Source organism: Caballeronia sp. M1242 (assembly GCF_017220215.1).
GTDB lineage: Bacteria > Pseudomonadota > Gammaproteobacteria > Burkholderiales > Burkholderiaceae > Caballeronia.
This window is the reverse complement of sequence record NZ_CP071132.1, coordinates 57672-114669: the sequence shown is the minus strand read 5'-3', so window position 1 is coordinate 114669 and position 56998 is coordinate 57672. Positions and strand designations below refer to the sequence as shown.

Sequence of the window (56998 nt, the reverse complement as noted above, 5' to 3'; positions counted from 1 at the left end):
CTTTTCGAGGTCGCGCAGTTCGGCATTCTTCTTGGCGCGCGCCGCCTTCCTATCCGCTTTCTTGATTTGCTTTGGCGTGGAAGCGCCTGCCTCCTGCGCATGCGCGGGCGTGCAGGGCACGGTGACGAGCGCGGCGACGGCCAGCGCGATGACAGCGAGCGGTGCGGTGCGAACGTTCAGCATGAGATTCTCCGGTGTGAATGACCGTCGCGTCGGACGGTCCGTTTCTTTGCATAGCGCGTCACCGCCCTGCAAGAAGCGCTCCCAAGCGTCACCGGTCGACGATCCGGCTCAGATTGCTCCGCACACGTTGTAACAGCGCGATCAGTTGATCTTTCTCCTGGCGGCCGAGACCCGCGAGCGCTTCCGCCGCGATCTCGTCGCCGACGCGCCGCGCCTTGTCGAGCGCCTTCTGCGCCTTCGGCGTCATGCGCACCTGACGCTCGCGGCGATCGTCTGGATTGAGCCGCCGCACGATCCAGCCGCCCTCCTCCATGCGGTCGAGCAAGCGGCCGGCGGAGATCGGCGCGACTTCCAGCAGCGACGCGAGCCGCGCCTGATTCACTTCGCCGTAATGCGACAGGTACGCGAGCACGCGACACTGCGCGCGCGTGAGATTGAGCGACGATTTCGCGAGTTCGTCGAAGCGGTTTCCGCACAGACGGTCTACGTCCGCAATCAGAAAGCCGAAGCGTTTGTCGAGTTGAGGTTCCATCGCGCGATTATAGGGACCGGCGCGGCGACCGTGCGCGCACTGGCGCACATTGCATTGCTACGGTGTGCTAACTAACCTCGGACGACGCCCTGCCTCACACATTCACCCGACCGCTTTCGAGCAACGCGGCGAATGCGTCGGATGAAAGCGGCCGCGCCAGCAGAAAGCCCTGCATTTCGTCGCACCGCATGTCTTGCAGGCGGCCGAGCTGCGTGCCGGTCTCGACGCCTTCCGCGACGACATCCATATCGAGCGAATGCGCGAGCGCGATGATTGCCGACACGATAGCGTGCCCTTCCTGCCCGTTCTCATCGAGGCCGTTGGTGAAGAAACGGTCGATCTTCAACTGCTTGGCGCGGAACCGCTGCAAATAGGCGAGGCTGGAATAACCGGTGCCGAAATCGTCGATGGCGATCTCACAGCCATTGTCCTGAAAGGCGCGAATCATCTCGGTGGTGCGCGGCGCGTCCTGCATCGCGACGGATTCGGTGATCTCGAACATCAGCTGATCGCTTCGCACGCCCTCTTCGCGCACGATCTGGAGCACGCGCGTGACGAGGTCCGCTTCGTTCAATTGCCGCGGCGAAAGATTGATGGCGACCTTCACCGCCGCCCGCCCTGACTCGCGCCACCGCACGATATGCCGGCACGTCTCGCGCACGACCCAATAGCCGATGTCGACAATTTGCCCCGAACGCTCCGCGATAGGAATGAATTCCATCGGCGTCAAAAGACCGATTTCCGGATGATTCAGCCGAATGAGCGCCTCCGCGCCCGCAAGCTCGCCGTCTCCGCGAAACTTCGGCTGAAACAGCAGGTAGAAGTAACCTTCGGTCAACGCCTCATGCAACGCCTGCTGAATCTGCAGCGTGCGCACCGCCGCCTCGTTCATGCTCGCCTCGAAGAAGCGATACGTGCTGCGCCCGCCGCGCTTCGCCTCATACATCGCGACATCCGCATGCTTGAGCAGCGTTTCGACGCTATCGCCGTCCTCGGGGAAAAGCGCGATGCCGATGCTCGGCATCACTTGCAGCGAATGATCCGCGACGACGAGCCCCTTTCTCATTGCATCGAGAATGCGTTCCGCGAGCTTCTCGGCATCCGTGGGCGTGCCTATTCCTTCGAGCACGACCACGAACTCGTCGCCGCCCAAGCGGCCGACCGCATCGCCGCCGCGCACGCATTGCAAAAGGCGTTTGGCGAACGCTTGCAGCACTTCGTCGCCGATCGAATGGCCGAGCGAATCGTTGATGGTCTTGAAGCCGTCGAGATCCATGAAGAGAATCGCGAAGCGGCTGCCGTTGTTCGTCGCGTTCCTGACCGCGCGGCCGATGCGCTCCGTCACGGTCCGCCGATTCGGCAGGTCCGTGAGCGTATCGAACGTTGCCATGTGAACGATCTGCCCATGCAGGCGCGACACGGAACCCGCTAGCAACTCGTTCTGCGCATCGAAACGCGACAGCACGAGCGTGATGATCAAGATGGCGAACGTGAACAGCATGACCGTCGTGGCGAGCCAATGCACGTCGACGTCGTTGGCCGCCCCGCAGATCGCGCCCGGCAGGAAGTTCGCGGCGGCGTTGCCCGTGTAGTGCATGCCGGTGATCGCGACGCCCATGACGAGCGCAGCCACCCCGCGCTTTTGCGTGATGTTCGACTGGTTCGCGTTGGACAGCACGCGCGCGATCCACAGCGCCGCGCCCGACGCGACCACGGCGATCACGATCGACGCGGCGAAAAGCAGTGGATCGTACTGTATCGCCGGATGCATGCGCATCGCGGCATCGCCCGTGTAGTGCATCGCGGCGATGCCCGCGCCCATGAGCAAGCTGCTCGCGGCGAGGCGCTGAAACGTCAGCCGCGCGCGGTTGATGACCGAGAGCGCGAAGAACGAAACCAGCATGGCAATCGCGAGCGACGCCGCCGTGATGCGAAAGTCGTAGCCGAGCTTGATGGGCAGCGAAAACGCCAGCACGCCGACGAAGTGCATCGACCAGATGCCGACGCCCATGGAGGCCGCGCCGCCCGCGAGCCAGACATGGCGCATGCGCGAATGCGACAGCATCGCGATGCGGCCGGAGATGTCGAGGGCCGTGTACGAGGCGAGCGTGGCGACAACGAGCGATGCCGCCACGAGCCAGAAGTTATAAGTGCCGTGCATGAAGTGCCGGAATCGAAGGGGCGTGTTTGCGTAAGCGTCTTATCGGCGCACACTGGCCAATCTTTAGGCCGCTCGAAAGCCCGGCGCAAGAACAGCTTTTGTCCATGCGCGGGCGCATCACAGTTCAGGGTCCAACAATGCCACAACGCGTTCCAGCATCCGTTCCGCAAGCCCGCGACGCTGCCAGTCTTCGAGCGTGATGCGTTTTGAACGCTCGATATCGGCGTCGAAAATCGCGGTCTGCTGGCGCGCGAAATCGCGGTCGTAGATGTTGAGGTTCGCTTCGTCGTTGAGCTTGAACGACCGGCTGTCGAAGTTGGTGGAGCCGACCGACACCAGAAATTCGTCGACGACGATGAGCTTGCAATGAAACATCGTCGGCTGATATTCGTACATCTCAACGCCCGCCGCGAGCAGATCGCCCCAGCACGCGCGCGATGCCTCGCGCACCGTATGCGTGTCGATGCGCTTGCCCGGCGTGATGATGCGCACGCGCACGCCGCGCCGCGCCGCCTCGACGATCGCGTTGATGGTCAGCTTGTCGGGCACGAAGTACGCGCTCGACAAGTGGATGGAATGCGTCGCAGCGGTGATCGCCATCAGATACATGAGCTGCATGTCGTCGCTGCCGCCCGAAGGCGAACTGCTGAACATGTGCGCGAGACCGTCGCCCGCGCGCTCGATCTCGGGAAAATAATTCGCGCCGTGCAGCACGTTGCCGGTGGCCTTGACCCAGTTGTCCATGAAGACCGCCTGCATCTGCCCGACCGCCGGACCTTGCACGCGAAAGTGCGTATCGCGCCAGTGCTTCTCGTCTTGCGCATGGCCTGTCCATTCGTCCGCGATGCCGACGCCGCCCGTGAAACCCGTGCGGCCGTCGATCACGAGGAGCTTGCGGTGCGTGCGGTCGTTCATGCGGCCGAGTCCCGTCCAGTGCGGCTTGTGATACTGAATGACCTCGGCGCCCGCGTCGCGCAGCGTCTGCAAGTAGCGCTTGTCCATCTTGGACGACCCGACCCAGTCGAGCAGCACATGCACCGACACGCCTGCGCGCGCCTTTTCGGCCAGGGCGTCGGCGATCTGCTCGCCTATCGCGCCCGACCAGTAAATAAACGTCTCGAAGGTGATCGTCTTCTTCGCCGAGCGGATGCCTTCGAGCATCGAGGGAAAGATTTCATCGCCGTTCACGAGCACCTCGAAGCGGTTGCCGTCCACCACGGGCGGCCCGAGCAGCAGACCCATCGACCGAAGGAACTGCGGATCGTCGCTCGCGTAGAGACGCTCGATCTTGTGCTCGATCTTCTTTTCACCGCTCGTCAGGTTGGCGATCACCAATACCACGATCACGGTCGCGACGACGGTCAACGCAATCAGGGCAAGCGTGGGCATGCAGGGCCTCGCGAAGCGAACATCCGTCCGGAACCGGTAGTGTATGTGGTTCCGGAACGCGCGGGCCATCAGGTTTGCGCGGATTGCCCGATCTGCTTGGCAATGGCGTCGCCCAAGCGCTGTTCATCGGATGAAACGCCCGCGCGCTTCGTTTCGGAAACCGCGTGCAGTCCGCCCGATACGGCGATCGAGCTCACCGCGTGACCCGCCACCGCGCCGACGCCCGCCGTTTCCGCGACGCCCGGCGCGTGGCCGCTGTCCGCCCGGGCATCGAACTGTTCGAGCAATTGCGGCGTGCCGTGCGCCGGCTTGAACACGAGCTGCACGGTCGCCGTGACCTTGGTTTGTCCCGCGCCGAGCCCGATTAACAGGCGGCGGCGACGATTGCCCGCGTCGATCTTGTCGATGCTGCCGACGACTTCAAGGGCGTTCTGGTCATCGGGCGGCGCGACGTCGGCGCGGACCGCGCGCAGACCCATCGACTGGAGTTTCGCGACGATTTCGTCGGCCACTTCTTCGCGCGCCGCGATGGCGTCTTGCGCCTGCTGCTGCGCCTCTGTGTCGCCGGACATCGCGGTCTTGAGCTTCGACGCGAGGCCGTGATTGTCGAGCTTCACGTCGCCCGCGTCGCTTGCGAAGGGATACACGTAGATCGTGGTGTCCGCGGGCACCGCAGCGCTCGCCGCGTTCGCCGAGCCCGCGAACAGCGCGACACCGGTCACGAGGCCCGCGACGAGCGCGCGGCGGGCGTGGCGGACGAGGGATTCGAGCGAGGAGACGTTCGTTACATGAGACATGTCGGCACCTGAGTTCGTTGGCTGAATTACGGTCTGCGGGTCTGCGGCGTCGCTGTCGATCACCGTGGGGCCACTATGGACGATGCCCGCCGCGCACGCCATCCAACATTTATGTCGCCGGGTGTCAGGCGTGCCAAAGCCGCTTTTGAGCATGAACACGCGAGTCTCGCTACCATGCGTCGAACGCGCGCTCAAGCGCCGCCATTCAACCCACGCTTCGAAGGAGCAACGATGGACCTCCAAATCGCCAACAAGCTCGCACTCGTGTCCGGCTCGACGAAAGGAATCGGCCATGCCATTGCCGTGGCGCTCGCGCGTGAAGGCGCGCGCGTGATCGTAAACGGACGCTCGCAATCATCCGTCGATGCCGCGCTCGACAAGCTGCGCCAGCTCGTGCCAAGCGCGCAGGCCGAAGGCTTCGCAGGCGATGTCTCCGACGCCGCGCAAGTCGACGCGCTCGTGCAGCGCTTCCCCGAGGTCGACATCCTCGTGAACAACATGGGCATCTTCGAGCCCAAGCCGTTCGAAGACATCTCCGACGACGACTGGCTGCGCTTTTTCAACGCGAACGTGATGTCGGGCGTGCGGCTCTCGCGCGCCTATCTGCCCAAGATGAAGCAGAAGAACTGGGGCCGCGTGGTGTTCATCAGCAGCGAAAGCGGCATCCAGATTCCCGTCGAGATGATCCACTACGGTCTGACCAAAACCGCGCAACTGGCGCTGTCGCGCGGGCTCGCCGAAACGTGCGCGGGCACCGGCGTCACCGTGAACTCCGTCTTGCCCGGCCCGACGAGTTCGGAAGGCGTGACCGAGTTCGTCGAGAAGCTCTCCGGCGGCAAGAGCATGGACGATGTGCAGAAGTCGTTCTTCGAGGAAGCGCGGCCGAGTTCGCTGCTCAAGCGCTTTATCGCGCCGGAGGAAATCGCGAACATGGTCGTGTACGTGTGCTCGGCGTTGTCGTCGGCGACGAACGGCGCGGCGTTGCGCGCGGACGGCGGCGTGGTGCGCGCCGCGTTCTAGCCCGCCTGCGTCTGCGCGGCCAGCGACCGTGCCCGGGCGAGCGCATCGACGATATCGGCGATGGTCTTGTCGCGCGCGGTGTCGTCGAGTTGCCTGAGCGCATAGGACGGGTGATAGGTTGCGACGATCAGCTTGTCGCCATACGGCGTGACGCGGCCGACATGCGCCCGCAACGTCGCGCGCTTGCCGAGCAGCGCGGTGAGCGCCGTCGCGCCCAGCGTGACGATGACGCGCGCGCCGGTCTGTTCCAGCTCGCGCTCCAGCCAGTACGAGCACGCTTCGATTTCCTGCTGCGCGGGCGTCTTGTGCAGCCGCCGCTTGCCCCGCGGCTCCCACTTGAAATGCTTCACGGCGTTGGTCAGATAGACCTGCTCGCGCGGCACCTGCGCCTGGCGCATGGCGTCGTCGAGCAACTGTCCGGCGGGGCCGACGAACGGCTCGCCTTTCAGGTCTTCCTGATCGCCCGGCTGCTCGCCGAGCAGCATGATGCGCGCATCGGCCGGGCCCGCGCCGTGGACGGCTTGCGTCGCGTGACGCCAGAGATCGCAGCGGCGGCAGGTGTCGAGCGACGTGGGCGCGTCGCGTTCCGGCTGCGCGTCTTCCGCCTCCACCTGCACGATCTTGCCGCCGAGCGCGCCGACCGCCCGCGCCTGCGCGACGCGCCGCGCGCCGCCGCGCGCATCGCTGACGAGCTGCGGAATGAGCGCGCCTTCCGGCAATCCCTTCCAGAAGCGCACCGGCATTTGCTGCTGGAGCACGGATTCGTTCAGACGCGCAGGGTTGAAGATGCTGCGGTAATAGGTCATCCACAGATCTTCGGCGGCGTCCGGCGTGTCGGACGCATGGTCGGACGCAAGCGCGCGGCGACGCTCGATCTGCAGACGCTCGCCGTTCCACATGGCCGCACCGTCCGGCGTTGTGATGAGCCACGTCGACTGACCCATGCGCGCCGCGAAATGCTCCGCCCCCCAGGCGAGCACGTCGTGATCCGGCTCGTACCACGCGACGAATTCCGGCGGTCCGAGCGACGCCTCGCGCTGCCGGAAACGCACGTACGCGATCATGTCGTGCTGCGCGCGGCGCACCGCCTTTGCCATCTTGTAGAGCCGCGCGCCGTCTTCATCGGCCGCCGACGCCACCGAGCGGTCGCCATGCGTCCAGCGCCACAGCACGCGATACAGAAAGCTGAAGCGCCGCTCGTCGCGGAAATGCGCGGCGTCCTTCAGCAACGCGGCGAGTTCGCGCGAGACGCGCACTTGCGCTGCTTCAGTGGCCGGCGCGGCCGTTTCGCTAGATGCCGCGAATAACGCGGGGGTGTCGCTTTGCTGCGTGCGCCATTCGATCGACTCGGGCTTCAGGTCTCGGGCGAGCGCGTCGAGTGCCGCGCTGCGCCACGCGTCGAAGTCGTCGTCGATGGTGATGACATGCATCGCTAGATGAGCGAAAGCTGCACCGGCTGCGTGGCAAGCGCCTTTCGCAAATGTTCCGACGATGCTTCGGCGAGCGGCGGCCGATAGTCCTCGGTCACGACGAAAGGCTTCACCTTGTCCATCGCGCAGCGCAGCCGCGCGAGATCCGCGTAGCGCACGCGACGCGCGCGGCGCAGTTCCGCGATGCGCTTCGCGTTGCGCATGCCGATGCCCGGCACCCGCGCGATCATCCGCACCGGCGCGGTGTTCAGATCGACCGGGAAACGCTCGCGATGCGCGAGCGCCCATGCGAGCTTCGGATCGACATCGAGCGGCAGATTGCCTGCATCGCCGAGCAGTTCGGCGGCATTGAAGCCGTAGCCGCGCATCAGAAAATCAGCCTGATACAGCCGATGCTCGCGCAGAAGCGGCGGCGCTTTCGACGGCACGCCGGACGGACTGTCGGGAATCGGGCTGAACGCCGAATAGTAGACGCGCTTCAACTGATACGAGCCGTACAGCGTTTCGGCGGTGCCGAGAATGGTGCGGTCGTCGGTCTCGTCGGCGCCGACGATCATCTGCGTGCTTTGCCCCGCCGGCGCGAAACGCGGCGCGCGCGGCTCGGCTTCCGACTCCTCGCGCGCGACACGAATGTTGCCCATCGCCAGCTTGATGGTGCGGCCGCTCTTTTCCGGCGCGAGGCGCTCGAGGCTGATCTCGGTCGGCAGCTCGATGTTCACGCTCAAGCGGTCCGCATAGCGCCCCGCCTGCGCGATCAGGCCGGGATCGGCATCGGGGATCGTCTTCAAATGGATGTAGCCGCGGAACTGATGCTTCTCGCGCAGGGTCTTCGCCACGAGCACCAGTTGCTCCATGGTGTAGTTCGAGGACCGAATCACGCCCGAACTCAGGAACAGCCCGTCTATGTAATTGCGGCGATAGAAGTCCAGCGTCAGCGTGACGACTTCTTCCGGCGTGAACCGCGCGCGCGGCACGTTGCTGGAGCGGCGGTTGATGCAGTACTGGCAGTCGTACAGGCAGAAGTTCGTGAGCAGAATCTTGAGCAGCGACACGCAGCGGCCGTCCGGCGTGAAGCTGTGACAAATGCCCGAGCCCGTGCTTGCGCCCAAGCCTTCGACGCCGCGCGACTCGCGCTTGGGCGCGCCGCCGCTCGCGCACGATGCGTCGTACTTCGCGGCATCCGCAAGAATTTCGAGCTTTTCGGACAGTTCCATCTTGGCTATGATACTGTATATTTATACAGTATGTTAATGGTGTCGCGGGAAGTTTGCAAACCGCGCGGTAGGGCAAACATGGCGCCGCCGCGCTGCTATTTCAACGGATCATGGCCCCAGTTCATCAGCGAGTAGCGCCACTTCGTATGCTCGATATCGCCTTGCGGGCGCTGCGCCAAATGGCGTTTCACATAGCCAATGACCTTGCGCATGTGGCCGTAGTCGTCGGCATGCAATTCGCTCTTCTTCGCGCCGAGCAATTCGATAATGCGCCGCCCGGACTGATGCCCGACCGACTCCGCGTTCCCGTCTTTTTGGCCCACGGCCTGAGATTCATCCGTCGCCAGCCATTTCTCCAGCTGATGCCCCGTCATGTTGACGAGCGCTTTGAATTCGTCGAAGGTCGCCTTGTCTTCGGCGTCCGCGGATTGTCCATGCTGCTGTTGCGTCTTCTCTTGCGTCTTCTCTTGCGTCCTTTCGTGCGTGGTCATAAGCGCGCTCCGTTGGTGAGGTCAGCCGCATCACCGGCATCGAGCAAGCACCGCTCCAGCGGTGTTTATTGCACGCCTGTCGGCCCCGGCTCCCGAATACCAGCCACGACGCCACGCACTCTCATGTGGAGAACTTCCTAATGCGTTTTGACTACAAGAACTTTCATATCGACTGCACCGCTCGCCATGATGAAGATGGCAGCTTTTATGCGCGCGCCCGAATCACCAGCGCGCCCAATGAATACACGCCGAACGTAGAAGTTCACGAATCGGGCGATCTCGACTCTTTCCCGAACGAGTGGGACGCATTGCATTGCGCGCGGGCGTGGGCTATCGAATGGTGCGACGAAGCGCTGGCATGACCAGATCGGCTTGCCTTCCGAAGTGCGGCACTCGCAAGCGCCGACGCTTACAACTGCGGCACACGGATTGCACGGTGTAAGGCGCGACGCCGCGCAGGCAAACGCAGCGGCGCGCGTCACATGACCAAATTCAAGGGAGGCACCATGAAAATCGCCAAGAAGAGCTTGCTGGTATCCGCAATGATTCTGAGCCTGTCGGGCGCCGTGTTCGCGCAGGGCGCAGGCGGCGGCGCCGGTGGTGGCGCGGGCGGCGGCGGGACGGGAGGCGGCACGGCAGGCGGCAACGGCGCGGGTCAAGGCGGCACCGGCATGGGCACGCCGAACGCGAATGGCACGACGGGCGCAACGTCGGGCGCAACGGGCTCCTCCACCATGGGCTCGGGCAGCGGTTCCAGCAGCAAGATGAACAAGATGCACAAGAAGAGCGGTTCGGGTTCGTCCGGTAGCGGTACGTCGAGCTCGCAATAACGCGTTCGCTTTTTGCAAGGCCGCCCGGTTCGCGTCGTTCGTTGCGCGGGCCGGGCGCAACCCCTCCTGAGCTTTAGCACTCCCCCCGTACGCATCCCTTCCACATAGGGATTTCGCGTCTTCTTCCCAGAACCTAATGTGTGCCTGCGCGGTTAGTCATCGCGCCCGCCGCATACGAGCGACTTCCCGGCATTTCATCACGCGGGCTCGGTCGTGTCGTCTGCGTCGTTGCTAGGTCGACTGCGGCCGGCGAACGCCCTGGCTTCGCATGGTCGCGGCGGGCCATTTCTTCCACCGCTGCAAGGAGTCCGGAAACGTGTTGCCGGCTGCTTGTGCATTCGCTTCTGAGGAGCTGGAACATGAAGACGAACGTCAACCCGAAATTCATCGCGATGATGGCGGCCTGTGCGCTGGCCGCGGGCATCGGCAACGCGCGCGCGCAAGGCATGCCCGACACGGCGCAACAAGTCGTTCAGACGATGCGTCCGATGGATTCCTCGCACACCGCACGGCAAGCCGACGCCGCAAAGACCGACTCCGCATCCGGCGAACAGGCCTACGGCGGCACGAAAGCCGGGACGAGCATGTCGGCTGGCGGACGGACCACCGAGACATGCAGCGGCCTGCCGCAATGCGAGGTGTTCTTCGGTCACTGAGCACAACGGCTGCGCGACGAGCGACATGCCGAACAGAAGCGCATGCGCTCGTCGCGCCAGCCGCCAGCCGCCAGCCGCAAACAGCCCTACTCGACCTCAGGCGTCAGCCAGAACCGCGCGCTGACCGACTCCCCGGCCGCAAGCACGCCGCCGCCCTTCAGCGACGCGTCGACATCGAGATTCACCCAGTCCGCGACATTGCTGACCGGCTCGACACACAGCAGCGACCCGAACGACGAAGGCGCATAAATCACCGTGAAGTCGAACGGCGCTTCCGCTCGCAGCGTGACCGAGCGATGCTCGCGCGGCCACGCGACCGACGTCTCGCGCGACCAGCCCGTGAAGTTATTGTCGAGATCGAAGGCATCGGCGGACATGCCCTCGCGCGATGCCAGCGCGTCGATGCACGGGTGCGGGCCGGCGCGGGTCGGCAGCGGCTCGGGCGTCGTATGCCACATCGACCCGACCCGCGTGCGCACAACGGTGTGCCCGGTGCGCGGAAAGTACGGATGATGTCCGAGGCCGAAGGGCATCGGCCGGTCCGACAGGTTGCGCAGCGACATGGTCACGTTGAGCGACTGCGCATCGAGCGCGATGTCCTGCGCCGCTTCGAAAGCGAACGGCCAATGATGCGCCGGTTCCTGCGAAGGCACGTGCGACAACGTGAGACGTGCGCTCGCCTCGGAGACGGCATCGACGCGCCACGGCCGCCGCCATCCGTTGCCGTGCAGCGCGTGCGGGAACGCGTTGCCGTCGCCGGACAGATCGACGAGCGCGCCATCGAATGTGAAGCGCGCATCGCGAATACGGTTGCAATATGGCACGAGCGGAAAGCTCGCCATGCCGAGCGGATTGCGCGCGGCGAGCGCATCGACGGTGGCGGGACGCAGCCAGTGCACCGCGCCGCCTTCGTTGGGCTCGCGGGCGTCGAAGAAGGCCGCAATCGCGCCGCCGACGTGCGGGGCGAGCAACGCGCGCCGCGCGCCGTGGCGCAATTCCACGAGCGCTTCGTCCGCGCGCCCGGACGGGGTCCGATCGGCGCTCAATATGCGAACTGCCGGTAGTTTTCGTCGAAAATGCGCTGGGTGCGCTCGACCACCGGGTTGTAGCGCAGCAGTCGTTTCGCGCGCGGCGGCAAGTCGGCGAGCACGGCGCGCGGCACGTCGATATGCACCTCGGGCCGGAAATACCACGCGCGGCTATAGCCGATCACGACCATCGGACGCGGTTCGTCGATGTAGTTGGGCGTGCCGCGATGCAGCCCGCGCACGTCGCGGATCATCACGTCGCCGACGCGCATCGGCACGCGCTCGGGCGGGAAGCGCCCATCGGCGAGACCGGCGAGCGCTTCTTCGCGTGAGATGCGGTGCGTGCCGCGCGTCGTTTCGAGCGAGCCGTTGCGCTCGTCCACATCGACGAGCGGAAAGTTCACGGCAAGCTGGAACGACGGCGTCTCGGGCGCGTCGTCGAAAAGCGGCGGCGTATCGCGATGCCAGTCCTGAAAGTCCGAGCCCAGAACCGGCGTATCGGTCGCGAGCTGGCACATGACCGGATCGCGTCCCGCCACGCGCTCGACGATGCCGATGATGTCCTCGTCGCAAATGATCGACGGGTCCGCGAACTCCCCTTCGAACGGCAAGGTCACGTAATAGCGGCCCGGCCCGCGATTGCCGCTCGCCGATGCCTCGCGCGCTGCATCGACATGTGGCTGCAACAGCGGCGCGAATGCCTCGCGCCACGCTTCGAGCTTCGCGCGCTCGAAGTGATCCGGCAACAGCACGAAACCGTCCCTCTCGAACGCTTGTGCAAGCGCGTCTCTCGTCGTCTCGTCGTATCGGCCCATGCGCCGCTCCTTTCGGTCGTCAATCGGTCGAAAGAGAATCGCACGGCAGTAATCGCGCCGTCAATATTATTAGTAATACTCGGTGAAAACCCTGTGCCGTCCCATGTTCTGGCTAGGTGGTTTCCGTGTTGTTCATCACTAATATTAGTGTTAAGGTCTGTCGCCAAGCCTCATACGCCGCATCCGTCCGATGAAGAAAACCACGCAGCGCCGCCCGACGATGACCGACATTGCGAAGCTCACCGGAGTTTCGCAGTCGACGGTGTCGCTCGTGCTCAACAACGCGAGCGGCGCGAAGTTCTCGGACGTCACGCGCGACAAGGTGCTGCGCGCGGCGCAGGAGCTCGGCTATCGCATGACGCCGCGCGAGCCCGCCGCGCTGGATGCGTTCGACACACCGGGCGCGCAGAGCGAGCGCAATCTGATCGTGTATCTCGCCGATGAGATTTCGACGAGCCCGCATCCGGTCGTGTGCATCGACGGCGCGCGCGACGCCGCGTTCGCGCATGGCCGCCTGCTCGCCGTCTATTCGACGCACGGCAATGCGGAGATCGAAGCGCGCGTGCTCGCCGCGACGCTCGACAACCCCAACCTGCTCGGCGTGATCTACGCGACCGTCTACACGCGGCTCGTCGCGCTGCCCGCGGCGCTCGCGAAGGTGCCGACGGTCCTGCTCAACTGCTACGCGAGCGAGGCGAACCTGTCGTCGGTCGTGCCGGCGGAAGTCGCGGGCGGGCACACGGCGACGGACTATCTGCTCGCGGCGGGGCATCGCCGCATCGGCTATATCAACGGCGAGCCGTATCAGGACGCGGCGCGCGACCGGCTGAAGGGCTACCGCACCGCGCTCGCCACCGCGGACTTGCCGTTCGCGCCGGAACTCGTGCGCGAAGGCGACTGGAGTTCGGGCGCCGGCTTCGAGCAGACGCTCTCGCTCATGCGCGAGCCGAATCCGCCGACGGCCATTTTCTGCGCGAACGATTTGATGGCGCTCGGCGCGATAGAGGCGCTCAAGCAGCTCGGGCTGCGCGTGCCCGACGATGTTTCCGTGGTCGGCTATGACGATCAGGAGATCGCGCGCCACACGCATCCGCCGCTATCGACCGTGGTGTTGCCGAACTACGACCTCGGCCGCTGGGCGGTCGAAACGCTTCTGCAAGAGGAACACAACCGCGCCGTCGGCGCGCCGTTACGGCGCCGCACCGTCAAGCTCGACGGCCCGCTGATCGAGCGCGGATCGGTGAAGGTCATCGCCGAAGCGCATCAGTTCGCAATTAATAATATTAGTGATTAGCCGCCAATAAGACGCTCATAAACAGCGCGCAAGGCAGCAGCATCTCTCGCATCAGACAGACCGGGCAACAACAAGCATCGGCATTACCAACAAGACGAATCATCCAAATCGGAGGAAGACATGCTGTCGCTAAACAAGAATCTCCGCTCGGGCCTGCGCCCGCTCGCCGCCGCGCTCACCGTTCTGACGCTCGCAGCCGGGGCCGCGCACGCCGCCGACGACGCGTTGCCGAAGATCCCGAACAAGAAGCCGCTGCGCGTGGGCTTCGCGCAGACGGAGAGCAATAACCCGTGGCGGCTCGCCGAGACCAAGAGCTTCAAGGACGTCGCATCGAAATGCGGCTGGCAGGTCATCATCACCGACGCGAACAGCTCGGCGGCCAAGCAGGTGTCCGACATCCAGAGCATGATCGCGCAGCACGTCGATCTGCTCGTGTTCCCGCCGCGCGAAGAAAAGCCGCTCGCGCCGGTCGTGTTGCAGGCGAAGAAGGCCGGCATTCCGGTGATACTCGTCGACCGCAACATCGACCAGTCGATGGCGAAGGCCGGGCGCGACTACATCACGTTTATTGGATCGGACTTCATCGATCAGGGCCACCGCGCCGCCGACTGGCTCGTGAAGACCACGAACGGCAAGGCGACGATCATCGAGCTCGAAGGCTCGACGGGCGCCTCCGCTGCGAACGACCGCAAGAAGGGCTTCGACGAAGTCATCGCGAAGAATCCGGGCATGAAGATCGTCGCGTCGCAAAGCGGCGACTTCGCGCGCGACAAGGGCCGCCAGGTCATGGAAACGCTCTTGCAGGCCCATCCCGACGTGACCGCCGTCTACGCGCACAACGACGAAATGGCGCTCGGCGCGATCGCCGCGATCAAGGCGGCGGGCAAGCAGCCGGGCAAGGACATCGTGCTCGTGACGATCGACGGCACGAAGGGCGGCCTCGAAGCGATCAAGGCAGGCGAACTGGGCGCGAGCGTGCAGTCGAGCCCGTTCTTCGGACCGCTCGCGTGCGATGTCGCGCAGAAATACGCGAAGGGCGAGACCATTCCGCCGTGGGTCAAGGTATCCGATCGCTTCTACGACAAGAGCAACGTCGACGCCAGCATGCAGTACGGCTATTGAGCGAAGCAGTCTATGTTGGTTCGCGGGCGCCTTCGGGCGCTCGCTTTTCTAAAGGACGGAAGCGCCGCATGGCCACTGCTCCCCTACTCGACATGCAGGACATCGACATTGCCTTCGGCGGCGTCGCGGCGCTCAAGCACGCGCGCCTCACCGTCGCGGCCGGCGAAGTGCACGCGCTCATCGGCCAGAACGGCGCGGGCAAGTCGACACTCATCAAGATTCTGACCGGCGCGTATCGCAAGAGCGGCGGAACCATCCGCTTCGACGGACGCGAAGTGGATTTCCGCACGCCGAAGGAAGCGCGCGAAGCCGGCATCAGCACGATCTATCAGGAGATCAACCTCGTGCCGTTTCGCTCGGTGGCCGAGAACATCTTTCTCGGACGCGAGCCGCGCCGCTTCGGCCTGATCGACTGGAAATCGGTGCAGCGGCGTGCGACCGAACTGCTCGAGTCGTTCGGACTCCATATTGACGTGCGCAAGCCCGTGCGCGACTATTCGACCGCCATTCAGCAGATGGTCGCGCTCGCGCGAGCCGTTTCGTCGGATGCGAAGATGGTCATCATGGACGAATCGACGTCATCGCTCGATGAGCGCGAAGTCGAACTGCTTTTCGGCGTGGTGCGCCGCTTGCGCGACGACGGGCGCGCGGTCATCTTCGTGTCGCATCGGCTAGACGAATTGTATGCGCTGTGCGACCGCGTCACCGTGATGCGCGACGGCCAGACAGTCGCCGAAAGCACGATGCAGGAGATGGACAAGCTCAAGCTCGTGACGACGATGCTCGGCCGCACGCTCGCCGCCGTCGTGCACGAAGACAGCGCGGTGAAAGAAGAGAATCTGGCGAAGCGCGGCGCGGTCGCGTTGAGCGCGCAGTCGCTCGCGGCGGGCGCGAAAGTCACGAACGTATCGCTCGACGTGCATGCGGGCGAAGCCGTAGGTCTCGCCGGTTTGCTCGGCTCGGGCCGCACGGAGACGATGCGCCTTCTGTTCGGCGCGGACCGTCCTTCGCGCGGTTCGCTCACGGTGGCCGGCGAAAGCGCCGCGTTCAAGTCGCCGAAAGATGCGATCACGCGCGGCATCGCGTATCTCACCGAAGACCGCAAGGCCGAAGGCATCGTGCCGGAGCTTTCCGTGCGCGACAATCTCACGCTCGTCTGCCTGCCCGCGCTGACGAAACGCGGCGTCGTGGACGTCGCGAAGCAGCGCGAGATCGTGGACGGCTTCATCGCGTCGCTCGGCATCAAGCTGCGCTCGCCCGATCAACCGATACGCGAACTCTCGGGCGGCAATCAGCAAAAGGTCTTGCTCGCGCGCTGGCTCGCGACGAATCCGCGTCTTCTGCTGCTCGACGAGCCGACGCGCGGCATCGACGTGGGCGCGAAGGCGGACGTCGCGAAGATCGTGCGCGAGTTGCGCGATGCGGGCATGGCCGTGCTGTTGTCGGCGTCCGAACTGGAAGAACTCACCGCCGTGGCCGACCGCGCGGTCGTGATCCGCGACGGCGAAACCGTGGCGCAACTCGATGGCGCGCAGATGAACGAGGCATCGATCATGGATGCGATCGCCTACGGCTCGGGAGAAACATCGACGCTCGCGCAAGCGACGGCCGCGCAAGGAAACGACTCATGATCGACAAGACACAACCTGCTGCACGACCCGTAGCGCCGCTCGCTGCGGACGCGCAAACGGCGCCCGTCAAGAAACGGCGCGGCGTCGCGATTCAGCGCGAGATCATCGTGCTCGTCGCGATGATTCTGTTCAACCTGTTCTTCACCGAGCACTTCTGGTCGCTTCAGACGTTCAACGTGAATCTCACGCAGGTGGTGACGATCGTGATCGTCGGCATCGGCATGACGCTCGTGGTGGCGACAGGCGGCATCGACTTGTCCGTGGGCGCGTCGATGGCGATTGCCGGTGCCATCGCGCCGATGCTCTTCATGAACATCGAAGGGCCGCTCGGCATTCTGCTCGCCTTCACGCTGCCCGTGATAGCCGCCGCAGTGTGCGGTGTGTTCAACGGACTGCTCGTCACGCGGCTTCGCGTGCAGCCCATCGTCGCGACGCTCGTGCTTTTCATCGCGGGACGCGGCATCGCGCAAGTAATCACCGACGGCAGCCTGCAGGCGTTCAACAATCCGGCGTTCCAGTGGATCGCGCTCGGCAAGGTCGCGGGCGTGCCGTTCCAGATTCTGCTGATGCTCGCGCTCGTCGCCGTCTTCACGTGGATCGTGCGCAAGACCCTCTTCGGCAAGTATCTGCTCGTCACGGGCGGCAACGAGGACGCGGCGTATCTTGCCGGCATTCCGACGGCGCGCGTCAAGCTGATCGCCTATACAGCATGCGCGGCGCTCGCGGGTCTCGCCGGGCTCATTTCGATTTCGGTGAACTCGTCGTCGGATGCGAACGTCGTGGGCCTCGGCGTCGAACTCGATGCCATTGCGGCCGTCGCGGTCGGCGGCACGGCGCTGACAGGCGGCAAGGCGTATATCACGGGCACGCTGATCGGCGCGCTCATCATCCAGCTATTGCGTTACACGCTGCTCGCGCACGGCATTCCGGACGCCGCGGCGCTCGTGCTGAAGGCCGCGATCATCATCGCCGCCGTGTACGTGCAGCGCCGCCGAGGCTCATGACATGAAGAAGAACCTTCCTATCCTGATCGCGCTCGTCGCGTTGCTGGTCCTGGGCGTCGTGCGCTACGAGCACTTCGCCTCCGCCTACAACGTGACATCGTTCTGGCGATACAACTCGATGTTCGCGCTGATCTCCATCGGCATGGCGTTCGTCATCATCACGGGCGGCATCGATCTGTCCGTGGGCGCGGTGGCCGCCCTCGCCAGCGTGGTCGCCGCGCTGGCGAGTCCGCACGGCGGCGTGGCGGGCGTGCTCGCCGGGGCGTTCGCGGGGCTGGCGGTGGGCGTGCTGAATGGCATCGTCATCACGCACATGCGGATTCTTCCCTTCATCGTCACGCTCGCGACGAGCCTCGGCGCACATGGCCTCGCGCTGCTGCTCGGCCATAACGATGCCGTCGCCATCTCGTCCGACACGAACTTCGCCGCCTTCGGACAAGGCGACCTGTTCGGCCTGCCGATTCCCGGCATCGTGTCGCTGGTCGCGGCGGTGCTTGCCTGGATCGCGCTACGCAGTTCGCGCTTCGGCCGTCATGCGCTCGCGATCGGCGGCAGCGAAGAGGCATCGCGGCTGATGGGCCTGAACGTCGATCGCACGCTCGTCGCGGTGTATGCGTTGAGCGGCTTGCTCGCCGGCATCGCGGGCGCGATTCTCGCGGCGCAGTTCGGCGCGGGACAGCCTAACGAAGGCGTCGGCTGGGAACTCTTCGCGATCTCGGCGGTGGTGCTCGGCGGCACGCGGCTGACGGGCGGCGAAGGCTCCATCGCCATGACGATTGCGGGCGTCGCGCTGCTCGGGCTCGTCTTCAACCTGCTGAACTTCGAGAACGGGCTCGGGTATATCAGCCTGTCGGCTTACTGGCAGTCGGTGATTCGCGGGCTTTTCTTGTTGCTCGTGATCGTTCTGCAAGCGCGCGTGCTGAACCAGCGCGTCGCGCCGGCGAAAGTCACGCATTGAATCGACAGGAGCCGATGCTCGTCGCGCGGCCTCAATTCTTCTTCGCCGCGCTACTAGGCGACGCTCCGGCCGCCGCCTCGGCACCTTCCGATGCCAGCCGCAGATACGCGGCCGCGAGCCTGCGCAGTTCTTCTTCGCTCGCGTCTTCGATGCCGATCAGGTGATTGCTCGCCGCGCGATGCGTCGCGAGCAGTTCATTGAGCTTGAGATGCAGCGCGACGCTGTCCTTGTTCTGGCTCTGCTGTATGAGAAACACCATCAGGAACGTGATGATGGTCGTGCCTGTGTTGATGACGAGTTGCCAGCCGTCTGAATAGTGAAAGATCGGCCCGGTGACGACCCACGCGACGATGCTCGCCACCGCCAGCCCGAAGGCGAACGGCGAACCCGCCCAGCGCGTGACGAGGCTCGCGAAGCTGTCGAATGCGCGCATCAACGGATGCGATTTGGCGTAGGCGGGGCTGGACGTGTCGGGAATGGTCCCGAGTTGGTCGGTCGAGGCTCGGGGTTTGCTTTGCATATCTTCCTCCCTTTGTGTCTGAGGGGCGCCAAGCAAGAGTCATTCCTTTCAGTAGCATTCCGGCCGAGTCCGCCGTCGCTGATCAGGCGGACGGATCGCGCGGCGCAATCAGCGCGTCGACGCTCGTTTGCACGCCGGGACGGGACTGCGCTCGGGGCATCGCGAGCGCGGCGTTCAACGCGTTTTTCAAATCTGCGTCGTCCGGCTTGAGCGATAAAGCCTGACGCAGCGCGCCTTCCGCTTCCTGGGCTCGGCCGAAAGCCAGCAGCACGAGGCCGAGACCGCGGCTCGCTTCGAAGAAGGTCGGACGCAAGGCCAACGCCTGGCGGTACTCGGCTTCGGCGCTCGGCAGATCGTAGCGGCGGTGTGCGACGTTACCGAGCCCGCAATGCGCTTCCGCCGACTGTGGATCGATCGCGAGCGCGCGATTGAACGAGGCGTCGGACTCGGTCAACCGACCCGCCGCGCAGAGAACATCGCCCATCGCCAGATGACCGTTCACGACGTGCGGCGCCAGGTCGATGCCCCGGCGGCATGCCGTTTCGGCCTCGGGCAAGCGCCCCTGCAAGAACCGCGTATGGCCGAGACAAACGTGCGCCTGCGCGAAATCCGGCTGCGCGGCGATTGCCTCCGAGAACGCCTTCGCGGCATCGTCGAGGCGGCCCTCGTTCTGGAGCAGGCCGCCGAGCACGAACTTGGCCGCCGGAGAATCGGGCCGAATGACGAGCGCCTTCTCCAGTAGCGCCCGGCCGTCATCGTTGCGCTGTTGATCGAGCGCGACCAAGGCGAGGTTCACCAGAACATCGGGGGAATCGGGTTGCAGCGCCAGTGCCTGCCTGAACATCTGCTCCGCTTCCGGAAGACGGCCCAACAGGCGCAGCACGACGCCCAGATTATTAGTCACGGCGGCCGAGTCGGGACGCAGCGCGAGTTGCTCGCGAAGCACCGCTTCCTGTTCAGCGAGGCTACGCATATTCGAATCGATGGGTTCGTTCATGATCGTGATGTGAAACGAAGTTAAATATCGCGGATGATTTTATTGATAATGGTGAATAAAGCGTCCGCGAATTAGAAACGCCATTGGCCACTATGTTGATATTGAGCGGCCGCCGGACGACATTCTTAGAAGGCGTGCACGAAGGCCTCGGCAAACGCCCGTCCGACTGGGCGAATGCCGCGATTGCCCTGCGAAAACGAATTAGCCGGCGCCGCGAGAACGTGCTTAACGGTATTCCCGGTTCGCGCAGAAAAAGGACGATAACGGATTCAGCTGAGTATAGTGCAAAAATATATGTCGATTTCGAATCCGGGATTGCGAAAGGCAGTCTCAGAAACATATTGATCGACTAAGACGCGGGCCAGATTTCCGGCTCGGCGCGCTCGGTCACGAACCTTGCTATAGCCCCTGCGAACGCGCATGCCGGAACGGCTCCGAGCCGTTTCCGTGCGAGAATCCGGAAGCCCTTCCGGTCGCGCGTTTCTGTCAGCTCATCCCAAGACACGCCTTTCAACCCCATGCCGCTTGGTCGCGAGACCTTAGCGAGGAGATTCAGCGTCGATGACTCCCGAGAATCTGCCCCCGGACACGAGCGCGAGCAGCGTCGACCCTAGCTTCCTGCTCGGCGGCGGAGAAATGGGCGTGCTCATCCGGGGCTTCGACTGGACGCAGACCTCGCTCGGCGCGCCGGAGGACTGGCCGCAGAGCCTGAAGACGGCCATTCGCATCATGTTGACCTCGCGCCAGCCCATCTGGATCGGCTGGGGCGACGAGCTGCTCTTCTTCTATAACGACGCCTACCGGTCGATCATCGGCGGCAAGCATCCGCAGGCGCTCGGCCAGCCAACTTCGGTCGTGTGGCGCGAGATCTGGGACGACATCGGGCCGCTGCTCGACACGGCGCTCGCCGGCGTCGAAGGCACCTTCGTCGAACAGAAGCTCCTGATCATGGAGCGCAACGGTTTCCCGGAGGAGACGTACTACACGTTCTCCTACAGCCCGATTCCGGACGACCGTGGCGACGCGGGCGGCATCATCTGCGCGAACAGCGACGACACGCAGCGCGTGCTGGGCGAACGGCAACTGACGGTGCTGCGCGAACTGGCGACTTCGGCCGCCGACGCGCGCACGTGGCTCGAAGCCTGCGAACGCTCGATGAACGCGCTAAAAAGCGCGCCGCGCGATCTGCCTTTCGCCCTGCTCTACGCGGCCGACCCCGGCAACGAGACCGCGACGCTCGTCGGCGCCTGCGGCATCGCGCCGGGGCATCCGGCGGCGCCCGCTACGCTGAACGCCAATAAGCGCGAGCCGTGGCCGTTTCAGGACGCGCTGCGCGAAAACCGCCCGCAGCTCGTGACGAACCTGCATCAGCATGTGGGCGCGTCTTTGCCCACGGGCGCGTGGAAGGCCGCGCCGACCACCGCCGTCATGGTCCCGATCGCCCCGACCGGCGAGACCGGTCATGCAGCCGTGCTGGTCGCGGCGCTCAATCCGTATCGACTGTTCGACGACGGCTATCGCACCTTCATCAATCTCGTCGCCGGACAGATCGGCGCGGCCATCGGCTACGCGCACGCCTACGACGAAGAGCGCCGCCGCGCCGAGGCGCTCGCGGAGATCGACCGCGCGAAGACGACGTTCTTCTCCAACATCAGCCACGAATTTCGGACGCCGCTCACGCTGATGTTGGGCCCGCTCGAAGAAATGCTCGCGGACCGCAACCGCGTGCCGCCCGAGGACCTGCGGCTCGTCCAGATTATGCATCGCAACGGCATGCGGCTGCTCACGCTCGTCAACGCGCTGCTCGACTTCTCGCGCATCGAGGCGGGCCGCATCGAGATTCATCGCCAGCGCACGGACATCGCCGCGTTCACCGCCGAACTCTCGTCGCTGTTTCGCTCGGCCATCGAGACGGCCGGCTTGACGCTTCGCACGAACATTCCCGATACGCCGGTGCTCGCCGACATCGACCGCGACATGTGGGAGAAGGTCGTGATGAACCTGCTATCGAACGCGTTCAAGTTCACGTTCGAGGGCAGCATCGAGGTGGCGCTCGCCGTGCACGGCGGCGTGATCGAAGCGAGCGTGTGCGATACCGGCATCGGCATTGCGGAGCACGAGCAGGCGCGCGTGTTCGAACGGTTCCATCGCGTGGCGGGCGCGGCGGGCCGCTCGGTGGAAGGCAGTGGAATCGGGCTTGCGATGGTTCAGGAGCTGATCAAGCTGCACGGCGGCAGCATCGCCCTGACGAGCCGCCTGGGCGAAGGAACGTGCTTCACCGTGACGCTGCCGGCCGCGCACGAGGGCGCAGCGTCGCGCGCCGACGCCCCGCGCGCTGAGGCCAGCAGCCGTGCGCGCTCCTTCGTCGATGCCGCGTTGCGCTGGACGCCGGATGCGGACCCGGCCGACGCCGCCGCGCTCGACGTCGCGAACCTCGATTCGCCGCTCGCGGAAGCCGCTGAAGCCGCCGCGCCATCGGATGCGCTGACGGGCCGCGTGCTCGTCGTGGACGACAACGCCGATCTGCGCGAATACATGCGCCGCCTGCTCGCCGCCGCGGGCCACGACGTGAGCGTCGCCGCCGATGGGCAGGCGGGGCTCGACGCGGCCGTCGCGCTGCGGCCCGACGTGATCGTTTCCGACGTGATGATGCCGCGCCTCGACGGCTTCGGCCTCTTGCGCGCGCTGCGCGACGACGAGACGCTGCGCGAGACGCCGGTCGTGCTGCTGTCGGCGCGGGCGGGCGAAGAAGCGCGCGTCGGCGGCCTCGAAGCGGGCGCGGACGACTATCTGACCAAGCCGTTCTCCGCGCGCGAACTGCTCGCGCGCGTGGCGAGCAATCTGCGGCTCTCGCGGCTGCGCCGCGAGACCGAGCAGCGACTGCGCGAAGAGTCGCGCGTGCTCGAAGTGCTCAACCGCGTCGGCACGACGGTCGCCGCCGAGCTCGATCTCTCGCGCGTCGTGCAGGTCGTGACCGATGCCGCCACGGAACTGACCGGCGCCGCGTTCGGTTCGTTCTTCTACAACGTGCTCGACGACGAAGGCGGCAGCTATACGCTGTACGCGCTGTCCGGCGCGCCGAAGGAGAGCTTCGACAAGTTTCCGATGCCGCGCAACACGGCCGTCTTCGCGCCGACATTCGGCGGCCACGGCATCGTCCGCTCCGACGACATTACCAAAGATCCGCGCTACGGCCACAACTCGCCGCACTTCGGCATGCCGAAGGGCCATCTTCCGGTGCGCAGCTATCTTGCCGCGCCGGTCGTCTCGCGCACGGGCGAAGTGCTCGGCGGCCTTTTCTTCGGTCACCCGGAGCCGGGCGTGTTCACGGATCGCGCCGAGCGCATCGTGAACGGCGTCGCGGCGCAGGCGGCCATCGCCATCGACAATGCGCGGCTCTTTCAGGCGGCGCAGAACGAAATCGCCGAGCGCGCCAAGGCGCAGGCCGCGCTGCGCGATCTGAACGAGACGCTGGAGCGCCGCGTGACCGAAGTCGTCGCGGACCGCGACCGGCTGTGGGAACTGAGCGAAGACCTGTTCGTGATCGCGAGCTTCGACGGCGCGCTGTTGCGCGTGAGCCCGTCATGGTCGTCGGTGCTGGGCATGGATACGGAGCGCCTGCACGCGCGCACGATGCTCGACATCGTGCATACGGACGACCGCGCCGCTGTCGCGCTGGAGCTCGACAAGCTGCGGGCGAGCGGCGCGCCAGTGCGCTACGAGTGCCGGCTCGGGCGCATTGACAGCGGCTGGCGCTGGATCGCATGGACGCTCTCGCTCGATCCGCGCACGCGGCGCATCCACGGCGTCGGACGCGACGTGACCGCAGACCGCGAAACGGCCGACGCGCTGCGGCACGCAGAAGAAGCGTTGCGCATGGCGCAGAAGATGGAAGCCATCGGCAAGCTGACGGGCGGCGTCGCGCACGACTTCAACAACCTGCTGCAAGTGATCGGCGGCAATCTGCAACTGCTCGCGAAAGACGTCGCCGGACAAGACAAGCCCGAGCAGCGTGTGAAAAGCGCGCTCGCCGGCGTGGCGCGCGGCGCGAATCTCGCCTCGCAACTGCTGGCGTTCGGACGGCGCCAGCCGCTCGCGCCGAAGGTCGTCAATCTCGGCCGCTTCGTGCGCGGTCTCGACGACATGTTCCGCCGCGCGCTCGGCGACGGCATCGAAGTGGAGACGATCGTGTCGGGCGGCTTGTGGAACACGCTCGTCGATCCCTTCCAGGTCGAGAACGCGCTGCTCAATCTCGCGATCAACGCGCGCGACGCGATGAACGGGCATGGCAAGCTGACCATCGAGGCCGGCAATGCATCGCTCGACGAGACCTATGCGATGCGCAACGCCGACGTCGCGCCCGGCCAGTACGTGATGGTCGCCGTCACCGATACGGGCTCGGGCATGTCGGCCGAAGTGCGGGAACGCGCGTTCGAGCCGTTCTTCACGACCAAGCGCGAAGGTCAGGGCACCGGCCTCGGCTTGTCGATGGTGTACGGCTTCGTCAAGCAATCGGGCGGGCACGTGAAGGTGTACAGCGAGGAAGGCCACGGCACGACCGTGCGCCTCTACTTGCCGCGCGCGCGGCAGGAAGAAGACCTCGAAACGAACGTGGACGCCGGACCGGCCAAAGGCGGCAGCGAAACCATTCTCGTGGTCGAAGACGACGAGGAAGTGCGCGCGACCGTCGTCGATCTGCTCGCGGACCTGGGCTATCGCGTTCTGCGGGCGAAGGACGCGCAGAGCGCGCTCGCCATCGTCGAGAGCGGCGTGCCGATCGACATGCTGTTCACGGACGTGGTGATGCCCGGCCCGTTGCGCAGCACCGAGCTTGCGCGCAAGGCGCACGAGCGCGTGCCGGGCATCGCGGTGCTGTTCACGTCGGGTTACACGGACAACGCGATCGTTCACGCGGGGCGGCTCGACGAAGGCATCGACCTGTTGAGCAAGCCATATACGCACGAGGCGCTGGCTCGCAAGATTCGGCATGTGCTCGGGCAACGCGCGCCCACCCCTGCCTCCTCTGCCGCGAATGCGACCGATGCCGCAACGCCCGAGTCCAGCGACGCCCTGCGCGTGCTGTTCGTCGAAGACAACGAGATGGTCCGCACGAGCAGCGCCGAGTTGCTGCGCACCATGGGCCTCGATCTCACAGAAGCCGCGAGCGTCGAAGAAGCCCGCGCGCTTTTTGGCGAGCAACGCTTCGACGTGCTGCTGACCGACGTGAATCTGGCGGGCGAATCCGGCGTCGCGCTGGCAAGAGAGGCATTGCGTCAGGCGCCGCGTCTGGGCGTCGTATTCGTCACCGGCTACGACCTCGAACTGAGCGACGAGGAACGGCAGGCGCTCCCGCATGCGATCCGGCTGCGCAAGCCTTACGATCCGCTCGCGTTGATGGAGGCGCTGCGCGCGGCCGCGGCGCGCTGATTCATTCGGCTTCGCGCATGTCCATCACCACGAAGCCGCTCGCCTCTTCCTTCGCCGCGCGCTTCGCGACTGCCGCCGTCGCGCTGACGTGCGCGCTGCCGCGCGCCGTGCCCGGCGCCACGCGCACCGCGCCCGCCGAAAACCGCACGAAGCCGAAAAACGCGGGCCGCGCGAACCGGTCTTCGCCGTGAATGCCGCCGGCGAGCCGTTCTTCCGGCGAGTAGAAGCGCATCACGAGTTCGTCGAACGCGTGCATGGCGCGCGTGACGCGCTCGCGCCAGTCGTCGCTTTGAAACAGCAGCAAGAAGTCGTCGCCGCCGATATGGCCGAGAAAATCGCGCGTCGGCTCGCAGACCGAGGCGAGCGCGTTCGCGGCGGCCTTCAGCACTTCGTCGCCTTGCCAATAGCCGTAGCGGTCGTTGAAGGGCTTGAAGTGGTCGAGGTCGAAGTAACAGGCGACAAAGGCCGAGCCGTTCGCAATCAACCTGTCGATGTGTGAATTGAGCGGCACGTTGCCCGGCAAGAACGTGAGCGGGTTCGCATAGCGCGCCGCTTCCACGCGCACTTCGGTGACGGCGCGCACCATGCTCGCGCCGGTCGCGAGCCCCGCATAGCGCCCGTTCTCCGTGACGATGAAGCCGTCCGACAGATCGTGCGGATCATCGTTCGAGAAAAGCCGGGCGATCTCTTCGAGCGTGGAGCCGCGTTCGACGATCAGCGGCGCGAGATGCGCGAACTGCATGCACGGCCGCTTGCCGAACACTTCGCGGTGATACGGCAGCGCGTACTGATCCATGAACGCGCGCCGATTGATGAGGCCGACCGGACGGCCGTCGTCCACGATCGCCACCGCATGCAGCGACGGCCTCTCGTTGAAAAGGCGCGCGACGTCGTCGTTGCGCGACTTGACGGTAAGCGTCGGTGCTTCGACGAGCATGCGTTCGAGCAGCACGGCGTTCATGTCGGCGGTCGCGCCCGTGCGCGTGCGGGCCGGATAGACCGCAATTTGCGCCGAGCGCAACGCGCGCGCGACGGCATCCGGCACGCGCGCGCTCGGTGTCGCGGCGGGCTTGCCGAGCAGGAAACCCTGCGCGCAGGCAATGCCGAGATCGCGCACGATCTCCAGATCCGCTTCGCTTTCGATGCCTTCCGCGATCAAGAGCGCGCCGCTCGCATTCGCGAACGCGACCATCGCCTTGACGGCTTCGAACTTGAGCGGATCACGCGCGATGTCGGAAACGAAGAAGCGGTCGATCTTCACGTAGTGCGGCGCGAGCCGCACCCAGAGATTCATCGAGGCATTGGCGCTGCCGTAGTCGTCGAGCGCGAACTGCGGACCCGACGCCCGCAGCGCGCGCACCGTCGCGCCGAAGCGCTCGGCATCCGCAATCACGCTTTGTTCGGTCAGCTCGATGACGAGCCGCTTCGCATCCAGACCGCTGTCGCCGGCCAGATAGCCGGGCGTTTCGCGTTCGCCGAGCGCGGCCTCGATGGCGGCCGCGCTGAAGTTGATGAAGAGCAGGCCGCTGCGCGCGAGCTGGGCGAACGCGGCGATGCACACGCGCGCCGCCGCATGTTCCAGCATGACGCCGCGCTGCTCGCGCGTGGCCTGCTCGAAGAGCACGGCGGGCGATTCCTGCGCGCTGCCGGCCGGCCCGCGAATAAGGCCTTCATAGCCGATGACCTCGCCGTCCGCGAAGCGCACGATCGGCTGGAACACGGCCGTCAGCGCATTGGACGCGATGAGTTCTTCGATGCTGGGACACGATGCTTCATTGGCGCAGAGGCTGGCGGACATGGGCCTTTCGATGAGCGGGCTATCGTCCGAGGTAACGGTGCGCGTCTCACGAACTTGAATGAAGCTTTCGTGAAGCGATGCACCGCCCGGGTGCGCCCATGTCCTTACTGCGCTGTCTAGCGCGCGCGGCGGGCGCGCACGGCCGTGGCGAGCAGTTCGAGCACGGGCTCGGTCTGCGTCCAGCCGAGGCAGGCATCCGTGATCGAGACGCCGTGCCTGAGCGGCACGCCCGGCTTCAGGTCCTGCCGCCCTTCTTCAAGATGGCTCTCGATCATCACGCCCGTGATGCGCTTCTCGCCCGCCGACAGTTGACGCGCGATGTCCTGCGCGACATCCACCTGACGCAGATGCGACTTGTTCGAGTTCGCATGTGAGCAGTCGATCATGACCTGTTCGCGCTGGCCGAGCGCGGCAAGCGCGGCGCAACTCGCGGCCACGCTCTCGGCATCGTAATTCGGGCCTTTCTTGCCGCCGCGCAGAATCACATGGCAGTCGTCGTTGCCGCGCGTTTCGAAGATCGCGGCCATGCCCATCTTCGTCATGCCCATGAACGCATGGCTGGCCCGCGCCGCGACGATGGCATCCGCCGCGACCTGCACGCCGCCGTCGGTGCCGTTCTTGAAGCCGATCGGACACGACAGACCCGACGCGAGCTGCCGATGGCTCTGGCTTTCGGTCGTGCGCGCGCCGATAGCGCCCCACGCGATCAGGTCCGCGATGTATTGCGGACTCAACAGGTCGAGAAACTCGGTCGCCGTGGGCAGGCCTAGGCCGCTCACTTCGAGCAGAAGCTCGCGCGCCCGGCGCAGCCCTTCGTTGATGCGAAAGCTGCCGTCCAGACGGGGATCGTTGATATAGCCTTTCCAGCCGACCGTCGTGCGCGGCTTCTCGAAGTACACGCGCATGACGATGCAGAGGTCGTCGGAGAGGCGCTCGGCGACGGTCTTGAGACGCCGCGCGTAGTCCATTGCCTGGCCGTGGTCGTGAATCGAACACGGGCCGACCACGACCACGAGACGGTCGTTGCGGCCGTGCAGGATGTCGGCAATCGCGGCGCGGCTCGCCTCGACGAGCGTCTGCACGGCGGGCGTGACCGGCAGTTCGTCGAGCAGAAGCGCGGGCGAGATCAGCGGACGCACTGCGCCGATGCGCGTGTCGTCGATGCGAGTGGTGTCTTGCGTGGAGTCGGCCACGCCGGCTTCCTGGTCGCGGGCGGGATTGTCGATGCGGCTCAATGTAGGCTCCGTCATGCGTTATCTAAGCGTGATATGCGTGCGCGATGCGGTTTTCGCGCGCGATTGCAGTCTTTCGTTGCAAGGTTCGATTATCGCATTGATGACGACGCGCGCGAACGCGTGCCGCGATCGGTGCGTATGATGGTGCTTCATACAGGGAGAACACCATGCGAATCGAAACGTCGTTTCTCTTCGACCTCGACGGCACGCTCGTCGACAGCGTGTATCAACACGTGCTGGCGTGGAAAGAAGCGCTGAATGCGGAAGGCATCGACCTGTCGGTGTGGCGCATCCATCGCAAGATCGGCATGAGCGGCGGGCTCTTCACCAATCAGTTGCTGCGCGAGACGCACGGCGAGATCAGCGCGGAACGGGTGGACCATCTGCGGCGGCTGCATACCGAGGCGTATCAGCGGCTGCGCGCGCAGGTCTGCCCGCTGCCGGGCGCGCGCGAACTGCTCGCCGCGCTGACCGAAGCCGGCACGCGCTGGGCCATCGCGACGAGCGGCCGCATGGAAACCGCGGCGGTGAATCTGGAGGCGCTCGGCGTGGATGCGTCGAAGCAGGTCGTCGTCACGCGCGACGACGTGAAGTACGCGAAGCCCGATCCCGATCTGTTCATCGCCGCAGCAGAGCGGCTGAACGTGCCGATCGAGCATACGGTCGTCGTCGGCGACAGCATCTGGGACATGCTCGCCGCGCGCCGCTGCCGGTCGCTCGGCGTCGGGTTGCTGTCGGGCGGTTATGGCAGCGACGAGCTCGAACGCGCGGGCGCGCTGCGCGTCTATGAAGACCCGGCGGACCTGCTTGCGCATCTGGACGAAGTGGCCGCACGGCCGTAGGCATAGGCATAGCCGCGTCGTCGAAAAACCGGGGAAGCCGTGCGAGAATCTTGCGGCCACAGGACCGTCTCGCCCATGCCTTCTTCGATTCGCAATTCGCTCGTCTGGATCTTCGAACCGTTCGAGCGCGACGCCACGTTCATCCGCAAACGCATGTTCGGATGCGACGCCGCTTATCTCGACGGCATGCTGTGTCTCGTCGCGGCGGACCGCGAGAAGCCGTGGAACGGCTTGCTCGTGTGCACGTCGCAGGAACGGCACGCCGCGCTCGTCGATGCCATCCCCGCGCTGAAACCGCATCCCGTGCTCGGCAAATGGCTCTACGTGGCGCAGGAACATCCGGACTTCGAGACGGTGGCGCAACACCTGACGGCACTCGTCCTCGCGCGCGATCCGCGCATCGGCGTGGAGCCGAAGCCGCGCAGGTCGCGCAGCAAGCGCAAGCCCCAAGACGTCGAACCGACATGACCACTTGTCTCGCCGCGCGCAGCGGCCACCTTCCGCTCGCGAGCATCGGCTGCATTCTTGCGTCGATGTTCTGCTTCGCCATCGTCGATGCGCTCGCGAAGGTCGTCGCGCTACAGTATCCCGCCAACGAAGTGACGTTCTTCCGCATGTTCTTCGGCCTCATGCCCGCGTTCGCGATGTGCTGCACCGGCACGCGGTCTCTCGGCGAACGCATCCGGACGCTCGACCTCAAAGGCCAGACCGTGCGCGCGCTGACGCTTCTAGGCGCGTCGGCGTTCTTCTTCGCGGGGCTGCCGTACATGCCGCTCGGCGAAGCGGTCGCGATCGCTTATTCGGAAACGCTGATCGTGGTCGCGCTCGCGCCTTTCCTGCTGCGCGAAAAGATGACGGCGCGCGGCGCCTGCGCCGCGTTCACGGGCTTCGTCGGCGTGCTGCTCGTGGTGCGTCCCGGCGGCGGCGAATCGCACTGGCTCGGGCCGCTATTGCTGCTGTGCTGTGCGTTCTTCGGCGCGCTGTCGCTCATTCAGATCAAGCGGATTCGCGCCACGGACGATTCACGCACCACGGTCTTTTTCTTCTCGGCGGTCGGCACGGTCGTGACCGGCTGCACGCTCGCGTTCGAGTGGAAGACGCCGACGCTGCACGCGCTCGGCGTCATGGCGCTGATCGGCGTGTTCGCCACCGCGGGGCAACTGCTGTGTACGGTCGCGTATCGCCGCGCGGATGCCGGCGCGCTGGCGCCGTTCAACTACACGAGCATCGTGTGGGCCGCGTTGTTCGGCTACGCGGTGTGGGGAGAAGTCATCGCGCCGCTGTCGCTCGCGGGCATCGTGTTGATCGTCGGCAGCGCGATCGTCGTCGCGTGGCAGCGCAAGTTGCCCGACGGCCCCAACGCATGAAGCGCGCTTCAAGACAAGCGCGGCGAAGCACGAACGGCCGGGCACGGGCAAATTCGCAACAGCGTCACATGGACGTGGCACGCTGTCTTTTTGCGCAGGTACACTGCCGAGCGCAGTTCCGTAGTTCTCCATGTGACCTGTGACGTGCGATGCCGGCAAACGACCGTTCGCCGCTCCGCCGTCCACCACTTTTTTCTGCGAGCTTCCGATGAAAACTGCCGTTAAAAAGACTCTCGTTCTGTTCGTGCTCGCGGCGTTCGCTGCGCCTACGCTGTCGTTCGCTGCGGCCGAATACCCGGCCAACCAGAAGCGCCCCGCCTACAGCAAGACGCATAAGCATCACAAACATCACAAGAAATCGGCGGAGTAAGCCGGAGTCGATCAAGTGCTGAGCGAGGCGGCCGCTGATCACGTAGGGTCAGCGGCCGCTTTCGTTTTTAGCCCGCATCGCCCGAACTGATCACCGACTGCATGCTCGTCAGAAGCTTGCGCAAATAGCGAAGCAGTCCGATCACGTCGCCGAACGCGATGAAGCCTTCTTGCGCACCTTCGCCCATCAGAGGCTTACCGTCCAGTGTCTTGTCGATGATGAGGCCGCCGTACGCCGCATGCGGCATGTACTCGTTCTCGGCGATATGAAAGCGGTTCCCGTTCACCGCCGCTTCGCGCAGACGCATGAGGAACTGCACTTCGGGCGTACGCGAATTCGACAACCGGTGCACATCGAAGAAATCCGCCACCGCGAGAATCGCGTTGGTGCAAGGCACGTGCAGCGCGAAGGCCATGCGCTCGCGTGCGTCGTCGAACGTCGGCCACGCGGGAACGTCGTCCGACGGCTCATGCTTCATCGGCATGCCGTCTTCGCTGTGCGTGTGCGCTTCCGGCCGCGCATGGCGATGCGCGAGCAGCCGCGCGACGGCGCTCAAGTCCGGCGCGCGCTCGCCGTGGTCGATCCAGTCGGCGAGCAGGCCGGCGTGCGTGTAGAGCGTCATCAATTGCGCGTCGATGAACGCGACACCGAGCCTGCAAGGATCATGATGTGCCGTATCGGGCATGGTCGTCTCCGGTTTTTGATGCCGGAGACGCAAAATCCGCACCCGCGCCCGGCGCGTCAGAACAGGTTGCGCAGCCCGACCGATACGCCCGTCTGGTTCGAGCGGCCCGGCAGTTCGACCACGCCCGCGCCCGTGACCTTGTTGAAGTCCACGGTGCCATACACTTCCGTGCGCTTGGAAAGCGCGTACTCCGCGAGCGCGACGCCCGTGTAGCGATTGCCGCTGCCCGTCGCGCCGCCGCCGATCGCCGCGTTCTTCATGTGGTCATAGTAGAACGCGCCGGTGAGCAAGAGCGCGGGCGTCACTTGCCACGTCACGCCGCCGAATGGGCCGTCGTCGCGGCGCCCGGACCCCTTGAGAATATCAACGCCCGCGACCAGATTGCGCTGCGCGAGCAGGCTGTCCACGAAGCCGGTGTCATCGGTCGAATGCAGATAGCCGACGTACACTTTCGCCGGCCCGATCGCATAGACCACGTTGGCGTTCCAGATCTTCTGCTTGTTGCTCGCGTTGTCGCTGTTCTGCTGATAGCCGCCGTCGATGGAAAGCGGCCCGACCGTGTACGACGCCGTGAAGCCGTACATGTTGCCCGCGCCCATATGGCCCGGCACCTGACCGGAGAAGCCGCCCGCGCCCGTCGACGTGGAGTTGGTGCCGAACGAGTACATCGCGCCGAGCGTGAGGCCGCCGAACGTGCCGGTGTACTTCACGGCGTTGTCCGCATAGAGGCCCGCGCCGAGCGCCACCGGCAGCCATGCGTTCTCGAAGTAGTTGCCGACGGTGAGCGGGTCGTAGACATCGCCGAGCATGTCGAAGAGCGGCGTCTTCTGGCGGCCGAGCGTCACCGCGCCGTACTGGTTCGCGAGTCCCACGTAGGCCGCGCGGTTGAATTCGCGCTGGCTGTCCGAGTACTGGCCGTTTTGCAGTTCCACGCCGCTTTCCAGCCGGAAGACCGCCTTCAGGCCGCCGCCCAGTTCTTCGGTGCCTTTCAGGCCGATGCGGCTATTGGTGACCGCGCCGTTGGTCATGAACAGCTTGCCATGGTTATTGGCGTTGGCGTTCGTGAGATAGCGCACGCTGACGTCGGCGACGCCGTACAGCGTGACCGAGCTTTGCGCGAAGGCGGACTGGCAGGCCAATGCAATGGCCGATGCGGCGAACGCGCTTGCCGCGCGCGAGGTGATCGTCTTCATGAGTGTCTTCTGCGTGTATTTCTATCGATGTGATGCGCTCGTTTTCAGCGCACAGCCAGCGCGCGCTTCGAAAAAAGCACGCGGACTTTTATCACACCAGATATCGCAGTGCACGCATTGATGCAAACGGAAGCGCTCCGTGTGGTGTTTTGCGCAACGCTTTTCGCACGAGACTCAGGCTCGCACGGCTTGCGTCGTGCCCGACGGCGGAGTGTCGAGGAAGCCTTCGCCCATCTCCTGCTCGAAGCGCGCGGGACTGCCCTCCCACACGATGCGCGCATGTTCCAGCACATACACGCGGTCCGCGTGCGGCAGCGCGAAGGTCACGTTCTGCTCGCCGAGCAGCACGGTAATGGGCGTGGTCTTTTGCAGCTTGTCGAGCGCCTTCGATAGCTGCTCCAGAATCACGGGCGCAAGACCGAGCGTCGGTTCGTCGAGAATGAGGAGCTTCGGCTGCATCATCAGCGCGCGTGCGATGGCGAGCATCTGCTGCTCGCCGCCGGACAGCGTGCGCGCCGTTTGCGCCTGTCGCGATTCGAGAATCGGAAAGAGCTCGAAGAGCCACGCGAGTTGCTCGTCGCGCGCCGTGTTCGCCAGATGATAGCCGCCGAGATCGAGGTTCTCGCGCACGGTCATGTCGCCGAAAAGCTCGCGCGTTTCCGGACATTGCACGATGCCCGCCCGCGCGATCGCCGCGCCGCTCATGCCTTTGAGCGGCTGTCCGCCGAAGCGGATGGTCCCGCTCGAAGGCACGAGCCCGCAGATCGCGTTGAAGAGCGTGGTCTTGCCCGCGCCGTTCAGGCCGACCACCGACACGAACTCGCCTTCGCGCACATGAAGACTCACGCCGTCGAGCGCGCGCGCCTTGCCGTAAAGCACGCCCACGTCCTCGACTTCGAGAATCGGCGCCTTCGTGCTCGATACGTCCGCCGTGCGTTCGCGCGCTTCGATCTTGCCGCCGAGGTAGACGCGCCGCACGGTCTCGTTGCGCATCACGTCGGCGGCCGAGCCTTCCGCGACGTACTCGCCGAGATACATGGCGAGCACGCGATCCGCGAGCGCCGCGAGACTCTTCACGTTGTGATCGACGAGCAGCACCGCGCGCCCTTCCGCGCGAAAACCGCGAATCAGCTCGGAAAACGCCTGCGATTCCGCTTGCGTGAGACCGGCGAAAGGCTCATCGACGAGCACGACTTTCGGATCGCGCGCAATCGCCTTCGCCATTTCCATGCGGCGCAGATCGGCAAACGGCAGCGTCGCGGGATGACGATGCATCACCGCGCCCAGGCCGACGCGCTCGGCAATCTCTCGCGCGCGCGTGTTGACGTGCGGGTCGGCCGCGAGCTTGAGCAGCGAATCCGGCAAGAGCGCGAGCTTGATGTGCTCCAGCACCGTCTGGCGATGCAGCGGCCGCGAATGCTGAAACACGATGCCGACGCCCGCCCTTGCGATGCGATGCGGCAGCCACCCGGCCATCTCGACGCCGCCGACTTTCACCGATCCCGCATTGGGACGCTCGATGCCCATGATGAGCTTCATCACGGTCGACTTGCCCGAGCCGTTCGGCCCGATCAGGCCGAGTATCTCGCCGGGACGGATGTCGAAGCCGATGTCTTTCACCGCTACCAATCCGCCGAAGCGCTTGGTAAGCCCGCGCACGGAAAGCAAAGGCGTGTCGTTCATTCGCGCTCCCTCACGCGCAGCAGGTTGCCAAGCAGTCCGTCCGGAAAGAACAGAATGACCGCGAGCGCCACGGCCGCGACCACGAACGTGTTGATCTGCCCGAGCGGACGCAGGAACTCACCCGCGACGATCAGGAAGATGGAGCCGAGCACCGCGCCGAGTATCGTGCGCCGGCCGCCCAGGACGGCCGCGATGATGATCTGCACGCCCACGCCGAGATCGACCACCGTGCTCACGGATGCCGTGCCCTGATAGAACACGAGCATCGCGCCCGCGACGCCCGAGAACACCGCGCTGATGCAAAACGCCGCGAGCTTATGCTTCGTCACGTTGAAGCCGAGCGCCTGCGCGCCGACGGTGTCCTGTCCGCTCGCTTGCAAGATCAAGCCGATCGCCGAACGCGACAAGCCGAACAAAAGAATCGCACACACGATGAGGAACGCGAGCGCGATCCAGTAGTTGTGGTTCGCATCGACGGACATTACATCGGGCACCATCATGCCGATCTCGCCGCCCGTGAGACCCGCGAAAATGACGATCGCGTTCTGCAGCAGCAACACGGCCACCAGCGTGACGAGCCCGAAGTAAGGACCGCGCAGGCGCAGCGCAGGCACCGCGAGCAGCAGCCCGCCGATCAGCGCGACGACGCCGCCCGCGATCACGCATACGGGAATCGGCGCGCTGAAGTGCGCGTTGAGCATCGCGGCGGAATACGCGCCGAGGCCGATCAGGAACGTCGGACCGAAGTTGACTTCGCCTGCGAAGCCGAACAGCAGATCCCACGACATCGCGAAGACGCCGAAGTAATACGCGACCGTCAGCACGCCGAGAATGTAGCCGGACAGCCACCACGGCAAAGTCGTCGCGATGACGGCGAGCAGCACCGCGGCCCATAGCACGGGCGAACGGAACAGGCGATTGACGTTGTTCATGTGCGTGGCTCCGGTCAACGCCGCCCGAGGAAGCCTTGCGGCCGCACATAGACGACCAGCACCAGCAGCAGCAACGCGGGCAAGGGCCGCAGCGTCGGCGCAATCAGATAAGCCGTGACCGTCTCCAGATAGCCGACGACATACGCCGCCATGAGCGACCCCGACACGCTGCCGAGCCCGCCCAGCACCACGATGGAAAACGCGCTCGCCGTGAGCTGCCCCGTGTTGTTCGTGCTCACGCCGAGAAACGACGCGAGCAGCACGCCCGCGATGCCCGCCAGCACGCCGTAGATGGTCCACGCGAGCAGATAGATGCGCGACAGTTCGAAGCCGAGCAGCGTGAGGCCGCGTGGGTTCATCGACGCGGCGAGCAGCGCCTTGCCCGCCCGCGTGCGATTGACGAAGAGCCACAGTAGACTGATCACGACCCAGCACACCACGGCGATCATGATCTCGTTGTAGGGAACCCGCACGCCCGCGATACTCAGCACGCCGCCGATGAGCGGGCGCATGGTGATCGGGTTGTCGGTGAACAGATACGCCATGCCCTGCTGGATCATGATGCCCCAGAGCAGCGTGCCGGTGAGCACGAAGATTTCCTTCTCCTCGCGCGGTATGGCGGCGGAGCGCTGGATGGGCCGCACCACCATCAGATAGGTGATGTAGGCGGCGACCATGCCGCATGCGACGCCGAGCAGCGTGCCGAGATAGGTGCCGAGGCCCGCCTCGCCCGCGAACATCCAGCCGAGCAGCGCGGCGACGAGCATCACGCCGCCGTGCGCGAGATTGAGCACGCCGGACACGCCGAAGATGAGCGTGAAGCCTATCGCGCCGAGCGCATAGAGCGAGCTGATGGCGAAACCGTCGATCAGAATCTGCAGTGGCAGCATATCCGGCCTTCGATGTGAACACGCGTATCGATGCGGGCGTTCGTCTCACGCGAAGCGCCCGCGCGCCCATGCGTCCGGCAATGCCCTACTTCGCCGCCTGTTGCACCTTGACGAAAGCCGGGAACTTGACCTTCGCGTTGGCGATGGACGCCGGCCAGATCGCCACTTGCTTGCCGTCCTGCCATTGCAGATTGATGCCGGTGATATAGCCCGGACCGTACTTCAGCGCATGCGTGAACTGATCGTTCTTGCCGTAGAACTGCCAGCGGCCGATGGTGCCCACGTAGTCCGTCTTTTCGAGCGCATCGACCATCTTGTCGGGATCGGTGGAACCCTGATTGCGATGGATGGCATCCGCGAGGATGTACACGAGGTCGTAGCTCGTGAAGCCGTCATACGCGGGCGACACGCCGAACTTCTTCTGATACGCATCGACGAACGGCACCGTCTTCGGCGTCACGGCGACGCCCGGCGCGGCCGCCGATGCGGTGATCACGCCTTCGGTCGCGCCGTTGGTGTCCTTCCAGAAGCTCGTCGTGGTGGCTTGCGAGCTTTGGCCCGTCATCGGAATGGGCACTTGCTGGTCGTGCCATTGCACGGTGGGCTGCACGCCGACGTGGCTGATGCCGGTCGTGATCGTATCCGGATGCTTAGCCTCGATCTGGTTGAAGATCGGCGTGAAGTCCGACGTATCCGGATTGAAGCGGATGTGGTCCAGCACCTGAAGCCCCGCCTTCGGCAGACACTCCAGATAGCGTTCGTCGAGCGGCTTGGTCCACGCGGCGTCCTCGCTCATCACGACAGTCGTCTTCATCTTGAACTGGCCGACGAGGATATCGTGCGAGAAGTCGCAGATGGACTGCGCGATGAACGCGGAGGTCATCCAGCCGTGGAACGTGTACTTGTAGTGCTCGTAGTCGTCGTGGACGTGCTTCGATATGTCGTTGCTCGCCGCGCCCGGCGTGATGAATGGCATCTTGAGGCGCGCCGACCACGGCTCCATCGCGAGCGCGACTTCGCTGATATAGCTGCCGATGATCGCCACCACCTTGTCCTGATTCGCCGCGCGCTGGAACGCGCGCACGCCGTCGGACGCGGAGGAGTGGTCGTCATAGGCGACGATCTCGATCTTGCGGCCATCCACGCCGCCGTGCGCGTTGATCTCGTCGGCGGCCATCTGCGCGGACTTGCTGATGGACGCGCCCGCCACCGACGATTCCTCGCTGATCACGCCAATCTTCAGCGGCTCTCCCGCCGCATGAGCCGTGGCGATCAAGCCCAGGCTCGTCATCATGGCGCCGGTCGCCATGAAACCATGCAGTCGCCACGTCTTGCACCTGGACATGTCTCGTCTCCTTGTCGTCCAGAGCCGGCGCTCGAACGCGCTCTCTCTGGCCATGCAGGAACTGCGCTTTGATCGTTATGGACCGACGCCATCCGCCGACGTTTTCCGCATACGTGCAGCTGTTAAGGATGTGCGCACAACAGTAGCATTCGCTCAATAGGCGCTGAATCAGTAGTTACGATAGACAGGACTAGGGCATGTCATGCTGCAAAGCGGCAAAGCACAGCGCGTCATCGTTAGACGCTATGCTTGTCGATAACGAATACTTCGACGGAGGCAATGTCCGATGCTGACCATCTGGGGCCGAGCGAATTCGGTCAACGTGCAGAAGGTGCTGTGGTGCTGCGACGAGTTGAGTCTCGACTATGAGCGCATCGACGCCGGCATGCAGTTCGGCCGCAATCACGAGCCCGGCTATCTGGCGATGAACCCGACGGGCCGCATTCCCACGCTCGTCGATGGCGACTTCGTGCTGTGGGAATCGAATTCGATCATCCGCTATCTGGTCATGCAATATGGCCGCGACGATGCGCTCTATCCCGCCGATCCCAAGGTCAGGGCGAGCGTGGACCGCTGGCTCGACTGGACGCTGTCCACGCTGCAACCCGCTGAACGCCCGGTTTTCTGGGGCTATGTTCGAACGCCCGAAGCCAAGCGCCACGTCAAGCAGCTCGAAGCCGACGCAATGGAAGTGGAAAAGCTCTGGCGCATGCTCGATGCGCATCTGAAAGGCCGCGACTACCTCGAAGGCGGCACCTTCACGCTGGCCGATCTCGTCATCGCGGCGTATGCGCGGCGCTGGTACGGCATCGCGGAACTCGCGCGGCCGTCGCTGCCCGACCTCGAACGCTGGTATGCGCGGCAGTCGGCGCGCGCGGGCTTTCAGCGCTACGTCGCGCACGAATTGACCTGACTGCGAATCACACCCTGGACCGTACCGCCATGACTATCGAACTCCATACGTGGAATACGCCGAACGGACGCAAGATCAGCGTCGCGCTCGAAGAAATGCAGCTGCCCTATACGGTCAGAACCGTGAACATCACGAAGGGCGAGCAGCATGCGCCCGAGTTTCTGCGCATCAGCCCGAACAATCGCATTCCCGCCATCGTCGATCCCGAAGGTCCCGATGGCTCCGATCCTCAGCCGATCAGCGTGTTCGAATCGGGCGCGATCCTGCTGTATCTCGGCGAGAAGACGGGCAAGTTCCTGCCCGCGAGCCTGCGCGAGCGCGTGCCCGTGCTCGAATGGCTGATGTGGCAGATGGGCGGCTTCGGCCCGATGCCGGGACAGGTGCATCACTTTCGCATGGTCGAAGCGGAAAGCGACCGGCGCTATGGCCTCAAACGCTATTCCGACGAAACGCGCCGCTTGTATGGCGTGCTCGACAAGCGGCTCGGCGAAGTGGAGTACGTCGCGGGCGCGCTGTCCGTAGCCGACTTCGCGATACTCGGCTGGGCGTGGCGGCACGAGCGGCATCAAGTGTCGCTCGACGATTACCCCAACGTGAAGCGCTGGTACGAAGCGCTGTTCGCACGTCCGGGCGTGCAGCGCGGCTTCGCAGTGAAGCTCGACGATCTGGCTTGATAACCGCCGCATCCGCACGAGGACGACGATCATGAACGCCGGCAAATACGACGAAGGCCTTCCCAAGACCGCCGCCAACTACGCGGCGCTGACGCCGCTCACCTTCATCGAACGCGCCGCATCCGTCTATCCGACGCGGCTCGCGGTCGTGCATGGCGACGTGCGTCGCACATGGGCCGAGACCTACGCGCGCACGCGACGTCTCGCGTCGGCGTTGGCTTCGCGCGGCATCGGCTTGGGCGATACGGTGGCGGCCATGCTGCCCAACACGCCCGAGATGGTCGAAGCGCACTTCGGCGTGCCCATGACGGGCGCCGTGCTCAACACGCTCAACACGCGCCTCGATGCCGCGACGCTCGCCTTCATGCTCACGCACGGCGAAGCGAAGGCGATCATCGTGGATCGCGAGTTCTCGGCGGTCGTGAAGAAGGCGCTCGCAAACGTGCCGCAACCGCTGATCGTGATCGATGTCGATGATCCGCAGTACACGGGTGACGGCGAACGCATCGGCGAAATCGACTATGAGACGCTGCTCGCAAGTGGCGACGCGGCGTATCAATGGTTGCCGCCGTCGGACGAATGGAACGCTATCTGCCTGAATTACACATCGGGGACGACGGGCAATCCGAAGGGCGTCGTTTATCACCATCGCGGCGCTTATACGAATGCGGTCAGCAACATACTCGAATGGGACATGCCGAAGCATGCGGTGTATCTCTGGACCTTGCCGATGTTCCATTGCAACGGATGGTGCTTTCCGTGGACGGTGGCAGCACGCGCGGGCGTCAACGTGTGTCTGCGCAAGATCGACACGAAGACGATCTTCGATCTGATCCGCAGCGAGGGCGTGACGCATTATTGCGGCGCGCCTATCGTGCAGAACCTGCTCGTCAATGCGCCGGACGACATGAAGGCCGGCATCGCGCACAGGGTTCACGCGATGGTCGCGGGCGCCGCGCCGCCCGCCGCGATGATCGAAGGCATGGAGCGGCTCGGCTTCGAACTGACGCATGTGTACGGACTCACCGAAGTCTACGGACCCGCGACCGTCTGCGCGCAACAAGCCGAATGGAGCATGCTCGATATCGGCGAACGCGCGCGGCTCAATGCGCGCCAAGGCGTGCGCTATCACTTGCAGGATGCGGTCAGCGTGCGCGATCCGCTGACAATGGAGCCGGTTCCCGCTGACGGCGAAAGCATCGGCGAGATCATGTTTCGCGGCAACATCACGATGAAGGGCTATCTGAAGAACGTGAGCGCGACGGAAGAAGCGTTCCGCGGTGGCTGGTTTCATACCGGCGATCTGGCCGTCGCGTATCCGGACGGCTATGTGCGGATCAAGGATCGCAGCAAGGACATCATCATCTCGGGCGGCGAGAACATATCGAGCATCGAAGTGGAGGACGCGCTGTACCGGCACCCTGCCGTGATGGCCGTCGCGGTCGTCGCCAAACCGGATGCGCGCTGGGGCGAGACGCCCTGCGCATTCGTCGAACTGAAGGCCGGCGCAGATGCGAGCGCCGAAGAACTGATCGCGCATTGCAAGACGCTGCTTGCCGGGTTCAAAGTGCCGCGCGCGATCGAGTTCTGCGAGTTGCCGAAGACATCGACCGGCAAGATCCAGAAGTTCGAACTGCGCAAGCGCGCGGGCTCGGTCGCGGCCATCGACGTTTGAAGGGCATCAGACCATGACCGATACGGATGCACTGGTCCTGCTCGAAAGAGACGCATATGGCGTCGAAGGCGCGGTGTCGGTCACGATGAACCGCCCGAACGCGTTCAATGCGCTCTCCGAGTCCATGCTCGATGCATTGGACACCGAACTAAATGCGATCGCTCTATCCGATGCACGCGTGGTCGTCATCGCGGGCGCGGGGCGCGCGTTCTGCGCGGGCCACGATCTGAAGGAAATGCGCGCGGCGCCGTCACTTGCCTACTATCGCGAGCTTTTCGCACGCTGCTCGCGCATGATGATGACGATTCAGCGCATGCCGCAGCCGGTCATCGCGCGAGTGCATGGCATTGCGACGGCGGCGGGCTGTCAGCTCGTCGCGATGTGCGATCTCGCCATTGCATCCGACGAAGCGCGCTTCGCGGTATCCGGCGTGAATCTGGGTCTCTTCTGCGCGACGCCGAGCGTGCCGCTTTCGCGCAACGTCTCGCGCAAAGCGGCGTTCGAGATGCTCGTCACCGGCGACTTCATCGATGCGCGAACCGCATGCGAGCGTGGCCTCGTGAATCGCGTCGCGTCGCCGAATGAACTCGATGAGGCCGTGCGCGCGCTTGCAGCGAGCATCGCACGCAAGCCGCGCGAAGCGATCGCGGCGGGCAAGCGGCTTTTCTACCGGCAGCTGGAAACAGGCATCGAAGCCGCGTACGCGCTCGCTGCCGAGACGATGGCCTGCAACATGATGGACGAGTCCGCGCTCGAAGGAACGCAAGCGTTCATCGAGAAGCGCCCGCCGCGATGGTGACGTCTCACGCGTGTCCACATGCGGGTTGGGGCAAACGCTTATGGCGGCCCGGTTCATATTGCAAAGCGCATCGCTCTTGTCTAACGTCATGCGCAGCCGTGACGGAATGTCGCGCCTATATGTCGTTCCATCGCATGTTTTCCGGAACGCACAGCGGTGCGTCGTACCGCGCACAGCCCACGACAAAGCAAAGATGAGCGCGCCACGCTAGATGTCTCGCGAGCGGCGCGCCACGGAGACCACGATGAACAGCACCATCAAGCAAGGGGCCGCGCACGGCCCGCATGGCTTCTTTTCCAAGGAAGCGACCATCGCCCGGCCCGGCTTCTCGCGCTGGATGGTGCCGCCCGCGGCGCTCGCCGTGCATCTCTGTATCGGGCAGGCGTATGCGTTCTCCGTCTTCAATGCGCCGTTGACACGCGTGGTCGGCATCACGCAGTCCGCGCCCGACGACTGGTCGCTCACGACGCTCGGCTGGATCTTCTCGCTCGCCATCGTGTTTCTCGGGTTGTCGGCGGCGTTCGCGGGCAAGTGGCTGGAGAAAGTCGGCCCTCGCCGCACCATGTTCACCGCGGCCTGCTGCTTCGGCGGCGGCTTTCTCGTATCCGCGCTCGGCGTGTACCTGCATCAGATCGTGCTGCTCTATCTCGGCTATGGCGTGATCGGCGGCATCGGGCTGGGGCTCGGCTATGTCTCGCCGGTCTCGACGCTCATTCGCTGGTTCCCGGACCGTCGCGGCATGGCCACGGGCATGGCGATCATGGGCTTCGGCGGCGGCGCGATGATCGCCGCGCCCGGCTCCGTCGCCCTCATGAACTACTTCAAGAGCGCGACGAGCGTGGGCGTGGCCGAGACCTTCCTGGTGCTGGGCGTGCTCTACTTCATCTCGATGACCATCGGCGCGCTCGCGATCCGCATCCCGCCGGCGGACTGGAAGCCGGCCGGCTGGACGCCGCCTGCCACCGCGAACAAGATGATCACGAAGAACCACGTGCACATCGATCAGGCGCTCAAGACGCCGCAGTTCTACCTGCTGTGGCTCGTGCTCTTCCTGAACGTGACGGCGGGCATCGGCGTGCTCGGTCAAGCGTCGGTGATGATCCAGGAGAGCTTCAAGTCGTCGATCACGGCGGGCGCGGCGGCCGGCTTCGTCGGCCTGCTGTCGCTCTTCAACATGGGCGGACGCTTCGTGTGGGCGTCGGCGTCGGACTGGATCGGCCGCAAGAACACGTACTTCGTATTCTTTGCGCTCGGCGCGGTGCTCTACTTTCTCGTGCCGCAGTTCGCGCAGGCCGGCAACATCGCGCTATTCGTGCTCGCGTATGGCGTGATTCTCTCGATGTACGGCGGCGGCTTCGCCACGATTCCGGCCTACCTCGCGGACATGTTCGGCACGGCGTTCGTCGGCGGCATTCACGGGCGTCTTCTGACCGCGTGGGCAGCGGCGGGCATCGCGGGTCCGGTGCTCGTGAACTACATCCGCGCCTACGAAGTGGCGCGCGGCGTCCCGAAGTCGGACGCTTACACGATGACCCTTCACATCATGGCGGCGCTGCTCGTGATCGGTTTCGTATGCAACCTTCTCATCAAGCGCGTGGACGAGAAACATCACATGGACACGGCGGCCAGGGCCGGCTGAACGAACGAGACCCACAAGAGACCAACAAGAGACCCACAAGGAGACCCGCATGAACGATCGATACGAAGGCGGCTCGTCGAACAAGGCGCTGTTGCTGATCTTCTGGCTGTACGTGCTGATTCCGCTCGCGTGGGGCATCACGAACACGCTTTCGCAGGCCGTCAAACTCTTCAAGTGACGCGGCGGTCACGCGCCGGACGCCGCGTTCCGGCGCGCGACTCGCGCCACGCCTCAACGGCCGCGCTGGCTTTGCCGGCTCAGGCTGCGTCGCGCGAGCGCGCTCAGGAAGAGCGTGCCCGCCACGAGTTCGACCAGATACACGCCTGCCATCATCCAGTCAGCTTCAGTCATCGTCGTTCTCCTTCGAAGTGAGGTCGCAGCGGCGCTGCGTAGAGTGTTGTACGTTTGCCGTTCTGGCAGGAATAACGGCAGGCGCGCGCGAAGGTTGAGCGTCGTTTCTTCGACCGGAGAAAATCGATCGCGCGTTCGCGAACCGCACGTGCGGCGCGGCGCGAGTCGGCGTATCGTGCGAGATGCTCGATCGCCCTTTATCACTTTCACTTGCTATGACCACCTCTCGCCGACACTTCCTGATTCTGACGACGGGCGCGGGCGCATCGCTCTGGCTCACGCGAGCCAGCGCCGACGCGCCGCACTTAAGCGAAACCGATCCCGCGGCCATTGCCGTCGGCTACAAGGAAGATGCCGCGAAGGTCGACAAGGCGAAGTACCCGAACTTCGCGGCGGATCAGGCGTGCGCGAACTGCTCGCTGTTTCAGGGCAAGTCCACCGATGCGTGGGGCGGCTGCACGCTGTTCGGGGCAAAGCTGGTGGCCGGGCGCGGGTGGTGTGCTTCTTATACGAATATGTGAGGGGTGGGTGGCGAACCGTCACCGCACCGAATACCCCACGAACCGCCACACCCTGTCCGGATCCAGCATAAAGGTCACGACTTCCCGCGCCGACTGTCGCGCCTGGCTGAACTGCGTGTCGAACGAAACGCTCATGAACCAGCCCGCGGGCATGTTGCCCGTGCCGTCGAAATGCAGGTGCTTCACGCCCATCGGCATGCGCATGCCCGGCGTGCCGAGCGCGGCGCGGTCGCGCGTGACCTTGCTCACGAAGTCCTCGCGCGAGATCACTTTCTTCGCGACGGCCGACCCCGCATCCCACACTTCGCCCGTCTTGTTCTGATCGATCATCTTCACGATGACATCGGCCATTTGCGCGATGTCCTGATCCTGCTTGTCGAGCCCCGCCTGTTGTTCGCGCGTCAGCGAAGGCGCGGGCTGCGCATGCGAGAGCGCGGCCATCGACATCAGCGCCAACGCGGCAAGCCGCTTGTTCATGCGTGTTTTCATAGTGTGAGGATTACCTATTGATTTGAAGCAATTGTAGGTCGCGCTTTTATGAGACAGTCTGAAATTCAGCGTTTCGTCAGGCGTACTGGATGCTGCGATCACGCGCATCGTTAGAGCCGGACACATCGTTCGAAGGAGACACCGACATGCGACTGGTCGACTGGAACATGCAATGGGGACGCGGCGTGGACGGCCGCGTCGATGTGGCGAGGATCGTTGCGGAAGCGAAAGCGCTATGCGATTTCGACGTGCTCTGCCTGCAGGAAGTCACGCGCGGCTTTCACGAGGGCGAGCAGGCGGGCGGGCTAGCGGGAGGCCCTGGCGCGGATCAGTTCGCGGAACTGGCGAGCCTCATGCCGGGCGCGACGGTCATCGAAGGAATCGGCTCGGATTTGCCGCCCGTAGGCTCGGGCACCGCGCGCAGGCAGTTCGGCAACGCTATCGTGAGCCGCTTGCCGGTGCGGCAAGTGCTGCGTCATTCGCTGCCGTGGCCCGCCGATCCGGCGAAGCCGTCGATGCTGCGCGTGGCGCTCGAAGCGGTCATCGAAACGGATGTCGGGCCGCTGCGCGTCATCAGCACGCATCTGGAGTTCTACTCGGAGACGCAGCGTCTCGCGCAGGTCGCGCGGCTGCGTGAGTTGCATCGCGAGGCATGCGAGCATGCGCGCCGCCCGGCGAAAGCCGAGACGCTGGCGAGCCCGTTCGCCGATACCGCGCGGCCCATGTCGGCGATCGTCTGCGGCGATTTCAACAGCGCCTACGAAGGCGCGGCGTATCGCGCGATGCTGGAGCCGATGACCGATGCGCCCTCTTTCGTCGATGCCTGGTCTCACGCGCATCCGAACGAGCCGCGCGCCGCGACCGTCGGTCTCTACGATCACGACCAATGGGCGGACGGTCCGTTCGCGTGCGACTTCCTCTTCGTGACCGAAGATCTTGCGCCGCGCATCGTGGGCTGCGAGGCGGATCAGCTGAGCCGGTCATCGGACCATCAGCCCATGTGGCTGGAACTGCGTTAGGGTGCGTCAGCCGCGCGCGAGGTACTTCTCGACGAGCTTGACCCAGTACGTCGATCCGAGCGTCAGGACTTCGTCGTTGAAGTCGTAGCTGCTGTTGTGCAGCATGCACGGGCCGATGCCGTGCCCGTGCTCGCGATGCCCGCCCAGTCCGTTACCGATGTATCCATAGCATCCGGGACGCTCCAGCAGCATGTACGAGAAGTCTTCCGCGCCCATCGTCGGATCGACGTTCGTGTTCACGTGGTCCGCGCCCGCGACTTCTTGCATCACCCCGAGCGCGAACTGCGTTTCCGCTTCCGTGTTCACGGTCGGCGGATAGTTGCGCACGAAGTTCACTTCGGCCTTGCATCGGTAGGCCGCCGCCGTTGCCGTCACGATCTCCTTCATGCGCGTCTCGATCAGGTCGAGCACGTCGACGGAGAACGTGCGCACCGTGCCCGCGAGCGTCGCGGTCGTCGGAATGGCATTCACCGCGTGGCCCGCTTCCATCTTCGTGATGGAGAGCACGGCGGCGTCGATGGGCCGCTTGTTGCGCGTGACGATGCTCTGCAAGCCCGTGCCGATCTGCAACGCGGTGAAGACGGGATCGATGCCATCGTGCGGAATCGCGGCATGCGCGCCCACGCCTTCGATGCGAATCTCGAACTCGTTGCTCGATGCCTGCGTCGCGCCCACACGCGCGCCGAAGTTGCCTGCGGCCATGCCGGGCCAGTTGTGCAGCGCAAAGACGGCATCGACGGGGAATTGCTTGAAGAGGCCATCGTCGATCATCGCTTTCGCGCCGCCGCCGCCTTCTTCCGCAGGCTGGAAGATGAAGACCACGGTGCCGTCGAAGTCGCGATGCTTCGCCAGATAGCGCGCCGCGCCGAGCAGCATCGCGGTGTGGCCGTCGTGGCCGCAGGCGTGCATCTTGTTCTCGTGCTTCGACGCATGCGCGAACGTGTTGAGTTCGGGAATCGGCAACGCGTCCATATCCGCGCGCAGACCGATCGCGCGCGGGCTCGTGCCCTTTCTCAACACGCCGACCACGCCCGTCTTGCCGAGCCCGCGCGTCACTTCGATATCCCAGCTTTCGAGCTTGCTCGCGACGAGATCGGCGGTGCGCGCTTCTTCGTAGCAAAGCTCGGGATGCGCGTGGATGTCGCGGCGAATAGCTTTGAGTTCGTCTTGCGCCTCGGCGATCTCGGGAATGATCGGCATGCTGTCCTCTTGCGTCGAATGAAGAATACGGCATTGTCGATGGCCGTAATTCACAGGGAAAGCTGATATTTCTTGTCCGTGACTTAAGCAAAAGTCATGGGTTGCGCGCGGTCTCTGCCACGTGCGAGCGCGCGCGAATGCTGTCCTGCACCACGCGCATGACAGCGTGCCGGTCGTGAATCTTGCGTTCCAGCATGCCGACGACGCGGCGCGGCGTCTTCTTCGCGAGGGGCAGCACGGCGAGCGCGGGATCGCTCGCCCACGAACCATATTCGAGCAACGGCACGACCGACACGCCCGCGCCTTGTCGCACGAGTTCGACGATCACTTCCAGCGAATTCAGTTCGAGAAACTCGTTCACCGCGAGCCGGTTGTGCCGCAGCGCGCGATCGATTAGCGCGCCGGTGCGTTGCGCGCGGTCGAAGCGCAAAAACGGCGCGCTCGCGAGCAACTCCGCTGCGCTGGTGCGCTCGCTCGCCGACGAGCCGATGGCGACGAGCGGCTCGGAATAGAGCGGCGTCCAGCTTAGACTCGCGGGCGTCTTGCCCGCCATTTCGACGATCACCGCCGCGTCGATTTCGCCGGCTTCGACTTGCGGCGCGAGCGCGAGCGCCTTGCCGGTGAAAAGCCGCACCTCGAGCCGCGGGTACTGCCCTTTCAACTCCGTGACCACCGATGCGAGCGCGCCCATCGCCGAATCCACCGCGCCTATCGACACCGAGCCGGCGATTTCATCGTCGAGGCCGGTGAGACGCATGCTGTCGTACAGCGCGACGATCCGCTCCGCCTGCGGCAACACCTGCTTGCCGATGCTCGTCAGCCGGTTCGTGCGGCCGACGCGATCGAACAGCGGGCGTTTCAGGTCGTCTTCGAGCGACTGCATCTGCATGCTGACGGCCGCCTGCGTCAGCGCGACTTTCTCGGCGGCGGCGGCGAACGAGCCGTAGCGCGCCACGGCGATGAACGTGCGCAAAAAGCGAATGTTGCTCATGGCGATCTCGCTCCGTATCAGGGAAGCACCTGACGCCGTAATCAGGTTTCCTTGAGTGTCAGTTCAGAAATTCTATATTTTCTTATTTCAGCGAGGCGTACTCTTGTGTGGTCGTTTCAGCAGGTTGAAGCGGATGTCGTCGCACGAAGCCGGGAGCCACCGCGCTCTTTACCTCACACACTCGACCCCAAGCCACGGAGTCCACTCGATGAGCACCGTACTACCTGCTTCCCACGCCGCCGGCGAGAACGCCGCGGTCAATCTGTCCGGGCGACGAGCCATCGTCGTATCGACCATCGGCAACGCGCTCGAATGGTTCGACTTCATGGTGTACGGCTTCTTCGCCGTCATCATCTCGAAGCTGTACTTCCCCGCGACCAGCCCGACCATCTCCCTGCTCGCCACCTGGGCGACCTTCGGCGTGGGCTTTCTCACGCGGCCGCTCGGCGGCGTCGTGCTCGGCGCGGTGGCCGATCGCGTCGGGCGCAAGTCGGCGCTCACGCTCACCATTTCGCTGATGGCGGTCGGTATCGCGATCATCGCGTTCGCGCCGACGTATGCAGCCATCGGGGTGGCCGCGCCGCTTCTGATGCTGCTCGGCCGTTTGATCCAGGGCTTCTCCGCGGGCGGCGAAGTGGGTTGCGCGACAGCGTTTCTCGTCGAATACGCGCCCGCGAACAAGCGCGGTTACTTCGGCAGTTTCCAGATGGTCGCGCAGGCCGCCGCGAGCCTCGCGGGTTCGTTCTTCGGCGCAGTGCTCACGCGCACGCTGAGTCCCGAGCATCTGAACAGCTGGGGCTGGCGCGTACCGTTCGTGATCGGCCTGTTGATCGTGCCGGTAGGTCTCTATCTGCGCTCGAAACTTGACGAATCGCCGGTCTTCGTCGAGAAGGCGCAGAAGAACGAGCTCAGCGCGAGCCCTATCCGCGATACCGCGACCAAGCATTGGCTGCCCGTGCTGGCGGGCTTGGGACTGACGGTGTTCGGCACCATCGGCACGTATATCTTTTTGTTATACCTGCCGACGCACGCGACGCGCGTGCTGCACATGGCGCTCACCGACGGACTCATTAGCTCGACCATCGGCGCGCTGGTCTATCTGGTCTGCTGTCCGGTCTTCGGCAGACTGTCGGACCGTCTCGGGCGCAAGAAGGTGATGGCTACCGCGCTCGCGCTGTCGCTCGTGACCGCGTACCCGATTTTCTCGTTCCTGACCGCGCATCCGAGCCTGCCGACGCTCATCTGCTGCCAGGCGTTGCTCATGGTCTATCTCAGCGCGTATCAGGGCTGCTATCCCGCGTTCATCTCCGAACTGCTGCCGTCCAGCGTCCGCTCGACGGGCATCTCGGTGAGCTACAACGTCGCGGTGATGATCTTCGGCGGCTTTGCGCCGGCTATCGTCCAGTGGCTCACGATGACGACGGGCGATCCGCTCGCCATCTGCTATTACGTGATCTTTGGCAGCGCCGTCGCGCTGGTGACGATTCTTCCGCTGCGGGACCGGTATAGCGATGCGCTGCGGTAAGGTGCATTGCCGTGCTGCGTTGCGTTGATTAAGCCTCGATTAAGAAACGGGTCGTAGTCTGCTTTTGATCGACCCACCCCTCCTTCCGGCCGCGCAAGCGGCCGTTTTTTTTGGGCCCATGCAATGCAATTGCTCACGCGTCTCCTCACCGTAATCCTCGTGCTCATCATCTTCGTGACGCTAGGCGAACTCGTGCTTTCGCTCTTCGCTCGCGGCATCATGCCCCACTGACTAGTCGACAAACCGCAGCACGTTGTGCAGCGGCTCGCGCGCGCTTATCAACCGATTCTCCGGCTGCGACCAGTCCGCATAGCCGAGACTCATGCCGCAGACCACCGTCTCGTTCTCCGGCAGTTTCAGGTGCGCTGCAATGATGCGGTGATAGCGGTTGAACGCCGCCTGCGGACACGTATCGAGGCCGAAGGCGCGCGCCATCAACATCACGTTTTGCAGGAACATGCCGTAGTCAAGCCACGAACCGCGCTCCATCGTGCGATCCGTCGTGAAGATGACGCCCACGGGCGCGCCGAAGAACTCGAAGTTGCGCGCCATCTGCGCATGCATGCCTTGCTTGTTTTCGCGTGTCAGGCCGAGCAGCGTATAGAGACCGATGCCAAGCGCGCGGCGGCGTTCGAGATAAGGCGAGGACCAGGTGCGCGGGTAATACGGAAACTCTTCCTCGTGCTCGCGGTCGGCATCCGGATCGTTGAACACGTCGAGTATCGCCTGCGACAGCGCTGCCTTCACGCCGCCCGTCAACACATAGACCTTCCACGGCTGGATGTTGCTGCCCGAAGGCGCGCGGCAAGCGTGCGTGAAGATCGCTTCGAGCGTCGAACGATCGACAGGATCGGGCAAGAACGCGCGGATCGAACGGCGCGTGGCAATGGCATCGGCGACGGAAAGGCTTTCGTTCATCGGGCGGAATCGGGCGGAAATAGGCAGTAGTGAAGGCAGTGAAGCGACACCGCGAACGCTACCACGCATTCCGCCGTAAGCCGTGTTTCACGCACCCGCCGTTCGATTCGTGAAAGATCCGCCGCGTCTGCCTATACTGGCTGAGTGTCATCTCGTATCACATCGAAAGCCGGAACCGTCCTGACGCCTTCACGCGCAGACCCGTTTCGCGCCGCATCTCCGCACTGGCGGGCGCTCGCCGCGCCCCGCATGTGTCGCCGCTTCTTCGTCTTTTTCAGTCTGGACGCTTCCTGCCGCTTTAGTGCCGCAAGTCGCGCCACTGCCCGCAACCATTTGCATGGGACCGGACGCGCCACCGCGCCGGTCGAAAAGGAGAATGCTCGATGCAACACCCCGTCCCTCAATCGAACGCCACGCGCATCATGCCGCGCACGCCGCCTCGCGTTCATGAAACAGACTCCGCCACGCACGCCGCGCCGGCCGAAGTGCTCACGCCGCCATCGACCAAGTCGAGCGATGCGAACGCCAGCGTCACGCTGACCGTGAACGGCCGCAGCATCACGCTGTCGCTCGATCCGCGCACGACACTGCTCGACGCATTGCGCGAGCATCTGCACCTCACCGGCACGAAAAAAGGCTGCGATCACGGGCAATGCGGCGCATGCACGGTGCATGTCAACGGACGCCGCGTGAACTCGTGTCTGTGCCTCGCTGCCGCGCACGACGGCGATGCGATCACCACCATCGAAGGCATCGGCGAAGTGGAAGCGCTGCATCCGCTACAGGCGGCTTTCGTCGAATGCGACGGCTATCAGTGCGGCTATTGCACCGCCGGCCAGTTGATGTCGGCAGTCGCGCTGCTCGACGAACCCATCGGCCCGAACGACGAAGACGTGCGCGAAGCCATGAGCGGCAATCTGTGCCGTTGCGGCGCCTATCAGAACATCGTCGCGGCGATTCAGTCCGTGCGCGGCAACAAAGGCTGAGGAGCGCGACATGGAACTGTTCCAGCTTTCCCGCGCGCGCGACCTGCCCGATGCCATCCACGCGGGCGCGGCCGCGCATACCGCGCAGCAAGGCGCGGAAGTGCGCTTTCTCGCGGGCGGCACGACGCTCATCGACCTGATGAAGCTCAACGTCGAACAGCCCGCGCGTATCGTCGATATCAGCCGTTTGCCGCTCGACAAGATCGAAGCGACGGACGACGGCGGCGTGCGCATCGGCGCGACCTCGCGCAATTCGGATCTCGCGCATCATCCGCTGATACGCGAGCGTTATGCGGCGCTTTCGCAGGCGGTCCTGTCGGGCGCATCCGTTCAGCTACGCAACATGGCGACGACCGGCGGCAATCTGTTGCAGCGCACGCGCTGCGTCTATTTCCGCGATACCGCGTCGCCGTGCAACAAGCGCGAGCCGGGCACCGGCTGCTCCGCGATCGGCGGCTTCAACCGCACGCAGGCGATTCTCGGCACGAGCGAAGCGTGCATCGCGAGCAATCCGTCGGACATGAACGTGGCGCTCGCCGCGCTCGAAGCGACGGTTCACGTCGAAGGCGCGCGAGGCCAACGCGCGATCGCATTCGACGACTTTCATCTGCTGCCGGGTTCGACGCCCGATCGCGAGACGGTGCTCGAACCCGGCGATCTCATCACGCACGTGACGCTGCCGCCGCCTGTCGCGGGCACGCGTTCGCTGTATCTGAAGTTGCGCGACCGCGCTTCGTACGAATTCGCGCTGGCGTCGGCGGCCATTGTGATCGGCGTGAGCGACGGACGCATCGGGCATGTTCGCGTGGGCCTGGGCGGCGTCGCGACGAAGCCGTGGCGCGCGCGCGAAGCCGAAAACGAACTGCTGAACGCCGCGCCCGACGAAGCGGCCTTCCGCCGCGCCGCCGATGCCGCGCTCGCCGACGCGAAGCCGCAAAGCGGCAACGCCTTCAAGGTGGAACTGGCGCGGCGCTGCATCGTGCATGCGCTGAAGCTCGCCACGCAAGCGTCCTGAATCCGTCTGAACCCGTCTGAACCCGATGGAGGAACCGACTTATGTCCACTGCGCCAGACATTCAGCCGTCACCGAACGGCGTCATCGGACGGCCGCAGTCGCGCATCGACGGACCGCTCAAGGTCTGCGGCCGCGCGACTTATACATCCGATGTCGATCTGCCCGGCATGCTGTACGCCGTGCCGGTCTGCAGCAGCATCGCGAGCGGCAGGATCACGTCGCTCGAATTCGCCGCCGCCGAAGCGATGCCGGGCGTGAAGCTCGTTCTGCATCGCGGCAATATCGGGCGTCTGTATCGCATACCCGGCAACTCGTTCGAGAACGGTTATGTCGATGAACAGCGCCCGCCGTTCGAAGACGACGTCATCCGTTATTACGGGCAATACGTCGCATGCGTGATCGCGGTCACGTTCGAAGCCGCGAGCGCGGCGGCCGCTGCGATCAAGGTCGGCTACGAGGTCGCGCCGCACGATGTCAGCGCGACGCTGACACCCGACAAGGCGCCCAAGGTCGCGAGCGAACGCGGCGATCCGGACAGCGCGTTCGCCAGCGCGCCCGTGAAGATCGACGAGACGTATGTCACGCCCGTCGAGACGCATAATCCGATCGAGTTGCATTCGACCATCGCGCAGTGGGACGGCCAGGACTATACGTTCTACGAGACGAGTCAGGCGGTGTCCAATCATCGCGGGACGCTCGTGCAGATGCTCGGCGTGCCGAAAGAGAAGGTGCGCGTGATCTCGCGCTATCTCGGCTCGGGCTTCGGCGGCAAGCTGTGGATGTGGCCGCATTCGCTGCTCGCCGCCGCCGCGACGCGTCTGACCGGCCGGCCCGTGAAGCTCGTCGTGAGCCGCAAGATGATGTTCCAGAACGTGGGGCATCGTCCGGTGACGCAGCAGCGCGTGCGGCTCGCGGCGACGCAGGATGGCAAGCTCGTGTCCTTGCAGCACGACTTTCTGAATCACAGCGCGCTCGCCGACGACTACACCGAAGACTGCGGCGAAGCCACGCCACACATGTACAGCACGGCGAACCTGCGCGTGACGGGCGGCACGGTCAAGCGCCACGTCGGCTCGCCTACGTCGATGCGCGGCCCGGGCGCGGTGCCCGGCCTCTACGCGCTGGAATCGGCGATGGACGAGCTCGCCATCGCGCTGAAGATGGACCCGGTCGAATTGCGCCTGCGCAACGAACCGACCGTCGATGAAAGCAGCGGCTTGCCGTTCTCGTCGCGGCATCTCGTCGAATGCCTGAAGACGGGCGCGGAACGTTTCGGCTGGTCGCAGCGCACGCCGGAAGTCGGCTCGATGAAGCGCGACGGACTCACGCTCGGCTGGGGCGTCGGCGCGTGCAGCTGGCCGGGGCTGCGCTTCTCGGCGGAAGCGAGCGTCGATCTTCGCGCGGACGGCACGGCGCGCGTGGTGTGCGGCACGCAGGACATCGGCACCGGTACGTACACCATCCTCGCGCAGCTCGTCGCGGAGCAGACGGGCATCGCGCTCGACAAGATCGAAGTCGGCCTCGGCGATACCGCGTTGCCCGTCGGCCCGATCTCCGGCGGATCGGCGGCGACGGCATCGGTGATCCCGGCCGTGATGGACGCCACGCGCGCCGCCATCCAGATGGTGCTCTCGCGCGCAGCGGCGGCGGAGGGCTCGCCGTTTGCGGGCGCGAAAGCGGACGAACTCGCGTTCGGCCACGCGCGCGTGCATCGCAAGAACGAAGCGCCGGAGAACGGCGTGCCGTTCCCGCGCATTCTGGAGGCGGCGCGCATGCACGCGGCGTCGGGCAGCGCGAGCGCGGAAGGCGGCTTCGACGACCCGCTCAAGAAGAAGTGGTCCATTCACTCGTACGGCGCGCATTTCGCGGAAGTGACGTGGGAGCCGGAGACGGCGCGGCTGCGCGTGAGCCGCGTGGTCACCGTGATCGACGGCGGCAAGATTCTGAATCCGCGTGCCGCGCGCAATCAGGTGGAAGGCGCGGTGGTGATGGGCGTCGGCATGGCGCTTTTCGAGCACACGGTCTATGACGAGCGCAGCGGCGCGCCGGTCAACAACAATCTGGCCGATTACGTCGTCGCGACGCATGCGGACACGCCCCGCCTCGATGTGACCTTCCTCGATCATCCGGACACGGTGTTCAACGAACTCGGCGCGCGGGGTATCGCGGAGATCGGGCTGGCGGGCATCGCGGCGGCCATCACCGGAGCGGTCTATCACGCGACCGGCGTGCGAGTCCGGAAACTGCCGGTCATGATCGAGGATCTGCTCGGCGCGTAGTCATCGCCCGGCCCGGTCGCGCGTTGCCGGCGACGGGCCGGGCTGATCTCACATCCCTCTTCGGCAATCTACCGCTGCCCGCGCAGGCACATCGCTTGCGCGCGGTCAAGATTCGATCCCGCCCTCGATCCGCGCTACCATAAGCCACCCCGCCCCTATTCTTTTAAGCAGCAATCAGCCGGAGTGCCCATGAACGACATGATTCAACAGCACGGCCTGAAGGTCGCATCGAGCCTCGCCCAGTTCGTCGAAGAAGAAGCGATTCCCGGCACGGGCGTCGATGCCGCAGCCTTCTGGCAAGGGTTCGATGCACTCGTGCACGACCTCGCGCCGAAGAACCGCGCGTTGCTCGCCGAACGCGACCGCATGCAGAGCGAACTCGATAACTGGCACCGCAGCCATCCCGGCCCGGTGCGCGATCTGCGCGCGTATCGCAAGTTCCTGGAGGAGATCGGCTATATCGTTCCCGCGCCCGCGCATGTGCGCGCGACCACGGCGAACGTGGACCGTGAGATCGCCGAGCAGGCCGGCCCGCAGCTCGTCGTGCCGCTGTCGAATCTGCGCTATGCGCTCAACGCCGCGAACGCGCGCTGGGGCAGCCTGTACGACGCGCTCTACGGCACCGACGCCATCGACGAAAGCGACGGCGCCGAGCGCACCGCCGAGTTCAACCCGAAGCGCGGCGCGAAAGTGATCGCCTACGCGCGCGCGTTCCTCGACGACAACGCGCCGCTCGCGCACGGCTCGCATGCCGACGCCACGAAGTACAGCGTCGAGCGCGGCCAGCTCGTCGTGACCTTGCGTGATGGCAAGAGCAGCCTCGCGAATCCGGAACAGTTCGCGGGGTTCCAGGGCGATGCCAGCGCGCCGCACGCCGTGCTGCTCAAGCACAACGACCTGCATATCGAGATTCAGATCGATGCGAACGACCCCATCGGCAAGACGGATGCGGCGCACGTCAAGGACCTGCTGATCGAAGCGGCCGTGAGCACAATCATCGACTGCGAAGATTCGGTTGCGGCCGTGGATGCCGCCGACAAGACGCAGCTTTACCGCAACTGGCTCGGCTTGATGCAGGGCCAACTGTCCGAGCAGGTCACGAAGAACGGCAAGACTTTCACGCGCAGCCTGAACCCGGACCGCGAATACACCGCGCCGAACGGCTCCACGCTCAAGCTGCATGGCCGCTCGCTGCTGTTCATTCGCAACGTCGGGCATCTGATGACGAACCCCGCCGTGCTCGATCGCGACGGCAACGAAGTGCCGGAAGGCATTCTCGATGCGGTGATGACGACGCTCGGCGCCATGCACGATCTCAAGAACAAGATCAACTCGCGCACCGGGTCCATCTACATCGTGAAGCCGAAGATGCACGGGCCTGCCGAAGTGGCGTTCTCGGACGAGCTCTTCACGCGCGTGGAGGACCTGCTCGGCCTGCCGCGTCACACGATCAAGATGGGCATCATGGACGAGGAACGGCGCACCAGCGTCAACCTCAAGGCGTGTATCGCGGCGGCGAGCGCGCGGGTCGCGTTCATCAACACGGGCTTTCTGGACCGCACCGGCGACGAGATGCATTCGTCGATGGAAGCCGGCCCGATGATGCGCAAGGGCGACATGAAGTCGTCGGCATGGATCAGCGCCTATGAACGCAACAACGTGCTCGTCGGCCTGAACGCAGGCCTGCGCGGGCGCGCGCAGATCGGCAAGGGCATGTGGGCGATGCCGGACCTGATGCACGCGATGCTCGAACAGAAGATCGCGCATCCGAAAGCGGGCGCGAACACCGCGTGGGTGCCGTCGCCGACCGCCGCGACGCTGCACGCGCTGCATTACCATCAGGTCGATGTGCAGCAGGTCCAGCAGGAAATGGAAAGCATCGACTACGAAAGCGTGAAGAACGGGCTTCTCGACGGACTCCTGACGATTCCGGTCGTCGAGAATCCGTCGTGGTCGGAAGACGATATCCGCAACGAGATCGAGAACAACGCGCAGGGCATTCTCGGCTACGTGGTGCGCTGGATCGATCAGGGCGTCGGCTGCTCGAAGGTGCCGGACATTCATGATGTCGGCCTGATGGAAGACCGCGCGACGCTGCGCATTTCCAGCCAGCACATCGCGAACTGGCTGCGGCATGGCATCGTCACGGAAGAGCAGGTGCGCCA

At 64.9% G+C, this 56998-nt stretch carries 51 protein-coding genes (2 of these 51 only partly in view); 27 read left to right on the top strand and 24 right to left on the bottom strand.

Translation table 11 applies throughout. The features are described from left to right. The 5 genes from JYK05_RS24115 to JYK05_RS24095 all read right to left on the bottom strand — a co-directional run. Positions 1 to 183, bottom strand: partial view of a DUF4148 domain-containing protein gene (locus tag JYK05_RS24115; protein ID WP_241270131.1) — the 5' portion only. Its footprint begins 114 nt before the window's first position; only the first 183 of its 297 coding nucleotides appear in the window; its start codon is at positions 181 to 183; the stop codon falls past the left edge of the window. Between the two features lie 88 nt (positions 184 to 271). After that, positions 272 to 715, bottom strand: a complete 444-nt coding sequence (locus JYK05_RS24110; protein ID WP_175945515.1) for a MarR family winged helix-turn-helix transcriptional regulator — start codon at positions 713 to 715, stop codon at positions 272 to 274. Positions 716 to 809: 94 nt separating this feature from the next. Then, positions 810 to 2876 carry a bifunctional diguanylate cyclase/phosphodiesterase gene (locus JYK05_RS24105; RefSeq protein WP_206470802.1) on the bottom strand — a complete coding sequence of 689 codons (2067 nt, stop codon included), beginning with the start codon at positions 2874 to 2876 and terminating at the stop codon, positions 810 to 812. A 117-nt stretch (positions 2877 to 2993) separates the two neighbouring features. Further along, positions 2994 to 4265, bottom strand: coding sequence for a cardiolipin synthase (cls, locus tag JYK05_RS24100; protein WP_206470801.1), 1272 nt, complete (start codon positions 4263 to 4265; stop codon positions 2994 to 2996). Positions 4266 to 4333: 68 nt separating this feature from the next. After that, positions 4334 to 5062, bottom strand: coding sequence for a DUF4410 domain-containing protein (locus tag JYK05_RS24095; RefSeq protein ID WP_206470800.1), 729 nt, complete (start codon positions 5060 to 5062; stop codon positions 4334 to 4336). A gap of 231 nt (positions 5063 to 5293) precedes the next feature. Between JYK05_RS24095 and JYK05_RS24090 the strand changes: the two genes are divergently transcribed. Continuing rightward, positions 5294 to 6082 (top strand): SDR family NAD(P)-dependent oxidoreductase, encoded by a 789-nt coding sequence (locus tag JYK05_RS24090; RefSeq protein ID WP_206470799.1) that lies wholly within the window; start codon positions 5294 to 5296, stop codon positions 6080 to 6082. On the opposite strand, the gene JYK05_RS24085 is transcribed toward JYK05_RS24090, so the two are convergent. From JYK05_RS24085 to JYK05_RS24075, 3 genes are all read right to left on the bottom strand, one after another. Then, the gene (locus tag JYK05_RS24085) at positions 6079 to 7512 is read right to left on the bottom strand and encodes a UdgX family uracil-DNA binding protein (protein ID WP_206470798.1); all 1434 of its coding nucleotides are present in this window, start codon (positions 7510 to 7512) and stop codon (positions 6079 to 6081) included. The genes JYK05_RS24090 and JYK05_RS24085 overlap by 4 nt on opposite strands. Before the next feature lie 2 nt (positions 7513 to 7514). Further along, on the bottom strand, positions 7515 to 8726 hold the full coding sequence (locus JYK05_RS24080) for a putative DNA modification/repair radical SAM protein (RefSeq protein WP_175945527.1): 1212 nt from the start codon (positions 8724 to 8726) through the stop codon (positions 7515 to 7517). 95 nt (positions 8727 to 8821) lie between these two features. Then, complete coding sequence (locus JYK05_RS24075; RefSeq protein WP_206470797.1) at positions 8822 to 9217, bottom strand: DUF3140 domain-containing protein; 396 nt, start codon at positions 9215 to 9217, stop codon at positions 8822 to 8824. Positions 9218 to 9357: 140 nt separating this feature from the next. Between JYK05_RS24075 and JYK05_RS24070 the strand changes: the two genes are divergently transcribed. From JYK05_RS24070 to JYK05_RS24060, 3 genes are all read left to right on the top strand, one after another. Then, complete coding sequence (locus JYK05_RS24070; protein ID WP_175945531.1) at positions 9358 to 9579, top strand: hypothetical protein; 222 nt, start codon at positions 9358 to 9360, stop codon at positions 9577 to 9579. Positions 9580 to 9723: 144 nt separating this feature from the next. After that, on the top strand, positions 9724 to 10047 hold the full coding sequence (locus JYK05_RS24065) for a hypothetical protein (RefSeq protein WP_206470796.1): 324 nt from the start codon (positions 9724 to 9726) through the stop codon (positions 10045 to 10047). A 359-nt stretch (positions 10048 to 10406) separates the two neighbouring features. Then, positions 10407 to 10703: a hypothetical protein gene (locus tag JYK05_RS24060; RefSeq protein ID WP_206470795.1), complete on the top strand. Its 297-nt coding sequence runs from the start codon at positions 10407 to 10409 to the stop codon at positions 10701 to 10703. An 86-nt stretch (positions 10704 to 10789) separates the two neighbouring features. Here the strand turns inward: JYK05_RS24060 and JYK05_RS24055 are convergent, their stop codons facing one another. Both JYK05_RS24055 and JYK05_RS24050 read right to left on the bottom strand, forming a co-directional pair. Further along, complete coding sequence (locus JYK05_RS24055) at positions 10790 to 11704, bottom strand: aldose 1-epimerase (protein ID WP_241270130.1); 915 nt, start codon at positions 11702 to 11704, stop codon at positions 10790 to 10792. 41 nt (positions 11705 to 11745) lie between these two features. Continuing rightward, a complete protein-coding gene (locus tag JYK05_RS24050) occupies positions 11746 to 12546 on the bottom strand; it encodes a phytanoyl-CoA dioxygenase family protein (protein ID WP_206470793.1) in 801 nt (266 codons plus the stop codon). 190 nt (positions 12547 to 12736) lie between these two features. Between JYK05_RS24050 and JYK05_RS24045 the strand changes: the two genes are divergently transcribed. The 5 genes from JYK05_RS24045 (at position 12737) to JYK05_RS24025 (ending at position 18555) form a co-directional block, all read left to right on the top strand. Then, complete coding sequence (locus tag JYK05_RS24045) at positions 12737 to 13840, top strand: LacI family DNA-binding transcriptional regulator (protein WP_241270129.1); 1104 nt, start codon at positions 12737 to 12739, stop codon at positions 13838 to 13840. A 120-nt stretch (positions 13841 to 13960) separates the two neighbouring features. After that, positions 13961 to 14962 (top strand): ABC transporter substrate-binding protein, encoded by a 1002-nt coding sequence (locus tag JYK05_RS24040; RefSeq protein ID WP_206470792.1) that lies wholly within the window; start codon positions 13961 to 13963, stop codon positions 14960 to 14962. 68 nt (positions 14963 to 15030) lie between these two features. Beyond that, on the top strand, positions 15031 to 16593 hold the full coding sequence (locus JYK05_RS24035) for a sugar ABC transporter ATP-binding protein (protein ID WP_206470791.1): 1563 nt from the start codon (positions 15031 to 15033) through the stop codon (positions 16591 to 16593). After that, positions 16590 to 17597 (top strand): ABC transporter permease, encoded by a 1008-nt coding sequence (locus tag JYK05_RS24030; protein ID WP_206470790.1) that lies wholly within the window; start codon positions 16590 to 16592, stop codon positions 17595 to 17597. The genes JYK05_RS24035 and JYK05_RS24030 overlap by 4 nt, the downstream gene beginning before the upstream one ends. 1 nt (position 17598) lies before the next feature. Continuing rightward, complete coding sequence (locus JYK05_RS24025; RefSeq protein WP_206470789.1) at positions 17599 to 18555, top strand: ABC transporter permease; 957 nt, start codon at positions 17599 to 17601, stop codon at positions 18553 to 18555. Between the two features lie 31 nt (positions 18556 to 18586). Here the strand turns inward: JYK05_RS24025 and JYK05_RS24020 are convergent, their stop codons facing one another. Beyond that, positions 18587 to 19075, bottom strand: coding sequence for a low affinity iron permease family protein (locus JYK05_RS24020; RefSeq protein WP_206470788.1), 489 nt, complete (start codon positions 19073 to 19075; stop codon positions 18587 to 18589). A gap of 82 nt (positions 19076 to 19157) precedes the next feature. Then, a complete protein-coding gene (locus tag JYK05_RS24015) occupies positions 19158 to 20072 on the bottom strand; it encodes a tetratricopeptide repeat protein (RefSeq protein WP_206470787.1) in 915 nt (304 codons plus the stop codon). A 561-nt stretch (positions 20073 to 20633) separates the two neighbouring features. Here JYK05_RS24015 and JYK05_RS24010 point away from each other — a divergent pair. Beyond that, complete coding sequence (locus JYK05_RS24010) at positions 20634 to 25499, top strand: response regulator (RefSeq protein ID WP_206470786.1); 4866 nt, start codon at positions 20634 to 20636, stop codon at positions 25497 to 25499. A 1-nt stretch (position 25500) separates the two neighbouring features. Here the strand turns inward: JYK05_RS24010 and JYK05_RS24005 are convergent, their stop codons facing one another. Together JYK05_RS24005 and JYK05_RS24000 are read right to left on the bottom strand one after the other, a co-directional pair. Then, positions 25501 to 27297: a phosphodiesterase gene (locus JYK05_RS24005; RefSeq protein ID WP_206470785.1), complete on the bottom strand. Its 1797-nt coding sequence runs from the start codon at positions 27295 to 27297 to the stop codon at positions 25501 to 25503. A 116-nt stretch (positions 27298 to 27413) separates the two neighbouring features. Then, positions 27414 to 28532 carry a 3-deoxy-7-phosphoheptulonate synthase gene (locus JYK05_RS24000; RefSeq protein WP_241270128.1) on the bottom strand — a complete coding sequence of 373 codons (1119 nt, stop codon included), beginning with the start codon at positions 28530 to 28532 and terminating at the stop codon, positions 27414 to 27416. Between the two features lie 167 nt (positions 28533 to 28699). Between JYK05_RS24000 and JYK05_RS23995 the strand changes: the two genes are divergently transcribed. The 4 genes from JYK05_RS23995 to JYK05_RS23980 all read left to right on the top strand — a co-directional run bounded on the left by JYK05_RS23995 (position 28700) and on the right by JYK05_RS23980 (position 31111). Beyond that, positions 28700 to 29374 carry an HAD family hydrolase gene (locus JYK05_RS23995; protein WP_206470784.1) on the top strand — a complete coding sequence of 225 codons (675 nt, stop codon included), beginning with the start codon at positions 28700 to 28702 and terminating at the stop codon, positions 29372 to 29374. 75 nt (positions 29375 to 29449) lie between these two features. Beyond that, complete coding sequence (locus JYK05_RS23990; protein WP_206470783.1) at positions 29450 to 29842, top strand: hypothetical protein; 393 nt, start codon at positions 29450 to 29452, stop codon at positions 29840 to 29842. Further along, positions 29839 to 30741 (top strand): DMT family transporter, encoded by a 903-nt coding sequence (locus tag JYK05_RS23985; protein WP_206470782.1) that lies wholly within the window; start codon positions 29839 to 29841, stop codon positions 30739 to 30741. The genes JYK05_RS23990 and JYK05_RS23985 overlap by 4 nt, the downstream gene beginning before the upstream one ends. A 208-nt stretch (positions 30742 to 30949) precedes the next feature. Continuing rightward, positions 30950 to 31111 (top strand): hypothetical protein, encoded by a 162-nt coding sequence (locus JYK05_RS23980; protein ID WP_175945321.1) that lies wholly within the window; start codon positions 30950 to 30952, stop codon positions 31109 to 31111. 67 nt (positions 31112 to 31178) lie between these two features. On the opposite strand, the gene JYK05_RS23975 is transcribed toward JYK05_RS23980, so the two are convergent. From JYK05_RS23975 to JYK05_RS23950, 6 genes are all read right to left on the bottom strand, one after another. Continuing rightward, the gene (locus JYK05_RS23975; protein ID WP_206470781.1) at positions 31179 to 31796 is read right to left on the bottom strand and encodes a hypothetical protein; all 618 of its coding nucleotides are present in this window, start codon (positions 31794 to 31796) and stop codon (positions 31179 to 31181) included. A 56-nt stretch (positions 31797 to 31852) separates the two neighbouring features. Continuing rightward, positions 31853 to 32989, bottom strand: a complete 1137-nt coding sequence (locus JYK05_RS23970; RefSeq protein ID WP_206470780.1) for a porin — start codon at positions 32987 to 32989, stop codon at positions 31853 to 31855. A 174-nt stretch (positions 32990 to 33163) separates the two neighbouring features. Then, on the bottom strand, positions 33164 to 34672 hold the full coding sequence (locus JYK05_RS23965; RefSeq protein WP_206470779.1) for an ATP-binding cassette domain-containing protein: 1509 nt from the start codon (positions 34670 to 34672) through the stop codon (positions 33164 to 33166). Then, the gene (locus JYK05_RS23960; protein ID WP_241270127.1) at positions 34669 to 35604 is read right to left on the bottom strand and encodes a branched-chain amino acid ABC transporter permease; all 936 of its coding nucleotides are present in this window, start codon (positions 35602 to 35604) and stop codon (positions 34669 to 34671) included. The genes JYK05_RS23965 and JYK05_RS23960 overlap by 4 nt, the downstream gene beginning before the upstream one ends. Positions 35605 to 35618: 14 nt before the next feature. After that, a complete protein-coding gene (locus tag JYK05_RS23955; RefSeq protein WP_175945567.1) occupies positions 35619 to 36494 on the bottom strand; it encodes a branched-chain amino acid ABC transporter permease in 876 nt (291 codons plus the stop codon). A gap of 85 nt (positions 36495 to 36579) precedes the next feature. Further along, positions 36580 to 37839, bottom strand: coding sequence for an ABC transporter substrate-binding protein (locus JYK05_RS23950; protein WP_175945569.1), 1260 nt, complete (start codon positions 37837 to 37839; stop codon positions 36580 to 36582). 286 nt (positions 37840 to 38125) lie between these two features. Between JYK05_RS23950 and JYK05_RS23945 the strand changes: the two genes are divergently transcribed. The 7 genes from JYK05_RS23945 to JYK05_RS23915 all read left to right on the top strand — a co-directional run bounded on the left by JYK05_RS23945 (position 38126) and on the right by JYK05_RS23915 (position 44411). Next, a complete protein-coding gene (locus JYK05_RS23945) occupies positions 38126 to 38752 on the top strand; it encodes a glutathione S-transferase family protein (protein ID WP_206470778.1) in 627 nt (208 codons plus the stop codon). Positions 38753 to 38781: 29 nt separating this feature from the next. Beyond that, positions 38782 to 39426, top strand: a complete 645-nt coding sequence (locus JYK05_RS23940; protein WP_206470777.1) for a glutathione S-transferase family protein — start codon at positions 38782 to 38784, stop codon at positions 39424 to 39426. Positions 39427 to 39457: 31 nt separating this feature from the next. Further along, entirely contained in the window at positions 39458 to 41101 is a 1644-nt protein-coding gene (locus JYK05_RS23935) for an acyl-CoA synthetase (protein WP_206470776.1), read from the top strand. A 13-nt stretch (positions 41102 to 41114) separates the two neighbouring features. Next, the gene (locus JYK05_RS23930; RefSeq protein WP_206470775.1) at positions 41115 to 41900 is read left to right on the top strand and encodes an enoyl-CoA hydratase; all 786 of its coding nucleotides are present in this window, start codon (positions 41115 to 41117) and stop codon (positions 41898 to 41900) included. 244 nt (positions 41901 to 42144) lie between these two features. After that, complete coding sequence (locus tag JYK05_RS23925; protein ID WP_206470774.1) at positions 42145 to 43539, top strand: OFA family MFS transporter; 1395 nt, start codon at positions 42145 to 42147, stop codon at positions 43537 to 43539. A gap of 49 nt (positions 43540 to 43588) precedes the next feature. Next, the gene (locus tag JYK05_RS23920; protein WP_206470773.1) at positions 43589 to 43717 is read left to right on the top strand and encodes an oxalate:formate antiporter; all 129 of its coding nucleotides are present in this window, start codon (positions 43589 to 43591) and stop codon (positions 43715 to 43717) included. Between the two features lie 388 nt (positions 43718 to 44105). After that, a complete protein-coding gene (locus tag JYK05_RS23915) occupies positions 44106 to 44411 on the top strand; it encodes a high-potential iron-sulfur protein (RefSeq protein ID WP_206470772.1) in 306 nt (101 codons plus the stop codon). A gap of 18 nt (positions 44412 to 44429) precedes the next feature. Here the strand turns inward: JYK05_RS23915 and JYK05_RS23910 are convergent, their stop codons facing one another. Beyond that, positions 44430 to 44888, bottom strand: coding sequence for a DUF4019 domain-containing protein (locus tag JYK05_RS23910; RefSeq protein ID WP_241270126.1), 459 nt, complete (start codon positions 44886 to 44888; stop codon positions 44430 to 44432). Positions 44889 to 45046: 158 nt separating this feature from the next. On the opposite strand from JYK05_RS23910, the gene JYK05_RS23905 reads away from it, so the two are divergent. Next, complete coding sequence (locus JYK05_RS23905) at positions 45047 to 45919, top strand: endonuclease/exonuclease/phosphatase family protein (protein ID WP_206470770.1); 873 nt, start codon at positions 45047 to 45049, stop codon at positions 45917 to 45919. 6 nt (positions 45920 to 45925) lie between these two features. Here JYK05_RS23905 and JYK05_RS23900 read toward each other — a convergent pair whose 3' ends face one another. Both JYK05_RS23900 and JYK05_RS23895 read right to left on the bottom strand, forming a co-directional pair. Continuing rightward, positions 45926 to 47119 carry a M20 aminoacylase family protein gene (locus JYK05_RS23900; protein ID WP_206470769.1) on the bottom strand — a complete coding sequence of 398 codons (1194 nt, stop codon included), beginning with the start codon at positions 47117 to 47119 and terminating at the stop codon, positions 45926 to 45928. A 94-nt stretch (positions 47120 to 47213) separates the two neighbouring features. After that, positions 47214 to 48110 carry a LysR substrate-binding domain-containing protein gene (locus JYK05_RS23895; RefSeq protein ID WP_206470768.1) on the bottom strand — a complete coding sequence of 299 codons (897 nt, stop codon included), beginning with the start codon at positions 48108 to 48110 and terminating at the stop codon, positions 47214 to 47216. Between the two features lie 208 nt (positions 48111 to 48318). On the opposite strand from JYK05_RS23895, the gene JYK05_RS23890 reads away from it, so the two are divergent. Continuing rightward, entirely contained in the window at positions 48319 to 49635 is a 1317-nt protein-coding gene (locus tag JYK05_RS23890) for an MFS transporter (protein WP_175945591.1), read from the top strand. Positions 49636 to 49866: 231 nt separating this feature from the next. Here JYK05_RS23890 and JYK05_RS23885 read toward each other — a convergent pair whose 3' ends face one another. Continuing rightward, positions 49867 to 50553 carry a nitroreductase gene (locus JYK05_RS23885; RefSeq protein WP_206470767.1) on the bottom strand — a complete coding sequence of 229 codons (687 nt, stop codon included), beginning with the start codon at positions 50551 to 50553 and terminating at the stop codon, positions 49867 to 49869. Between the two features lie 422 nt (positions 50554 to 50975). Between JYK05_RS23885 and JYK05_RS23880 the strand changes: the two genes are divergently transcribed. The 4 genes from JYK05_RS23880 to JYK05_RS23865 form a co-directional block, all read left to right on the top strand. Next, on the top strand, positions 50976 to 51539 hold the full coding sequence (locus tag JYK05_RS23880) for a (2Fe-2S)-binding protein (protein WP_371826490.1): 564 nt from the start codon (positions 50976 to 50978) through the stop codon (positions 51537 to 51539). Between the two features lie 10 nt (positions 51540 to 51549). Beyond that, positions 51550 to 52554: a xanthine dehydrogenase family protein subunit M gene (locus JYK05_RS23875; protein WP_206470766.1), complete on the top strand. Its 1005-nt coding sequence runs from the start codon at positions 51550 to 51552 to the stop codon at positions 52552 to 52554. Between the two features lie 41 nt (positions 52555 to 52595). Next, a complete protein-coding gene (locus JYK05_RS23870) occupies positions 52596 to 54833 on the top strand; it encodes a xanthine dehydrogenase family protein molybdopterin-binding subunit (RefSeq protein ID WP_206470765.1) in 2238 nt (745 codons plus the stop codon). 189 nt (positions 54834 to 55022) lie between these two features. After that, positions 55023 to 56998 carry the 5' portion of a malate synthase G gene (locus tag JYK05_RS23865; RefSeq protein WP_206470764.1) on the top strand. It continues 199 nt past the right edge of the window, so the window shows 1976 of its 2175 coding nt (coding positions 1–1976); it begins with the start codon at positions 55023 to 55025; its stop codon lies beyond the right edge, outside the window.

Excerpts from the sequence above, each read along its gene's own strand:
- JYK05_RS23970 (WP_206470780.1), bottom strand. The coding sequence starts at position 32,989 with ATGAAGACGATCACCTCGCGCGCGGCAAGCGCGTTCGCCGCATCGGCC.
- JYK05_RS23915 (WP_206470772.1), top strand. The coding sequence starts at position 44,106 with ATGACCACCTCTCGCCGACACTTCCTGATTCTGACGACGGGCGCGGGC.
- JYK05_RS24095 (WP_206470800.1), bottom strand. The coding sequence starts at position 5,062 with ATGTCTCATGTAACGAACGTCTCCTCGCTCGAATCCCTCGTCCGCCAC.
- JYK05_RS24050 (WP_206470793.1), bottom strand. The coding sequence starts at position 12,546 with ATGGGCCGATACGACGAGACGACGAGAGACGCGCTTGCACAAGCGTTC.
- JYK05_RS23980 (WP_175945321.1), top strand. The coding sequence starts at position 30,950 with ATGAAAACTGCCGTTAAAAAGACTCTCGTTCTGTTCGTGCTCGCGGCG.
- JYK05_RS24080 (WP_175945527.1), bottom strand. The coding sequence starts at position 8,726 with ATGGAACTGTCCGAAAAGCTCGAAATTCTTGCGGATGCCGCGAAGTAC.
- JYK05_RS23955 (WP_175945567.1), bottom strand. The coding sequence starts at position 36,494 with ATGCTGCCACTGCAGATTCTGATCGACGGTTTCGCCATCAGCTCGCTC.
- JYK05_RS24005 (WP_206470785.1), bottom strand. The coding sequence starts at position 27,297 with ATGTCCGCCAGCCTCTGCGCCAATGAAGCATCGTGTCCCAGCATCGAA.
- JYK05_RS24090 (WP_206470799.1), top strand. The coding sequence starts at position 5,294 with ATGGACCTCCAAATCGCCAACAAGCTCGCACTCGTGTCCGGCTCGACG.
- JYK05_RS23880 (WP_371826490.1), top strand. The coding sequence starts at position 50,976 with ATGCCGCGCACGCCGCCTCGCGTTCATGAAACAGACTCCGCCACGCAC.
- cls (WP_206470801.1), bottom strand. The coding sequence starts at position 4,265 with ATGCCCACGCTTGCCCTGATTGCGTTGACCGTCGTCGCGACCGTGATC.
- JYK05_RS23975 (WP_206470781.1), bottom strand. The coding sequence starts at position 31,796 with ATGCCCGATACGGCACATCATGATCCTTGCAGGCTCGGTGTCGCGTTC.
- JYK05_RS24025 (WP_206470789.1), top strand. The coding sequence starts at position 17,599 with ATGAAGAAGAACCTTCCTATCCTGATCGCGCTCGTCGCGTTGCTGGTC.
- JYK05_RS23945 (WP_206470778.1), top strand. The coding sequence starts at position 38,126 with ATGCTGACCATCTGGGGCCGAGCGAATTCGGTCAACGTGCAGAAGGTG.
- JYK05_RS23935 (WP_206470776.1), top strand. The coding sequence starts at position 39,458 with ATGAACGCCGGCAAATACGACGAAGGCCTTCCCAAGACCGCCGCCAAC.
- JYK05_RS23900 (WP_206470769.1), bottom strand. The coding sequence starts at position 47,119 with ATGCCGATCATTCCCGAGATCGCCGAGGCGCAAGACGAACTCAAAGCT.
- JYK05_RS23985 (WP_206470782.1), top strand. The coding sequence starts at position 29,839 with ATGACCACTTGTCTCGCCGCGCGCAGCGGCCACCTTCCGCTCGCGAGC.
- JYK05_RS24060 (WP_206470795.1), top strand. The coding sequence starts at position 10,407 with ATGAAGACGAACGTCAACCCGAAATTCATCGCGATGATGGCGGCCTGT.
- JYK05_RS24030 (WP_206470790.1), top strand. The coding sequence starts at position 16,590 with ATGATCGACAAGACACAACCTGCTGCACGACCCGTAGCGCCGCTCGCT.
- JYK05_RS23875 (WP_206470766.1), top strand. The coding sequence starts at position 51,550 with ATGGAACTGTTCCAGCTTTCCCGCGCGCGCGACCTGCCCGATGCCATC.
- JYK05_RS23950 (WP_175945569.1), bottom strand. The coding sequence starts at position 37,839 with ATGTCCAGGTGCAAGACGTGGCGACTGCATGGTTTCATGGCGACCGGC.
- JYK05_RS24105 (WP_206470802.1), bottom strand. The coding sequence starts at position 2,876 with ATGCACGGCACTTATAACTTCTGGCTCGTGGCGGCATCGCTCGTTGTC.
- JYK05_RS23870 (WP_206470765.1), top strand. The coding sequence starts at position 52,596 with ATGTCCACTGCGCCAGACATTCAGCCGTCACCGAACGGCGTCATCGGA.
- JYK05_RS23940 (WP_206470777.1), top strand. The coding sequence starts at position 38,782 with ATGACTATCGAACTCCATACGTGGAATACGCCGAACGGACGCAAGATC.
- JYK05_RS24020 (WP_206470788.1), bottom strand. The coding sequence starts at position 19,075 with ATGCAAAGCAAACCCCGAGCCTCGACCGACCAACTCGGGACCATTCCC.
- JYK05_RS23920 (WP_206470773.1), top strand. The coding sequence starts at position 43,589 with ATGAACGATCGATACGAAGGCGGCTCGTCGAACAAGGCGCTGTTGCTG.
- JYK05_RS24045 (WP_241270129.1), top strand. The coding sequence starts at position 12,737 with ATGAAGAAAACCACGCAGCGCCGCCCGACGATGACCGACATTGCGAAG.
- JYK05_RS23965 (WP_206470779.1), bottom strand. The coding sequence starts at position 34,672 with ATGAACGACACGCCTTTGCTTTCCGTGCGCGGGCTTACCAAGCGCTTC.
- JYK05_RS24015 (WP_206470787.1), bottom strand. The coding sequence starts at position 20,072 with ATGAACGAACCCATCGATTCGAATATGCGTAGCCTCGCTGAACAGGAA.
- JYK05_RS24010 (WP_206470786.1), top strand. The coding sequence starts at position 20,634 with ATGACTCCCGAGAATCTGCCCCCGGACACGAGCGCGAGCAGCGTCGAC.
- JYK05_RS24075 (WP_206470797.1), bottom strand. The coding sequence starts at position 9,217 with ATGACCACGCACGAAAGGACGCAAGAGAAGACGCAAGAGAAGACGCAA.
- JYK05_RS23890 (WP_175945591.1), top strand. The coding sequence starts at position 48,319 with ATGAGCACCGTACTACCTGCTTCCCACGCCGCCGGCGAGAACGCCGCG.
- JYK05_RS23905 (WP_206470770.1), top strand. The coding sequence starts at position 45,047 with ATGCGACTGGTCGACTGGAACATGCAATGGGGACGCGGCGTGGACGGC.
- JYK05_RS23910 (WP_241270126.1), bottom strand. The coding sequence starts at position 44,888 with ATGAACAAGCGGCTTGCCGCGTTGGCGCTGATGTCGATGGCCGCGCTC.
- JYK05_RS24070 (WP_175945531.1), top strand. The coding sequence starts at position 9,358 with ATGCGTTTTGACTACAAGAACTTTCATATCGACTGCACCGCTCGCCAT.
- JYK05_RS23990 (WP_206470783.1), top strand. The coding sequence starts at position 29,450 with ATGCCTTCTTCGATTCGCAATTCGCTCGTCTGGATCTTCGAACCGTTC.
- JYK05_RS23885 (WP_206470767.1), bottom strand. The coding sequence starts at position 50,553 with ATGAACGAAAGCCTTTCCGTCGCCGATGCCATTGCCACGCGCCGTTCG.
- JYK05_RS24035 (WP_206470791.1), top strand. The coding sequence starts at position 15,031 with ATGGCCACTGCTCCCCTACTCGACATGCAGGACATCGACATTGCCTTC.
- JYK05_RS24110 (WP_175945515.1), bottom strand. The coding sequence starts at position 715 with ATGGAACCTCAACTCGACAAACGCTTCGGCTTTCTGATTGCGGACGTA.
- JYK05_RS24040 (WP_206470792.1), top strand. The coding sequence starts at position 13,961 with ATGCTGTCGCTAAACAAGAATCTCCGCTCGGGCCTGCGCCCGCTCGCC.
- JYK05_RS24065 (WP_206470796.1), top strand. The coding sequence starts at position 9,724 with ATGAAAATCGCCAAGAAGAGCTTGCTGGTATCCGCAATGATTCTGAGC.
- JYK05_RS23995 (WP_206470784.1), top strand. The coding sequence starts at position 28,700 with ATGCGAATCGAAACGTCGTTTCTCTTCGACCTCGACGGCACGCTCGTC.
- JYK05_RS23960 (WP_241270127.1), bottom strand. The coding sequence starts at position 35,604 with ATGAACAACGTCAATCGCCTGTTCCGTTCGCCCGTGCTATGGGCCGCG.
- JYK05_RS23895 (WP_206470768.1), bottom strand. The coding sequence starts at position 48,110 with ATGAGCAACATTCGCTTTTTGCGCACGTTCATCGCCGTGGCGCGCTAC.
- JYK05_RS23925 (WP_206470774.1), top strand. The coding sequence starts at position 42,145 with ATGAACAGCACCATCAAGCAAGGGGCCGCGCACGGCCCGCATGGCTTC.
- JYK05_RS23930 (WP_206470775.1), top strand. The coding sequence starts at position 41,115 with ATGACCGATACGGATGCACTGGTCCTGCTCGAAAGAGACGCATATGGC.
- JYK05_RS24085 (WP_206470798.1), bottom strand. The coding sequence starts at position 7,512 with ATGCATGTCATCACCATCGACGACGACTTCGACGCGTGGCGCAGCGCG.